Origin of the sequence: Streptomyces sp. NPDC051322, from assembly GCF_040689485.1 — a bacterium.
Classification (GTDB): domain Bacteria; phylum Actinomycetota; class Actinomycetes; order Streptomycetales; family Streptomycetaceae; genus Streptomyces.
Map to the genome: position 1 here is coordinate 341,658 of NZ_JBFBAK010000004.1, position 56,813 is coordinate 398,470.

Annotated in this window: 50 protein-coding genes, 1 pseudogene and 1 riboswitch (1 of these 52 only partly in view); of the genes and pseudogenes, 21 read left to right on the forward strand and 30 right to left on the reverse strand. The window is 69.6% G+C overall.

Going from position 1 to position 56,813, the window contains the following annotated elements; genetic code table 11:
- Both AB0436_RS12695 and AB0436_RS12700 read right to left on the reverse strand, forming a co-directional pair.
- Positions 1–66, reverse strand: the beginning of a protein-coding gene (locus AB0436_RS12695; protein ID WP_366467811.1) for a hypothetical protein. 540 nt of this gene lie to the left of the window's left edge; 66 of the gene's 606 nt are visible here — the first part of the coding sequence; its start codon is at positions 64–66; the stop codon falls past the left edge of the window.
- Between the two features lie 159 nt (positions 67–225).
- Entirely contained in the window at positions 226–1,680 is a 1,455-nt protein-coding gene (locus tag AB0436_RS12700) for an NAD(P)/FAD-dependent oxidoreductase (RefSeq protein WP_366467812.1), read from the reverse strand.
- 278 nt (positions 1,681–1,958) lie between these two features.
- Between AB0436_RS12700 and AB0436_RS12705 the strand changes: the two genes are divergently transcribed.
- The gene (locus AB0436_RS12705) at positions 1,959–3,596 is read left to right on the forward strand and encodes a long-chain fatty acid--CoA ligase (RefSeq protein ID WP_366467813.1); all 1,638 of its coding nucleotides are present in this window, start codon (positions 1,959–1,961) and stop codon (positions 3,594–3,596) included.
- 256 nt (positions 3,597–3,852) lie between these two features.
- Here the strand turns inward: AB0436_RS12705 and AB0436_RS12710 are convergent, their stop codons facing one another.
- From AB0436_RS12710 to AB0436_RS12750, 9 genes are all read right to left on the reverse strand, one after another.
- Complete coding sequence (locus AB0436_RS12710) at positions 3,853–4,449, reverse strand: TetR/AcrR family transcriptional regulator (RefSeq protein WP_366467814.1); 597 nt, start codon at positions 4,447–4,449, stop codon at positions 3,853–3,855.
- Positions 4,450–4,490: 41 nt separating this feature from the next.
- On the reverse strand, positions 4,491–6,371 hold the full coding sequence (locus tag AB0436_RS12715; protein WP_366467815.1) for an ATP-binding SpoIIE family protein phosphatase: 1,881 nt from the start codon (positions 6,369–6,371) through the stop codon (positions 4,491–4,493).
- A gap of 223 nt (positions 6,372–6,594) precedes the next feature.
- Positions 6,595–7,227 carry a recombinase family protein gene (locus AB0436_RS12720; protein WP_366467816.1) on the reverse strand — a complete coding sequence of 211 codons (633 nt, stop codon included), beginning with the start codon at positions 7,225–7,227 and terminating at the stop codon, positions 6,595–6,597.
- Between the two features lie 49 nt (positions 7,228–7,276).
- Positions 7,277–8,050, reverse strand: a complete 774-nt coding sequence (locus AB0436_RS12725; RefSeq protein ID WP_366467817.1) for an urease accessory protein UreD — start codon at positions 8,048–8,050, stop codon at positions 7,277–7,279.
- Positions 8,047–8,721, reverse strand: coding sequence for an urease accessory protein UreG (gene ureG / locus AB0436_RS12730; RefSeq protein WP_366467818.1), 675 nt, complete (start codon positions 8,719–8,721; stop codon positions 8,047–8,049). The genes AB0436_RS12725 and ureG overlap by 4 nt, the downstream gene beginning before the upstream one ends.
- A 25-nt stretch (positions 8,722–8,746) precedes the next feature.
- Positions 8,747–9,421 carry an urease accessory UreF family protein gene (locus AB0436_RS12735; protein WP_366467819.1) on the reverse strand — a complete coding sequence of 225 codons (675 nt, stop codon included), beginning with the start codon at positions 9,419–9,421 and terminating at the stop codon, positions 8,747–8,749.
- Between the two features lie 37 nt (positions 9,422–9,458).
- Positions 9,459–11,180, reverse strand: coding sequence for an urease subunit alpha (locus AB0436_RS12740; RefSeq protein ID WP_366467820.1), 1,722 nt, complete (start codon positions 11,178–11,180; stop codon positions 9,459–9,461).
- On the reverse strand, positions 11,173–11,484 hold the full coding sequence (locus tag AB0436_RS12745) for an urease subunit beta (RefSeq protein ID WP_366467821.1): 312 nt from the start codon (positions 11,482–11,484) through the stop codon (positions 11,173–11,175). Before AB0436_RS12745 ends, AB0436_RS12740 begins: the two co-directional genes overlap by 8 nt.
- 16 nt (positions 11,485–11,500) lie before the next feature.
- Positions 11,501–11,803, reverse strand: a complete 303-nt coding sequence (locus tag AB0436_RS12750) for an urease subunit gamma (RefSeq protein WP_366467822.1) — start codon at positions 11,801–11,803, stop codon at positions 11,501–11,503.
- 529 nt (positions 11,804–12,332) lie between these two features.
- Positions 12,333–12,547: riboswitch (cyclic di-AMP (ydaO/yuaA leader) on the forward strand.
- Between the two features lie 4 nt (positions 12,548–12,551).
- Between AB0436_RS12750 and AB0436_RS12755 the strand changes: the two genes are divergently transcribed.
- Positions 12,552–13,025, forward strand: coding sequence for a C40 family peptidase (locus AB0436_RS12755; RefSeq protein WP_366467823.1), 474 nt, complete (start codon positions 12,552–12,554; stop codon positions 13,023–13,025).
- A gap of 28 nt (positions 13,026–13,053) precedes the next feature.
- Here the strand turns inward: AB0436_RS12755 and AB0436_RS12760 are convergent, their stop codons facing one another.
- Entirely contained in the window at positions 13,054–13,485 is a 432-nt protein-coding gene (locus AB0436_RS12760; protein WP_366467824.1) for an ATP-binding protein, read from the reverse strand.
- Positions 13,486–13,705: 220 nt separating this feature from the next.
- Positions 13,706–14,860 carry an 8-amino-7-oxononanoate synthase gene (locus AB0436_RS12765; protein WP_366467826.1) on the reverse strand — a complete coding sequence of 385 codons (1,155 nt, stop codon included), beginning with the start codon at positions 14,858–14,860 and terminating at the stop codon, positions 13,706–13,708.
- 143 nt (positions 14,861–15,003) lie between these two features.
- Here AB0436_RS12765 and bioB point away from each other — a divergent pair, with 143 nt between their 5' ends.
- From bioB to AB0436_RS12785, 4 genes are all read left to right on the forward strand, one after another.
- Positions 15,004–16,065, forward strand: coding sequence for a biotin synthase BioB (bioB, locus tag AB0436_RS12770; protein WP_366467827.1), 1,062 nt, complete (start codon positions 15,004–15,006; stop codon positions 16,063–16,065).
- Positions 16,058–17,329 (forward strand): adenosylmethionine--8-amino-7-oxononanoate transaminase, encoded by a 1,272-nt coding sequence (locus AB0436_RS12775; protein WP_366467829.1) that lies wholly within the window; start codon positions 16,058–16,060, stop codon positions 17,327–17,329. The genes bioB and AB0436_RS12775 overlap by 8 nt, the downstream gene beginning before the upstream one ends.
- A gap of 1 nt (position 17,330) precedes the next feature.
- Complete coding sequence (bioD, locus tag AB0436_RS12780) at positions 17,331–18,020, forward strand: dethiobiotin synthase (RefSeq protein ID WP_366467830.1); 690 nt, start codon at positions 17,331–17,333, stop codon at positions 18,018–18,020.
- Positions 18,021–18,125: 105 nt separating this feature from the next.
- Entirely contained in the window at positions 18,126–18,812 is a 687-nt protein-coding gene (locus AB0436_RS12785) for a class I SAM-dependent methyltransferase (protein WP_366467832.1), read from the forward strand.
- Positions 18,813–18,831: 19 nt separating this feature from the next.
- Here the strand turns inward: AB0436_RS12785 and AB0436_RS12790 are convergent, their stop codons facing one another.
- From AB0436_RS12790 to AB0436_RS12825, 8 genes are all read right to left on the reverse strand, one after another.
- Positions 18,832–19,203, reverse strand: a complete 372-nt coding sequence (locus AB0436_RS12790; protein WP_366467833.1) for a fic family toxin-antitoxin system, toxin component — start codon at positions 19,201–19,203, stop codon at positions 18,832–18,834.
- Positions 19,200–19,484 carry a toxin-antitoxin system HicB family antitoxin gene (locus tag AB0436_RS12795; RefSeq protein ID WP_366467834.1) on the reverse strand — a complete coding sequence of 95 codons (285 nt, stop codon included), beginning with the start codon at positions 19,482–19,484 and terminating at the stop codon, positions 19,200–19,202. The genes AB0436_RS12790 and AB0436_RS12795 overlap by 4 nt, the downstream gene beginning before the upstream one ends.
- A gap of 141 nt (positions 19,485–19,625) precedes the next feature.
- Complete coding sequence (locus AB0436_RS12800; protein WP_366467962.1) at positions 19,626–20,624, reverse strand: cellulase family glycosylhydrolase; 999 nt, start codon at positions 20,622–20,624, stop codon at positions 19,626–19,628.
- 291 nt (positions 20,625–20,915) lie between these two features.
- Positions 20,916–21,905 (reverse strand): LacI family DNA-binding transcriptional regulator, encoded by a 990-nt coding sequence (locus tag AB0436_RS12805; protein WP_366467963.1) that lies wholly within the window; start codon positions 21,903–21,905, stop codon positions 20,916–20,918.
- Positions 21,906–22,203: 298 nt separating this feature from the next.
- Positions 22,204–24,249, reverse strand: a complete 2,046-nt coding sequence (locus AB0436_RS12810; RefSeq protein ID WP_366467835.1) for a beta-galactosidase — start codon at positions 24,247–24,249, stop codon at positions 22,204–22,206.
- Positions 24,250–24,350: 101 nt separating this feature from the next.
- Entirely contained in the window at positions 24,351–25,697 is a 1,347-nt protein-coding gene (locus tag AB0436_RS12815; RefSeq protein ID WP_366467836.1) for a sugar ABC transporter substrate-binding protein, read from the reverse strand.
- A 131-nt stretch (positions 25,698–25,828) separates the two neighbouring features.
- Positions 25,829–26,773, reverse strand: a complete 945-nt coding sequence (locus AB0436_RS12820; RefSeq protein WP_366467837.1) for a carbohydrate ABC transporter permease — start codon at positions 26,771–26,773, stop codon at positions 25,829–25,831.
- 3 nt (positions 26,774–26,776) lie between these two features.
- Complete coding sequence (locus AB0436_RS12825; RefSeq protein WP_366467838.1) at positions 26,777–27,703, reverse strand: sugar ABC transporter permease; 927 nt, start codon at positions 27,701–27,703, stop codon at positions 26,777–26,779.
- A 421-nt stretch (positions 27,704–28,124) separates the two neighbouring features.
- Between AB0436_RS12825 and AB0436_RS12830 the strand changes: the two genes are divergently transcribed.
- From AB0436_RS12830 to AB0436_RS12850, 5 genes are all read left to right on the forward strand, one after another.
- Positions 28,125–29,693 (forward strand): alpha-L-arabinofuranosidase B, encoded by a 1,569-nt coding sequence (locus AB0436_RS12830; protein ID WP_366467839.1) that lies wholly within the window; start codon positions 28,125–28,127, stop codon positions 29,691–29,693.
- A gap of 49 nt (positions 29,694–29,742) precedes the next feature.
- A complete protein-coding gene (locus tag AB0436_RS12835; protein WP_366467840.1) occupies positions 29,743–30,165 on the forward strand; it encodes a GNAT family N-acetyltransferase in 423 nt (140 codons plus the stop codon).
- 209 nt (positions 30,166–30,374) lie between these two features.
- Positions 30,375–31,736, forward strand: coding sequence for a hemolysin family protein (locus tag AB0436_RS12840; RefSeq protein ID WP_366467841.1), 1,362 nt, complete (start codon positions 30,375–30,377; stop codon positions 31,734–31,736).
- Positions 31,733–32,767 carry a hemolysin family protein gene (locus AB0436_RS12845; RefSeq protein WP_366467842.1) on the forward strand — a complete coding sequence of 345 codons (1,035 nt, stop codon included), beginning with the start codon at positions 31,733–31,735 and terminating at the stop codon, positions 32,765–32,767. The genes AB0436_RS12840 and AB0436_RS12845 overlap by 4 nt, the downstream gene beginning before the upstream one ends.
- Positions 32,768–32,825: 58 nt before the next feature.
- Positions 32,826–33,668: an SGNH/GDSL hydrolase family protein gene (locus AB0436_RS12850; protein WP_366467843.1), complete on the forward strand. Its 843-nt coding sequence runs from the start codon at positions 32,826–32,828 to the stop codon at positions 33,666–33,668.
- Between the two features lie 100 nt (positions 33,669–33,768).
- On the opposite strand, the gene AB0436_RS12855 is transcribed toward AB0436_RS12850, so the two are convergent.
- Complete coding sequence (locus AB0436_RS12855) at positions 33,769–35,304, reverse strand: ATP-dependent DNA ligase (protein WP_366467844.1); 1,536 nt, start codon at positions 35,302–35,304, stop codon at positions 33,769–33,771.
- Between the two features lie 45 nt (positions 35,305–35,349).
- Positions 35,350–35,979 (reverse strand): alpha-ketoglutarate-dependent dioxygenase AlkB, encoded by a 630-nt coding sequence (locus AB0436_RS12860; protein ID WP_366467845.1) that lies wholly within the window; start codon positions 35,977–35,979, stop codon positions 35,350–35,352.
- A gap of 117 nt (positions 35,980–36,096) precedes the next feature.
- Between AB0436_RS12860 and purB the strand changes: the two genes are divergently transcribed.
- The gene (gene purB / locus AB0436_RS12865) at positions 36,097–37,530 is read left to right on the forward strand and encodes an adenylosuccinate lyase (RefSeq protein ID WP_366467846.1); all 1,434 of its coding nucleotides are present in this window, start codon (positions 36,097–36,099) and stop codon (positions 37,528–37,530) included.
- Positions 37,531–37,567: 37 nt separating this feature from the next.
- Complete coding sequence (gene mug, locus AB0436_RS12870; RefSeq protein WP_366467847.1) at positions 37,568–38,128, forward strand: G/U mismatch-specific DNA glycosylase; 561 nt, start codon at positions 37,568–37,570, stop codon at positions 38,126–38,128.
- A 26-nt stretch (positions 38,129–38,154) separates the two neighbouring features.
- Here mug and AB0436_RS12875 read toward each other — a convergent pair whose 3' ends face one another.
- Positions 38,155–38,613 (reverse strand): hypothetical protein, encoded by a 459-nt coding sequence (locus AB0436_RS12875; RefSeq protein WP_366467848.1) that lies wholly within the window; start codon positions 38,611–38,613, stop codon positions 38,155–38,157.
- 136 nt (positions 38,614–38,749) lie between these two features.
- On the opposite strand from AB0436_RS12875, the gene AB0436_RS12880 reads away from it, so the two are divergent.
- Positions 38,750–39,907, forward strand: a complete 1,158-nt coding sequence (locus AB0436_RS12880) for an ROK family transcriptional regulator (RefSeq protein WP_366467849.1) — start codon at positions 38,750–38,752, stop codon at positions 39,905–39,907.
- A gap of 69 nt (positions 39,908–39,976) precedes the next feature.
- Here AB0436_RS12880 and AB0436_RS12885 read toward each other — a convergent pair whose 3' ends face one another.
- On the reverse strand, positions 39,977–40,744 hold the full coding sequence (locus tag AB0436_RS12885; RefSeq protein WP_366467850.1) for a GntR family transcriptional regulator: 768 nt from the start codon (positions 40,742–40,744) through the stop codon (positions 39,977–39,979).
- A 641-nt stretch (positions 40,745–41,385) separates the two neighbouring features.
- On the opposite strand from AB0436_RS12885, the gene AB0436_RS12890 reads away from it, so the two are divergent.
- Positions 41,386–42,216, forward strand: a complete 831-nt coding sequence (locus AB0436_RS12890; RefSeq protein WP_366467851.1) for an alpha/beta fold hydrolase — start codon at positions 41,386–41,388, stop codon at positions 42,214–42,216.
- Positions 42,217–42,252: 36 nt separating this feature from the next.
- Here the strand turns inward: AB0436_RS12890 and AB0436_RS12895 are convergent.
- A pseudogene (locus tag AB0436_RS12895) lies at positions 42,253–43,146 on the reverse strand (EamA family transporter); the annotation flags it as partial.
- On the opposite strand from AB0436_RS12895, the gene AB0436_RS12900 reads away from it, so the two are divergent.
- Both AB0436_RS12900 and AB0436_RS12905 read left to right on the forward strand, forming a co-directional pair.
- Positions 43,137–44,558 (forward strand): PLP-dependent aminotransferase family protein, encoded by a 1,422-nt coding sequence (locus AB0436_RS12900; protein ID WP_366467852.1) that lies wholly within the window; start codon positions 43,137–43,139, stop codon positions 44,556–44,558. The pseudogene AB0436_RS12895 and the gene AB0436_RS12900 sit on opposite strands and share 10 nt — an antisense overlap.
- Positions 44,559–44,744: 186 nt before the next feature.
- On the forward strand, positions 44,745–46,199 hold the full coding sequence (locus AB0436_RS12905) for a GNAT family N-acetyltransferase (protein ID WP_366467853.1): 1,455 nt from the start codon (positions 44,745–44,747) through the stop codon (positions 46,197–46,199).
- Here AB0436_RS12905 and AB0436_RS12910 read toward each other — a convergent pair.
- The gene (locus AB0436_RS12910) at positions 46,084–47,379 is read right to left on the reverse strand and encodes a PLP-dependent transferase (RefSeq protein WP_366467854.1); all 1,296 of its coding nucleotides are present in this window, start codon (positions 47,377–47,379) and stop codon (positions 46,084–46,086) included. The genes AB0436_RS12905 and AB0436_RS12910 overlap by 116 nt on opposite strands.
- Positions 47,380–47,438: 59 nt before the next feature.
- On the opposite strand from AB0436_RS12910, the gene AB0436_RS12915 reads away from it, so the two are divergent.
- Together AB0436_RS12915 and AB0436_RS12920 are read left to right on the forward strand one after the other, a co-directional pair.
- On the forward strand, positions 47,439–47,912 hold the full coding sequence (locus AB0436_RS12915) for an Lrp/AsnC family transcriptional regulator (RefSeq protein ID WP_366467855.1): 474 nt from the start codon (positions 47,439–47,441) through the stop codon (positions 47,910–47,912).
- 62 nt (positions 47,913–47,974) lie between these two features.
- Entirely contained in the window at positions 47,975–49,666 is a 1,692-nt protein-coding gene (locus AB0436_RS12920) for a DUF885 domain-containing protein (RefSeq protein ID WP_366467856.1), read from the forward strand.
- Between the two features lie 60 nt (positions 49,667–49,726).
- Here the strand turns inward: AB0436_RS12920 and AB0436_RS12925 are convergent, their stop codons facing one another.
- Complete coding sequence (locus AB0436_RS12925) at positions 49,727–52,738, reverse strand: SMC family ATPase (protein ID WP_366467857.1); 3,012 nt, start codon at positions 52,736–52,738, stop codon at positions 49,727–49,729.
- Positions 52,735–53,901, reverse strand: coding sequence for an exonuclease SbcCD subunit D (locus AB0436_RS12930; protein ID WP_366467858.1), 1,167 nt, complete (start codon positions 53,899–53,901; stop codon positions 52,735–52,737). Before AB0436_RS12930 ends, AB0436_RS12925 begins: the two co-directional genes overlap by 4 nt.
- Before the next feature lie 318 nt (positions 53,902–54,219).
- Between AB0436_RS12930 and AB0436_RS12935 the strand changes: the two genes are divergently transcribed.
- Positions 54,220–55,416 (forward strand): phosphatidylserine decarboxylase, encoded by a 1,197-nt coding sequence (locus tag AB0436_RS12935; protein WP_366467859.1) that lies wholly within the window; start codon positions 54,220–54,222, stop codon positions 55,414–55,416.
- A 227-nt stretch (positions 55,417–55,643) separates the two neighbouring features.
- On the opposite strand, the gene AB0436_RS12940 is transcribed toward AB0436_RS12935, so the two are convergent.
- A complete protein-coding gene (locus AB0436_RS12940; RefSeq protein ID WP_366467860.1) occupies positions 55,644–56,270 on the reverse strand; it encodes a YigZ family protein in 627 nt (208 codons plus the stop codon).
- A gap of 58 nt (positions 56,271–56,328) precedes the next feature.
- On the opposite strand from AB0436_RS12940, the gene AB0436_RS12945 reads away from it, so the two are divergent.
- On the forward strand, positions 56,329–56,736 hold the full coding sequence (locus AB0436_RS12945) for a CoA-binding protein (RefSeq protein ID WP_366467861.1): 408 nt from the start codon (positions 56,329–56,331) through the stop codon (positions 56,734–56,736).
- Positions 56,737–56,813: the final 77 nt, after the last annotated feature.

Consider the following 56,813-nt stretch of genomic DNA (forward strand, 5'->3'; position numbering starts at 1 on the left):
CCTCGCCAGCGAGAGAACGAGCGGAGTCGGATCCGCCTCGACCTCGATTCTCACAGCGCCACTCATGGGCACTCACCTCAATCATTTCGGGGCCGGACACGGGGCCGGCGCCATCCACTGAAACCCAGACTGGCTCATATGACTGAGTCATATGACTCGAATGTAGGTCGGTGAAGCGTGGGTGTCAACCACATGTCGGCACGGATTTCGACCCGTGCCGCAGCGCTACGCGAAGCGCAGGACGCCGTCTTCGAAAGGCGCGCTCAGGAGGCCCTTCAACTGCTCATGGACCTGGGGATTGATCCACGGCTCACGGTCGCCCTGGCCCGGCATGTCGTCCATGTGGCGCACGAGGTAGCCCGAGGAGACGCCCTTGAGCCAGGGCCCCCTCGACATGCCCTGGTCCTCGTCACGCAGAACAGGCGTCACGACCTCCGCACCCAGCTCGTCCATCCTGGTGAGCAACGAGCTCCAGAACCGGTTGACCAGTTCGAGGCGAAGAGTCCAGGAGGAGTTGAGGTACCCGAAGGCCATGAGAAGGTTCGGGACCCCGCTGAACGCGACCCCCTTGTAGGTGAAGGTCTTCGAGAAGTCGATCGGCTCACCGCCCATGCTGAACCGGATTTTTCCCAGCGTGACGAGTTGCAGGCCGGTCGCGGTCACGATTACGTCGGCCGGCACCTCCTCGCCGGATGTCATGCGAAGGCCGTTCTCCGTGAACGTCTCGATGTGCCCCGTCACGACTTCTGCCTTGCCGTCCCGGATGGCATGGAAGAGGTCCCCGTTGGGCACCAGACACACGCGCTGGTCCCACGGCTCGTAAGCCGGGGTAAAGTGCCGCTCCCGGCAGTCGCGGCCGACGATCTTCTCTATCTCGTCGAAGAGGGGCTTCTTGAAGGCCTCGGGATCCGTACGGGCGAAGTGGTACTTCACCTGCTGGTCCTGGAGGTTCCGCAGCCGGATCCGCGTGAACGCCTCCTGACCCCCCACTTCCGCGCGCAGCTGGTTGGCCTGCTCGTCGACATCGGAGTCGATGGCCACATAGGAAGGCGATCGCTGCACCATCGTGACCTTCGCTGCGGTCTGGGCGAGGGCCGGGACCAGGGTGATCGCAGTGGCACCGGATCCGATGACGCCGACACGCCTCCCGGTGCAGTCGAGATCGGTCGGCCATTGCTGGGGGTGGACGATCTGTCCGCGGAATGCCTCTTGGCCGGGAAACTCCGGCTCGTGGCCCCTTTCGTGGTCGTAGTAGCCCGCGGCCATGTAGAGGTAGGAACAGGAGACGAGCGTGCGACCGGTGGGACCCGCGACCTCCAGACTCCAGGAGCGGTCGTCCTTCGACCAGTCAGCGCCGAGAACGCGGCTCTCGAGGCGGATGTGCGGCCTCAGGCCGTACTCGTCGACGGTTTCGTTCAGGTAGACGAGGATGGCCTCACCGGAGGCGATCGACTTCTCGGCGGTCCACGGCTTGAAGCCGTACCCCAGCGTGAACATATCGCTGTCGGACCGGATCCCCGGGTACCGGAACAGGTCCCAGGTGCCCCCGACGTCGGCACGCGCCTCGAGCATGACGAAGGACCGCCCGGGGTGCTTCGCCTTCAGTTCCACCGCCGCCGCGATGCCCGAGAGCCCGGCGCCGACGATCACTACGTCGACGCGCTCGATGGTTTCGTCCATATGGGTCACTTCCCGCCTTGTTCACACGATGCGTTTCAGCACGTCGAACCGGCCCGGCACCACATGACCGGGCTTCCCGGCCGCCCTGGGGCAGGGCATTGCAACGGCCTCGCAAAGTTGAGTAGAGTCATATGACTGGATCGCTTGTCTGAATCATTCGCTCAATTTGAGGCCAGCGTCAACCCCGGCCGCGTCGATCGCACCTTCCGCAGCCCGGAATGACCAGATGCTGCGCACCCCGCATGCCGACACGGCTACCCCCAGCCAAGGAGCAAAGAATGCTGAGCACGATGCAGGACGGGCTACTGTCGCTCGCCAAGCTGCTGCGCTACGCAGCCGCCGCACACGTCGACGCCACGGTCACCACATGGACGGGCGGAGCCGCGCGCCGACGTACGTTCGGTGAACTCGGCACCCGAGCGGCGCAGTTGGCGAACGCCCTGCGCGGCTTGGGGGTCGGCCCTTCCGACCGCGTGGCGACCTTCATGTGGAACAACACCGAACACATGGAGGCCTACGTCACCGTCCCCGCCATGGGCGCGGTGCTTCACGCCCTGAACATCCGCCTCTCCCCCGAGCAGCTCGTGTTCGTCGCCAACCACGGGGAGGACCGTGTGGTGTTCGTGGACGGGACACTCGCGTCCGCTTTCGAGGAAGTGCTCCCCCGGCTCCACACCGTGCGCCACGTGATCGTCGTGAACGGTGACGCGGCCGGTTTCCGGGCCCCCCGCGGGGTCGAGGTCCACAGCTATGAGCCCCTCCTCGAGGCTCAGCCCGACGTGTACGATTTCCCCGTACTGGACGAACGCTCAGCTGCGGCGATGTGTTACACCTCGGGCACCACCGGTGATCCCAAAGGCGTGGCGTACTCCCACCGCTCGCTCTTCCTGCACGCGATGCACGTGACCACTCCGGCCGCGATGGGGCTGTCGACAAGCGACAGATGCCTGGCGATCGTGCCGATGTTCCACGTCAACGCGTGGAGTCTGCCGTTCGCGTCCCTGCTCTCCGGCGCATCGCTGCTCATGCCCGACCGCTTCCTGCAACCCGAGCCACTGCTGGCCATGATGGAGGCGGAGCGACCGACCTTCGCCGCCGCTGTGCCGACCATCTGGACGGGGCTCGCCGCCAGGCTCGCGACCCACCCCCAGGACATCAGCCACCTGCGCGAGGTCGTCGTGGGAGGCTCGGCCATGCCGCCCACCCTGATGAAGACTTTCGAAGAGCAGCACCGGGTCAAGGTCGTCCACGGCTGGGGGATGACCGAGACCTCGTCCGTGGGCACGGTCGCCCACCCACCGGCCCATGCGACCGGTGAAGACCAGTGGCGCTACAGGATGAGCCAAGGACAGTTCGCACCGCTCGTCGAGTTCAGGCTCAAGGGCGACGACGGCGCTACGGTGCCCCACGACGGCGAGTCGCTCGGCGAACTGGAGGTGAGCGGCCCCTGGATCACGGGCTCCTACTACAGCCCGAGCGATGAGCCGGTCGAAGCCGACTCCTTCGACGACGCATGGCTCAGGACCGGTGACGTCGGCCGGATCAGCCCGGACGGATTCCTGACCCTCGTCGACCGAGCGAAGGACGTGATCAAGTCCGGCGGCGAATGGATCTCCTCCATCGACATGGAGAACGACATCATGGCGCATCCCGCCGTCGCCGAGGCGGCCGTCTTCGGCGTCCCCGACGAGCGCTGGGACGAACGGCCCTGCGTGGCGGTCGTCCTGAGGAACGGTCAGTCGGCTGACGCCGCGGCACTGAGGGAACACCTCGCCGAGACGTGGGCGAAGTGGCAGCTCCCGGAACGCTGGGCCTTCGTCGCCGAGATCCCCAAGACCAGCGTGGGGAAGTTCGACAAGAAGGTCCTCCGTCGGCAGTACGCGGATCGCCGACTCGCCTGCATCCACCTGGATTAGGGCTGCGCCCCAGCGCCCGGCGCACTCTTGACGGCGGCGTTTCCGGCACAGCTCCAGCATCCGGAATCGCCGCCCCTTGGAACGACCAACATAGTGACCGGAGTTGCCGGTGCCGTGGCGGGCGTTCCGGCGGGCGATGCGGGCCGCCGCGGACAGGCGGGACGGCGTTCGGGAGCGACACCAGCTGCGTCAAGTCGCTGAGATTGCGCCGGCGAGAATGGCCGCGAGCGGAGTGCCGTGCCCGTCGCTCGCCGCTTTAGACGGCCTTTCGTTCCCTCTGCCTCAGAAAAGCCTTGAGTATCTCGCAGGCGGTCGCCGTGTCGCGCAGCGTGCGCTCCGTGTCCCCATTCGTGAGCAATTGCAGTGAGAGACCGTCGACCAGAGACATCGCGACCCGCACCACCGAGTGGAGCTCCTCATCCGAGAAGGGCACGTCGACTTGGCGCAGGACAGCCTCCGCCGACCTCAGGAAGACGTCGTAGAAGCTGACGGACAGCTCAGGGTCGTAACGCTCGGCCCACAGCGTGACCTCGATCATGGCCCGTATCCGGACAGGATTCTCCACACTCCACTGCATGGCGCGCGTCAAACTCTGCTCTATGACGTGGCCCAGACTCGTGCTCTTGCCCTCGGGCAGATCGACATCGACGGGCAACTCTTCCGAGAGCTGCGCGAAGACCGCGAGCAGGAGGTTCTCCTTGTTCTGAAAACAGTAGTGGAGGGAGGCGAGAGGTGCCTTCGCCTCATCGGCGATCTTCCGGGTAGTGGCTCCGTCGGCACCCTCGCGCGCGATCACCCGCACAGCCGCCTCGATCAACTGTCCTCGCCGCGTTGCCGCTGAGACGTACGCCATCAAACCCTCCGTGAGACTATGACTCAGTCATTTGAACTACTTTAAAGGTACCACGGCCCCTCAATCGGCTTGGATGAACCGGCGAGGTCAGCGCTACATTGCACATGGGTGTCGTCACTCACCGTAGTGGGTCGTTCTGCTTCCGGCAGGGCCTGTTCGGCCCAGATGACCTTTCCCTCTCGGGTATGTCGTGCGCCCCAGCGTTTGGTGAGCTGGGCGACCAGGAGCAGGCCACGGCCTCCCTCGTCGAACGTCCGGGCACGACGCAGGTGCGGGGCGGTGCTGCTGGCATCGAAGACCTCGCAGGTCAGCGTCGACTCGAGGATCAGCCGTAGCTGTATAGGGGGCTTGCCATAGCGGATCGCGTTCGTCACCAGTTCGCTGACGATGAGTTCCGCGGTGAAGGTCAGCTCCTCGAGGCCCCAGGCGGTCAGCACGTCCGACGCGAAGCCACGGGCTCCGGACACGGCGGCCGGGTCCGAGGGGAGATCCATCGTGGCGACATGGTCGGGGTCGAGGGCTCGCGTTCGGGCCACCAGAAGAGCGACGTCGTCAGCAGGGCGGCTGGGCAGCAGCGCGGACAGCAACTGGTCGCAGGTCGCCTCCAGCGATTCCGGGACCGAGGTGAGGACATCGCGCAGCGTCGTGAGCGCGATGTCCACGTCACGCGCGCGGTCGGCGATCAGACCGTCGGTGTAGAGGGCCAGCAAGCTGCCCTCCGGCAGTTCGAACTCGGTTGTCTCGAAAGGAAGTCCGCCCAGGCCCAAGGGCGGGCCGATGGGCATCGCGGGCAACTCGACCACGCTGCCGACCCGGGCGTCGTCGCGGGTGGCCGAGGGTGCCACCGCCATCGGCGGCACATGTCCGGCGCTGGCGAGGGAGCACAGACGAGACACGGGATCGTAGATCGCGTACAGGCAGGTGGCACTGGTCTCGCCCTCGCCCAGCGACTCCTCGCTCTGCATCCGGATGACCACGTCGTCGAGGTGTGTGAGCAGTTCGTCGGGCATGAGGTCGATGTCGGCGAAGGAGCGGACGGCAGTGCGGAGGCGGCCCATGGTGGCAGCAGCCTGGAGGCCATGACCGACGACGTCGCCGACGACGAGTGCGACGCGGGCCCCGGAGAGCCGGATCACGTCGTACCAATCTCCGCCCACTCCGGCGCGGGAACCGGCGGGCAGGTAGCGGGAGGCCGTTTCGACGGCCGGCTGCTTCACAACATGCTGCGGCAGCAGGGCCTGCTGGAGGGTGAGCGCTGTGGAACGCTCACGGGTGTACCGGCGGGCGTGGTCGATGGACACCGCTGCTCTGGAGGCGAGGTCTTGCGCCAGCAGGAGATCGTCGTCGGCGAAGTGGGCCGGGGTGCGATGACGGAAGAACTGCACGACGCCGAGGACGTTGCCACGGGCGTGCAGGGGCACCAGCAGCATCGAGTGGAGGCCGAGATCGTGCAGGGCTCGCTCGTGGGCCCCGGACGGTGCCAGCCAGGAGGGAACCCGGGCGTCGACGAAGTGGTCGAGGAGGGACCGACCGCTGGCCAGTGCGCGAACGGGTTCTGACCCTTCTGGGTAGGAGTGCCTCTGACCTGCGACGAGCAGGGACTCCGGGCAGCCGTCGAGGACAGACATCTGGGCGACGCGGCGCACCGAAACCTCCGGCGAACGATCATCCGCTTCGTCGAAAGCAGAGTCGAGGAGGTCGACGGCGACAAAGTCGGCGAAGTCCTCGGTGCACACCTCTGCCAGCTCCTCGGCGGTGCGGGTGGCATCGAGGGTGCTGCCGATCCGTCGGCTCGCCTCGTTGGTGAGGACAAGCCGACGCTGAAGCAGGCGATCGCGCTCCCCCTGGTAAGCGGCAACGACCGCTTCCGAGGACCGGTCCACATAGTCGAAGCCGACCGCGATCAGTCTGACCATCGCCATACTGATCACCTGCCAATCGGCAGTGAGGCGGGGAGCCTCGGCCTGCATCACCTGGAGCAAGCTGAGGTGGCCGAGCCGGTAGCCACGTAGGAGGCGGCTCACCGGGATCCCTCGCCGAGCATAGAGGCGACCTATTTCCAGGGCGACCAGAGGAGCTTTCGACGTGCTCGTGTCGGAGTGGGTCTCAAGCAGATCCAGAAATGTGGCGACGTGCTGGGTTGTCTCATCCAAGGTCAGAGCCGCGATCTCCGCGTCTTCCCAAAGCTCGGGAAGCTCGCCGTTCAGACGTTGCAGCAGCAGGTCGGACAGCTCCCTCAGCTGTGGCCTGAGGTGGCGGGCCAGCTGGCCAAGCAACGCATCGACGTCGGTTCCCATAGTGAGAATGTACGAAAGGACCAGGGCATGCGCCCCTCGAGGAGCTGCGGGCAACGCCTGTTGGCTGGTACGCCCAAGCCCTGAGATCTCCGCGCGACGCCGCTGGCAGCAGACTGCGCACGCTATGCACGAGTTGCAGCCACCTCCGTGCGCACAGGTGTCCGAAGTGACCCGGACATTCGCCGAGCCCGGCTGGATGTACGGCCGCACTTCTGCCCGGCGCCGCTGCTCGCACCCTGCTGGAGTAGGCAGACCTCCCGGTCGATGTGCGGCAACAACCGGGGCCACTTCGCCGCTCACCGACGCGACTGCCCGCGAGCGGGCAAAAGGCACGGCCGGTGCGTCCGATGCGATCGAACTTGTGGACGGCGACGACGTCGATCTTATTGGCCTGGGCGTCGCGCTCCAGGCGCATGATCTGAGGCCGGTCCTGCTTGGCGCCGGATTCGCCCGCGTGATGTCGTCGTTCTGGGGTGAACAAGATGGCGAGGAACCGGGTTCCAGCGACCCTTCTCCATGCGCTCGTCGGTTCACCCGTACTGGGTTGGCCAGCCCTCGGTGTCCATCACCTCGTCGAGCACGGCCCGCAGCCGCAGCGCGTCGGATGCGAGCGCGGTGACCAGCACAGCAGGTCCGGCCAGCGGGGTGAGCGCTGCCGTGTCGCCGAGCAGCCGGGGCGCCGGCTTCCGGTCCTCCGCCTCGAACGCCGGGTCCACGACGAGCAGCTGGCCAACGGCCCGGTGGCCTCCCAGCACGGCGCCACCGTCCCACCCGCCGGGCGCCCCGGAACCGAAGCTGAGCTCCTGGTCCAGCAACGGCCGACCGCCACGGTGAACGGTGAGCCGGGTGCTCAGCGTGCCGGAGGATTCCTCGTGCCGGCCCAGGATCTGCTCCTCCCGCAGGACCAGCCGGGCGCCGGGGGCCAGCTCGACCCGCGTGGTCATCAGCAGTCGTCCGCCGCGTACGGAGATCAACTGCTCGGGCAGCCAGCTGAGTTCGGCCCCTTCCCCGACACTGATGCGGATGTCGTAGCGGCTGGGTTCATCGGCGGGCCCGGGCAACGCGATCGTCGCAGCAGCCGAACCGACCCGGAGCCGCGCACCGGCCCGTACCTCGGCTTCGACGGCGAGCCGGTCCCCGTTCAGCGGCGCGCTCATCGCCCCGACGACGGTGACCCTGGCCGCCGGTCCGGCGCCGCGGGTACGCCGCAGGGCGAGTGGTCCGTCGCTCATCAGGACCGGCAGGGCCGTGCCGCCCCGGCCGTCGGGGGCGGCGGTGATACGGGCCGTGGCCCGCAGGCTCATACGGCCCAGCCGGCGAGCTGTGCGCGTACCCAGTCGGCGACCGGCCGTACACCGTCCTCGGCCTTCAACGAGGTGAGGACGACAGGTCGTTCGCCGCGCTGGTCCGCCGCGTCGCCGGCCATTCTGCGGAGGTCCGACCCGACGTAGGGCGCGAGGTCGGTCTTGTTGATGACCAGGAGGTCGGCGGTGGTGATTCCGGGACCGCCCTTGCGCGGGATGTCGTCGCCCCCCGCGACGTCGATGACGAAGATCTGGGCATCGACGAGCCCCTTGGAGAAGGTCGCCGTGAGGTTGTCCCCGCCCGATTCCAGCAGGATCAGATCGAGCGGTCCCACCGCCTCCTCCAGATCCTCGACCGCTTCGAGGTTGGCCGAGATGTCGTCCCGGATGGCGGTGTGCGGGCAGGCCCCCGTTTCGACGGCCTGGATCCGCTCCGGCGGCAGCACCGCGGAGCGCCGCAGAAACTCCGCATCCTCACGCGTGTAGATGTCATTGGTGACGACGGCGAGGGACAGTTCGGTGCGCAACGCGCGGCAGAGGGCGGCGACGGTGGCGGTCTTGCCGGAACCCACCGGCCCGCCGAGGCCGATGCGCAGGGCCCGCCGCGTTCCGTCGGGGCGGGTCGCGTCGGCGCTGACCGCCATGGCGGTGCCGGAATGATCGAGGTGCATGTGCTTGCTCCAGTGGTGGCAGGTGTTACGAGGCGAAGAGTCGTACCGGCCGGGCGGCGTGTGCCTGCGCGGCGATGTCCAGCAGCGGCGCGGAGGTGGCCGGCAGCCGGTCAAGGCCGTGGCGCGCTGCCTCTGCCGCGGCCGCGACGGCCTTGTCCGCCACCCGGTCCATCTCGGGTGCGAGGCGGGCGAGGACGGCGGTGGCCTCGAAAGGGTTGAGGCCGAGGAGCCGGACGGCCGCACCGGCCGGGCCACTGACCGTCTCGTACGCGACGCAGTGCGCGGCGTCGCCGGCCCCGAGGCCCGCCGCGCGGGCGGTGACCCCGAGGACGACGGGCTGGTGCGCGCCGCGTGGCAAGGCCGTGGCCAGTGCGTCGAGTTCGGGACACGGCCAGGTGGCACGCGCGGCCCGCATCAGCTGGCGGCCGAGCTTGCGGGCGGCCGCCCGCAGGGCGGGCGAGGGTGTCCGGGCGTCGGCGGCCTCGTCGAGTACCCGCAGATCGGCTCCCAGCGCGGCTGTGGCGGCGAGCGCCGCGGAGGTGAGTCCGGTGGTGTGCAGTCGGCCGAGGCAGAAGTCCGCCAGATCGCGGGCGTCGCGGATCCGCCCCGCCACCACGGCCTGTTCGGCGCCGCCGGAGTGGGCGTGACCGCCGGCGGGGAACCGGCCGTCGGCCAGTATCAGCAGCGCCGATCGGCCCATCGGAGGCCTCTCTCCTGAATCACTCATGAATCGGCCATCAGAAAAGGAAGTATCGCTGCGCCATGGGCAGTTCGGCTGCCGATGCCGGCTCGACGGGCTCGCCGTCGATGGTCACGGTGAAGGTGTCGGCGTCGACCTCGACGCGGGGCAGCGCGTCGTTCTCCCGCATGTCCGCCTTCCCGACGGCGCGGGTGCTGCCGATGGCGACGAATTCCTTGCCGGGGCCTCGGCGTTCGGCCAGACCGTCGTCGAGGGCGGCCTGCGTGACGAAGTTGACCGAATTCGCCGCCGGGGCCCGCCCGGTCGCTCCGAACATCGGCCTGGGCAGGACCGGTTGCGGGGTGGGGATGGAGGCATTGGCGTCTCCCATCTGGGCGTAGGCGATCTGTCCGCCCTTGAGCACCAGTTGGGGTTTGACGCCGAAGAACGCCGGGTCCCAGAGGACGAGATCGGCGAGCTTGCCGCTCTCCACCGAGCCGATCTCCCGGTCCAGGCCCTGCGCCACGGCGGGGTTGATGGTGTATTTGGCGACATAGCGACGTGCACGATGGTTGTCGGCGCGGCCGTCGCCCGGCAGGGCGCCTCTGCGCTTCTTCATTACGTGGGCGGTCTGCCAGGTACGGAGCGTCACTTCTCCGATGCGGCCCATCGCCTGGGCGTCCGAGGAGATGATCGAGATGGCACCCAGATCGTGCAGGATGTCCTCGGCCGAGATGGTGGACGGCCTGATCCGGGACTCCGCGAAGGCCAGGTCCTCGGGAACAGCTGGGTTGAGGTGGTGGCAGACCATCAGCATGTCGAGGTGTTCCTCGATGGTGTTGACGGTGTACGGCCGGGTCGGGTTGGTGGAGCTGGGCAGGACGTTGGGTTCGGAGACGACGGTGATGATGTCGGGAGCGTGTCCGCCTCCCGCGCCCTCACTGTGGTAGGCGTGAATGGAACGCCCGGCGATGGCCGCCAGGGTGTCGCCGACGAAGCCCGCCTCATTCAGCGTGTCCGTGTGGATGGCGAGCTGGGCGCCGGTTTCCTCGCAGACACCCAGGCAGGCGTCGATGACGGCCGGGGTGGCGCCCCAGTCCTCGTGGATCTTGAATCCCAGAGCGCCGCCGCGCAGTTGGGAGTGCATCGCCTCGTGGGACATGGTGCTGCCCTTGCCGAGCAGCCCGATGTTCACCGGGTACGCCTCCAACGCATCGAACATCCGGGCGAGGTGCCAGGGACCGGGCGTCACGGTGGTGGCCTTGCTGCCCTCCGCCGGGCCGGTTCCGCCACCGACGAGGGTGGTGACCCCGGACGACAGCGCCTGGTCGATGAGCGTGGGGGTGATGAAGTGCACGTGGGTGTCGATGGTGCCGGCCGTGAGGATCTTGCCGTTGCCTGCGATGACTTCGGTTTCCGGGCCGATGACCAGGTCGGGGTGGACTCCGTCCATCGTGTCGGGATTACCGGCCTTGCCGATCCCGGTGATACGTCCCGCCCGGATGCCGATGTCCGCCTTGACGATGCCCCAGTGGTCGAGGATCACAGCGCCGGTGATGACGGTGTCCGGGGCGCCCTGCGCGCGCGTGGCGCGGGACTGGCCCATCGACTCGCGGATCACCTTTCCGCCGCCGAACACCGCTTCGTCGCCGGACCGGCCGGGGCCCCCGCAGCGGTCCTCCTCGATCTCGACGAGAAGCTCGGTGTCTGCGAGGCGGATCCGGTCCCCGGCGGTGGGGCCGAAGAGGTCGCCGTACACGGCGCGGGTGAGTTCAGCCATCGAGGGCTCCTGCGGTCTCTCCCCGCAGTCCCGGGACGATGCGCAGCCCGGCGATGGCAACCAGTTCGATGTCGACGGGGATGCCGGGCTCGAAGCGCACCGCGGTTCCTGCGGCGATGTTCAGCCGACGGCCTTGCGCCGCGGCACGGTCGAAGCGCAGAGCCGGATTGGCCTCCGCGAAGTGATAGTGGGAGCCGACCTGCACAGGGCGGTCGGCGATGTTGAGAACGGTGAGACGGGTGGCCCGGCGGCCCTCGTTGAGGGTCAGCGGGTCTTCGGCGTACAGAATCTCTCCGGGGATCATCGGTGCCACTCCCCGGTCAGACGATCGGCTCGTGCACGGTGACGAGCTTGGTACCGTCCGGGAAGGTCGCCTCGACCTGAACCTCGCGGAGCATCTCGGGGATGCCGTCCATGACGTCCGCCCTGGCGAGCACCGTGCGCCCCGACGCCATCAGCTCGGCCACCGTACGGCCGTCCCGGGCACCTTCCAGGATGTGCGAGGTGATCAGCGCCACCGACTCGGGGTGGTTCAGTCGCAGGCCCCGCGCCCTGCGCTTCTCCGCCACGTCCGCCGCCACATGGATGAGCAGTCGTTCCTGCTCATGGGGTGTCAGTTGCACGCTTCCGCCTCACCGTCTTCGTCCCGGCCCCGGTCGGGCACCGCGGACCACTCGACTTCAACATTTTGTTGACACGGTGCGAAACCCCCGGCCACCAGGCATTGCACATTACGGCGGAAGTTTTTCCGGCACGTTAACCGGCCTTTTGCTGGGCCATGATCATTGCTTGCGGTATGCATTCAACGGACCGCGCAGGGTCACCCCGCGACACGCCGTCTCCTGCCATCCTTTCGGATGCCACCCCTACCCCGATGGGCGTCGCCCGGAAGACTTAGACAGGCAGGGCCCGACGGCTCGCCCCGATTTGCACGGCACGCCCGAGCACTCACCGCAGAGCGCGGCTGCACACCTGGTGAGGGACCCGCACCCGCCGGCCGGTCGGTGGTTCCGGAACCCCGCCCACTCGGATGGGCCAGGGGTGAGCGGACCGGCGAACCGGCAGTGTCAGGCAGAAATCCGGCGCGCGGTGAGTGAAGATCCCTGGGACGACAAGCCCCCGCCACCACGGCGGGGCGGTCCGGGCGGACGCCGAGTCCTGCCGCCGTACCCGGACGTCTGGTCGACACGAGTGGATCGGCAGGAGTGGAGGACCCAAGCAGTCCGGGGCGACAGACGTGTCGCCCCTTGGGGTGAAGCCGCTGCAAGGAGGGCCGACCGATCAGTCGGCCACCCGCCCGGCGGCCGGGCAACTTCGCCGGCCCGAACCCGACAGGTCAACCTTCTCAGGCGGTTTGACGAAGGGTTGCGCATGACTGCGCAGATTCACATCCCGTCTCTGCTCACCCGGGCCGGAACCGCTTCGGCCCTCACACTCGCCGCAGTAGCGGGGACCTCGCTGGCGCCCGGCGCCACACCCGAGGCCCAAGCCGCGACACACGCCGCAAGAGCGGTGCAGATCGCGGCATCCAAAAAGGGATCGCCCTATCAGTGGGGCGCAGCCGGTCCCTCCCGGTTCGACTGCTCCGGGCTGACCTTCTATTCGTTCAAGAAGGCAGGCAAGAAGCTGCCACGCACCGCCCAGGCGCAGTACAACAAGGTGCGCCATATCGCTGCTTCCCACCGCAGACGCGGGGACCTGGTGTTCTTCCACTACGGGCGGAACGTCTTCCATGTCGGCCTGTACGCGGGAAGCGGCAAGATCTGGCATTCGCCGAAAACCGGTTCCGTGGTCAGGCTGGAGCGGATCTGGACCAAGAACGTCTGGTACGGGCGCGTGAACTGAACAAGCGGCGGGCGCGGCTGCCGCAGGCTCAGGTCCGGTCGGCAGCCGTCCAGGGCAGGGCGATCCACACCGTCTTGCCGCCTTCCCGGGTGGGGGTGACCGACAGCCGGCCGCCGCTCTCGGCGGCCAGCCATCGGATGATCACCATGCCCCGGCCGTTGTCCTGCTGGACCGCTGCGGGCAGCCGCTGGGGCCAGCGTGGGTGACTGTCCGTGACACCGATGCGCAGCAGTTCGTCCCGCTCGAGCACGATGTCCACGGTGAAGGTCGGTGACTGGCCGAAGGTGTGCTGCACGGCGTTGGTCGCCAGCTCGGAGACGATCAGCCGGATCGCGTCCGCCGCGTCCGTATCGGCCGGCAGGCCCCAGTCGGTGAGCACCCGGGCCACATAGGACCTGGCCGCCGGAACCGAGGCAGGTTCGCTCGGCAGGGTGACTTTTGCTTCCTGGTGGTCTGCCATGACGGCCTGTCCCTTTCCCACCGGTGCCGGCTCCGACCCGTTGCGGATGCACTTCGAGGACGGCCTCGGATTGCCCTTCGCGCCAGCGTGACACTCATAGTGACCGCATCATCGGCGATCCACAAAGATGGGCCTGTATCAGTCGCTCAAAGTGATGAACTCTGCTACGGGAGAACGTATTTGGACGGCGAGCAGGTGAACGGCCGTTCTCCGTCTCGGGTCAGCCGGCGGGCGCGGTTCGCAGCAACGTCCGTACGGCCCGGGCGACCTGCGCCTCCGTCAGGTCGGCACGCGCGGTGAGACGCAACCGGGAGATGCCGTCCGGCACCGAAGGCGGCCGGAAGCAGCCGACCGCGAGTCCCGCTTCCCGGCAGTCGGCGGCCCAGCGCACCGCCGCCGCGGGCGACGGCGCGCGTACGGACACCACGGCAGCCTGCGGGCGTACGGCGCTCAGCCCGGCCTCGGTGAGACGGTGGTGCAGTGTGCTCGCCACCGTACGGGCCTGCCCGCCGAGGGCGGGTTCCGCACGCAGCAGCCGCAGGGCCGCCAGGGCCGCGCCCGCCGCGGCCGGGGCCAGGCCGGTGTCGAAGATGAAAGTGCGGGCCGCGTTGACCAAGTGGTCGATGACCCGGGCGGGGCCCAGCACCGCACCGCCCTGACTGCCCAGGGACTTCGAGAGGGTGACCGTGGCGACCACGTCGTCCGCGCCGGCCAGCCCCGCGCCGTGCAGCGCTCCCCGGCCGCCTTCGCCGAGCACCCCGAGACCGTGGGCATCGTCCACGGCCAGGGCGGCACCGTGACCGCGGCACACGGCGGCCAGGTCCGCGAGTGGCGCCGCGTCACCGTCGACCGAGAAGACCGAGTCGGTGACGACGAGGGCGCGGCCCCGGTGTGCGCCGAGCGCCTTGGCGGCCGCCTCCGGATCGGCGTGCGGAACGACTTCGGTTGCCGCCCGGGACAGCCTGCATCCGTCGACGATCGAGGCGTGGTTGCCCGCATCCGAGACGATGAGCGAACCCCGGTCGGTCAGCGCGGTGAGGGCCGCCAGATTGGCGGCGTATCCGGAGGAGAAGACCAGCGCAGCCTCGAAGCCACAGAAATCGGCGAGGTCCCGTTCCAGTTCGGCGTGCAGTTCCGTCGAGCCGGTCACCAGCCGTGACCCGGTGGCACCGGCACCCCAGCGGCGGACCGCTGCCGAGGCCGCTTCGGTGATCTCCCTTCTACGGGCCAGCCCCAGGTAGTCGTTGCTCGCCAGATCCAGCAGATCCGAAGCGGCCGGGCGTGGCCGCAGCGTGCGGACGAGGCCGGCCCGGGCCCGCAGGGATGCCGCGGTATCGGTCCAGTCGAAGGGCGATGGAGGCGTGACACCCGGCATGATCAGTCCCTCTTTGTAGGCAGTTCACAGACCCTAGCGGGGGCCATGCGGGGTCATGGTGTGGCAATGCACACACCCTTCACGGCGGGTGTTGTTCGGTTCCTCCTTGGCCTGACGTACTGCCGTAGGCCAGGATCACCCCCATGGACCTGCTGAACACGCTGGTGGACAAGGGGCTGCGGCGCGAACTGCCGACCCGTGAAGAGGCGCTCGCCGTACTGGCGACGTCGGACGACGAGCTGCTCGATGTGGTGGCCGCCGCCGGAAAGGTACGCCGTCAGTGGTTCGGACGGCGGGTGAAGCTCAATTACCTCGTCAATCTCAAGTCCGGGCTCTGCCCGGAGGACTGCTCGTACTGCTCGCAGCGGCTGGGCTCCAAGGCCGAGATCCTCAAGTACACCTGGCTGAAGCCGGACGAGGCCTCCCAGGTGGCGGCGGCCGGTGTGGCCGGCGGAGCGAAGCGGGTGTGTCTGGTCGCCAGCGGGCGGGGCCCGACGGACCGCGACGTCGACCGGGTCTCGCAGACCATCGAGGCGATCAAGGAACAGAACGACGGCGTGGAGGTGTGCGCCTGTCTCGGGCTGCTCTCCGGCGGGCAGGCGGAGCGGCTGCGGGCCGCGGGCGCCGATGCCTACAACCACAACCTCAACACGTCCGAGGTGACCTACGCCGACATCTGCACCACCCATGACTTCTCCGACCGGGTGGAGACCGTCCAGCAGGCGCAGGCCGCGGGGCTCTCGGCCTGTTCGGGACTGATCGCCGGGATGGGCGAGAGCGATGCCGACCTGGTCGATGTGGTGTTCGCCCTGCGCGACCTCGACCCCGACTCGGTGCCGGTGAACTTCCTGATCCCGATGGAGGGAACTCCGCTCGCCGAGCAGTGGAGCCTCACCCCGCAGCGCTGCCTGCGCATCCTGGCGATGGTGCGGTTCGTCTGCCCGGACGCGGAGGTACGGCTGGCCGGCGGGCGGGAGGTGCACCTGCGTTCGCTGCAGCCGCTCGCCCTGCATCTGGTCAACTCCATCTTCCTCGGCGACTACCTGACCAGCGAGGGTCAGGCGGGCCGGGCCGATCTGGACATGATCGCGGACGCCGGCTTCGAGGTGGAGGGCACGGACACCACCACGCTGCCCGACCACCGTACGGATCTGGTGTCGGTCCGCCGCCGGGGTGCCGGGACGGACCTCGCGCCCAATGCCTGACACGGACCAGCTGCTCGAACTCGACCGGCGGCACGTCTGGCATCCGTACGGGCCGATGCCCGGACAGCAGCAGCCGCTGCTGGTCGAGTCGGCGTCCGGTGTGCGGCTGCGGGTGGCCGGTACGGGCGAGCTCGTCGACGGCATGTCGTCGTGGTGGTCGGCGATCCACGGGTACAACCACCCGGTGCTCAACGAGGCCGCGCGCGGCCAGTTGGACCGGATGAGTCACGTGATGTTCGGCGGGCTCACCCATGAGCCCGCCGTCCGGCTCGCGGCCAAACTGGTGGAGATCACCCCGGAACCGCTCCAGCACGTGTTCCTGGCCGACTCCGGTTCGGTGTCGGTCGAGGTGGCGGTGAAGATGTGCCTCCAGTACTGGCGCTCGGTGGGCCGTCCGGCCAAGCAGCGTCTGCTGACCTGGCGCGGCGGCTACCACGGAGACACCTGGCAGCCCATGTCGGTGTGCGACCCCGAGGGCGGCATGCACGAGCTGTGGTCGGGGGCGCTGCCGCGCCAGGTTTTCGCGGACGCCCCGCCTGCCGCGTACGAACAGGGGTACGCCGACCACCTCGACGAGCTCATCGGCCGCCATGCCGACGAACTGGCCGCGGTGATCGTGGAACCCGTGGTGCAAGGGGCGGGCGGTATGCGGTTCCACTCCCCCGCATACCTGCGGGTGCTGCGGGAGACGTGCGACGCACACGGTGTGCTGCTGGTGTTCGACGAGATCGCCACCGGCTTCGGCCGTACGGGCACGCTCTTCGCCGCCGGGCAGGCCGGGGTCGCACCTGATGTGATGTGCGTGGGCAAGGCGCTGACCGGCGGTTACCTCACCATGGCGGCGACGCTCTGCACGCCCCGGGTGGCCGACGGCATTGCGCGCGGAGAGGTACCCGTGCTGGCCCACGGGCCGACCTTCATGGGCAACCCGCTGGCCGCCGCGGTGGCCTGCGCCTCGATCGAGCTGTTGCTGGCGCAGGACTGGCAGCAGGAGATCAAGCGGCTGGAGACCGGTCTGCGGGACGGTCTCGCGCAGGCCGCCGCGCTGCCCGCCGTGCGGGATGTCCGGGTGCTGGGCGCGATCGGCGTCGTACAGCTCGATCACCAGGTGGACATGGCGGCGGCGACCCGGGCGGCGGTGCGCGAGGGGGTCTGGCTGCGGCCCTTCCGTGACCTCGTCTACACCATGCCGCCCTACATCACCGGCGATCAGGACCTCGCCCGGATCTGCCGGGCGGTCTGCGCCGTCGCACGGGAGGGATGAGATGACGATTCTCTTCGTCACGGGCACCGGTACCGAGATCGGCAAGACCGTGGTCACCGCCGCTGTGGCGGCCGCTGCCCGGGGGCGCTCGGTCGCTGTGCTCAAGCCGGCGCAGACCGGGCTGGCACCCGGCGAGCACGGTGACGTCGCTGAGGTCGCCCGCCTGGCGGGGCCGGTGACCGCGGTGGAGCTCGCCCGGTTCCCGGAGCCGTTGGCGCCGGCGACCGCTGCCCGGCGCGCTGCGATGACACCGGTGCGACCGCAGGACGTCGCGGACGCGGCGCAGAAACTGGCCACCGAGCATGATCTGGTGCTGGTGGAGGGCGCCGGCGGCCTGCTCGTCCGGTTCGACGACGAGGGCGGCACGCTGGCGGAGGCGGCAGCGCTCCTCGGTGCGCCGATGCTGGTGGTGGCGCCCGCCGGACTCGGTACGCTCAACGCCACCGCGCTCACCGCGGAGGCGCTGCGCGCCCGGGGCCTGCAGTGCGCGGGCGTGGTCGTCGGCAGCTGGCCGGCCGCACCCGGTCTGGCGGCCCGCTGCAACCTCACGGATCTTCCGGTGGTGGCCGGAGCCCCGCTGCTGGGAGCGGTTCCGGAGGGCGCCGGTGCTCTGTCGCCCGCCGATTTCCGGGACCGGGCCACCAGCTGGCTGGCACCGCGCCTGGGCGGTGGCTGGACGCCGCCTCGCTGAGCGTGCGCGCATCACCGGCCGCCGGTGATGCGCGCGAAGCGTCATCGCTCCGTGCGGGGGGAGAATTACGGTGTCCGCAGAGACCCTCGCTGGAGGAGGCACCCGATGCCCGCAGGCAGTGACAGGATTTCCCGCGACGCCGTGCACCATCCGCTCTTCGCGCGCTTCTACGCCCGCTTCAGCGTCAGCGCCGACCTCAAGGGCGGGGTCGCGGCTCACCGCGCCGAGCTGCTTTCGGGCCTCTCCGGCCGGGTGATCGAGATCGGCGCGGGCAACGGACTCAACTTCGCACACTACCCGGCGGCTGTCTCCGAGGTGGTGGCGATCGAACCGGAGCGCAGTCTGCGGCAGTTGGCAGTGCGGTCGGCGATGCGCGCCGAGGTACCGGTCGATGTGGTGCCCGGCGCGGCTGAGGCGCTGCCGGTGAAGAGCGAGGCTTTCGACGCGGCCGTGGCGTCACTCGTCCTGTGCACCGTTCGCGATGTGCCACGGGCGCTCGCCGAGATCAGGCGGGTGCTGCGGCCCGGTGGTGAACTGCGCTTCTTCGAGCACGGCCTGGGAGAGGGCCGGGCGATGGCGACGACCCAGCGGGTCCTGGACCGCACGGTCTGGCCGTTGCTCTTCGGCGGCTGTCACACCGCGCGGGACACCCTGGCCGCCATCGGGGCGGCGGGTTTCGAGCTGGGCGCACACCGGCGGCTCACGGTGCCGGAGAAGGGCCCCCGCCTTCCGTCGTCCCCCTGCGTGCTGGGCGTGGCCCGCCGGCCGTCGGTGAGTGACGCATCCAGGTGAGAGGCCACACCCGGGTGGGTCACAGACACCACTGCCGCAGCTCGTCGGCGATGGACCGGACATCGGCCTTGTCACGCTTGACCAACCGGGCGAGGTCTCTCACCTGCTCGGGCGACGTGACGACCTTCAGCCCGCAGGCGACCAGGTAGCCATAGGCGACAGCAGAGGCGAACATGGCGTTGGAGCGCTCCAACGCCGGTACCTGTAGCAGTAGTTCGAGCAGGGCGGCGGCGCGGCTGTGCGGATCGCGGTAGACCGGGATTCCGAAGATCTCAGCCTCGTGCCGGGCGACGGCGGCCACGAGTGCGCCCCAGTCGGTGACCTGCGGATCCCCGGGCGTCTTGTGTTCGGCGACCATCAACAGCCAGGGAAGGTCGATCCGGAGGCTCAACGGCCGCCCTCCCGGCGCCGACGGCTCGCGGTGAATTCGTGACCGGCTGCGGATTCGTGCGCCGCTGCGGACTCGTCCGCGAACTCCTCGGCGAAAACCGACTCGTACTGCTTCATGAAGTCGGCGGCCGCTTCGACGAAGGTGTGCCCCACTTCGCCGGTGTCCTGCCTGACCAGTTCCTCGATGTACCGGTTCACGCTCATCCCCCGCTGGAGCGCCCGCTCCCGCGCGGCCTCGGCGGTCACCTCGTCCACGCGTACGTTCAGCTGAGTCTTCGCCATACCACCAAGCTAGCGCTGATGTGCTAGCACCCGCAAGAGGGAGCGCTGCGCCGGCTCGGCGGCCGTGGCCGTCCTCGTGCCGCAGAAGCTGCAGAGGGTGTGGACACAGCCGCCGAGAAGGCTCCTCGGGGGCTTCCGGGCTCAGCCGTGGGCCCCCTTCCTGGCGCTGCCCTGGCCGTGGCCCCACGCGTAGGCGAGGCGGTCCGCGCCGCTGGGGCTGTTGGTGGTCAGCGAGAGATCCGTGCCGGTGCCGTGCAGGGTTTCCATGCTGTACGTGTCACCGTTGCGCAGGCCGGGCCAGTAGACCGAACCCATGCCCAGTTCGCGGAAGGTGTCCGTATCGGCCTGCATGTACGCGATGGAGTTGTCCCCGGCGCTGGACCCGTTGTAGTTCAGTCCGGTGGTCATCGGCGCGCCGAACTCGTCCGCGACAGTACGGGAGGCGCAGGATCCTATGCGGCTCTTCAGGTCGGTGACCCACTCCGAGTAGCTGGCGTCGGACTTCCAGAAGCCGTAGTGGTGCAGGGACAGGTAGGTCCCGTTGAAGCGGCTGTCGGCGCAGACGGAGGTCACGCTGTCGTTGTAGCCGGTGCCGCTGACGAAGATCCGGTTCCTGGGGATCTTGGGGTAGTTGCTGATCCACTGGGCGGCGAGATCGGCCCACGCGCTCTGGCTGTAACCGAACGGCTCGTTCATGGGCTCGAAGTAGACGTGACTGTTGCCCGCGTACTTGCTGGTCACCTTCGACCACATCGACCAGAACGACGCCATGTCGTCCACGTGGCCGTCCTTCTGGCTGCCGGCGCCCTCCCAGTAGCCGAGGATGACCTTGAAACCCTTGGCCGTGGCAGCGTCGATGGCACCCGTGTAGGAGTTCCAGAAGGATCCGTTCACGCTGTACGGGTTGATCGGCAGCCGCACCGTGTTGGCGCCCAGATTGCTCCGGAAACCGCTGATGATCGCGGCGGACTTGGCGTAGCTGGTGGCGTAGCTGTCCGAGGTGGAGAGACCTGACGGTACGACAGGGTCGTTGGCGTAGTTGTCGCGCGGGTCGGCCCAGTTGACGCCCTTGAACTGGCTGGTGTTGGTGGCCGCTGCGGCGCTGTCGGCCAGCGGTCCGCTGTTGAGCGCCACGGCCATCAGGCCGGTGGCGGTGAGGGCGGCGGCCAGCAGGCCGCTCAGGGTGCGTCGGGTGCCGTGCACCCTTCGGGAGGGGAGTGTGGGAGGACGCATGTGCGGGTTCCTTAGAGGCTGGGTGGGGCAGTGAGCGGCGTCACACTAAGGTTCTGCCGAGACATCGGCAAGGGTTTCGGCGATTACTTCGACTAAGGCTTTTACAAAGCCCTTGCGGCTATCTGCTGCGGCGGGGTCACCGCTGCCCGCTGGCCCCCGGGGGCCAGCGAGCAGCGGTGACCCCGCCGCCCGCGAGGCTCAGAGGGTCGGCGGCGGTGCTGTGCTGTGCCGCACGATCAGGTCGGTGGGGACGAGCGTGGTGCCCTTTTCCGGCGCGTCGTTGCGGATCTGCCGCAGGACGTCCTCGACGCAGAGCCGCCCGACCTCGGCGAAGTCCTGATGGACGGTGGTCAGGGGCGGCAGGAACGATGCCGCCTCCGGGATATCGTCGAAGCCGACGACGCTGACGTCCTCCGGGACCCTCCTGCCGTGTTCGTGCAGCGCGCGCAGCACACCGAGGGCCATCTGGTCGTTGGCCACGAACACGGCCGTGCAGCGCGGATCGGCGGCGATCCGCAGGCCCGCCCGGTAACCCGATTCGGCCGACCAGTCCCCGCGCAGCAGGGCGGGCTCCGCCCGCCCTGCACCCCGGAGAACCGACCGCCAGCTGTCGACGCGTCGCTCGGCGGAGAAGGAGCCCTCGGGGCCCGCAATGTGCCAGACCGTCTCATGGCCGAGCTCGAGCAGATGAGCGACCGCGGCCCGGGCGCCACCTATCTGGTCGGTGTCGACCACGCAGTACCGGTCGCCGGCGTTGGAATCCACCACCACCACCTGGGCGTGCGGCGGCAGGGTCACGGTCGCGGTGTCCAGGAGATGCACCTCCATGATGATGATGACGCCGTCCACCGCGATCTCGCCGAGGCGGGTGAACGCGCCACGCACCTCGTCCTGGGTCGGAACGGTCACCGGCAGCAGCGTGGTGGCGTATCCTTCCCGCGCCGCCGAGGAGGCAACGGCCTCCAGGGTGCGCATGTTGCCGGTGGTGGAGAGGGTGAACAGGATGACGCCCAGGGTGCGGAACTCGCCACGCCTGAGGGCGCGGGCCGCGCTGTTGGGCCGGTAGCCGAGCTCCCTCATGGCGCTGCGAACCTGCTGCCGGGTGGATTCCACCACTCCCGGGTAGCCGTTGGAGACCCGGGAGACGGTCTGCGTGGAGACGCCCGCCAGCCTGGCGACGTCCGCCATGGACGCACCGCGCCTGCGCCGCGTCCGTCCGCCCGCCCCGTCATCGGCGGGCTGGGTCTCAGCCGTGTTCTCCACGGAGTTGTGCACCTCGCTGCAGCAGTTCCGGCCGGCTGCGGGCCGGCCTCCGGTTCGCCTGAAGTTTAGGCATGTCCTCGGCCTCCTGTGGGTGCCCGGCTGCGGACGCCCACCGCGCTGGGCGCGGAGTGCCGTGCACGGGTGGAGCCGGCCGTTGCGGAGCCGGTCGTACCGTGCGGGTCGATGGAGGCACCACGACCCGCACGGTGGTCCGCACCGGGGGTCAGCGGTCGCGGTGGACGACGGCCACCCCGCGCGGAGCGAGCGTCACCGTTCCGGCGTCGTCGCCCCGTCCGACGAGGACCCGCCCCCCGGTCCCCGGCAGGACGACGGACTGGTCCGTACGGTTGACGAGGAACCAGTACACGCCCGCGTCGTTGACGCGGACCGCCAGCTCGACCCGGCCGCGGGCGTCGGGGGGTAGCTCGCTGCGCACGTCGGCCGCCTCGAGGAGCCGGGACAGCAGGGGGCCGAGGTGACGGCCCAGACGGGTCGACACGTAGGTGGCTGATCCCCCGCCCGGCAGGGTCCGCCGGGTGACGGCGGGACGGCCGGCCTGATCACCGGTCACGTAGTCGGTGAGCACGGTGACATCCGGATCCACCACCGTGATGCGGTCGGTCCACAGGGTGGCGGTGCTGCCGTCGCCGAGCATCACCGACTCGCCGTCGGCCAGCGGGGCCATCTCCTCGATGCGGATTCCCAGCAGGTCGCGCAGGGCCCCCGGATATCCGCCGAGCCAGACGTGGTCGTTCTCGTCGACGATTCCGGAGAAGTACGTCGTCACCAGGTGACCGCCGCCCGTGCAGTATGCGGTCAGCCGGTCGGCGAGGGCCTTCGGTACGACGTGCAGGACCGGTGCCACCACCACGTCGTATCGGGTCAGATCACTGCGGGCGGTGATGACATCGGCGCGTACACCGAGTTCGAGGAAGGCGGAGTACCAGTCGAGCGCCTCCTGGTGGTAGCGCAGCCGGGATGTGGGGTGCGAGTCGAGCTCGGAGGTCCACCAGGACTCCCAGTCGAACAGAATCGCCGCCCGGGCGGTACGCCGGACGGACCCGGCCACGGGGGCGAGGCCGGTCAGGGTCTGCCCCAGTGCGCTCACGGTGCGGAAGATGTCGCTGTCGGGTCCGGCGTGCGGGACCATCGCCGAGTGGTACTTCTCGGCGCCGCCGGCCGACTGCCGCCATTGGAAGAAGGCGACGGCGTCCGCTCCATGAGCCACGTGCAGCAGCGAGTCCCGGGTCAGTTCGCCCGGCCTCTTGGCCTGATTGACGGGCTGCCAGTTGACGGCGCTGGTGGAGTGCTCCATCAGGAACCAGGGGTGGCCGCCTGCGATACCGCTGGTGAGGTTGGCCGAGAAGGACAGCTCGTCCAGGCCCTGCGGACCGGGGGTCACATAGTGGTCGTTGGAGACGAAGTCGACCTCGTCCGCCCAGTCCGGGTAGTTCATTCCTCCGGTTCCGCCCATGACCATGAAATTGGTGGTCACCGGGATGTCCGGGGTCACCCGGCGCAACACGTCGCGCTCCGCGCGCAGGTAGTCCTTGAGCGCGTCGGAGGAGAACCGTTTGAAGTCGAGCTGCTGGGTGGGGTTGGGGTGGGTGGCCGCGAGGCGGGGCGGCAGGATCTGCTGCCAGTCGCTGTAGATCTGGGACCAGAAGGTGGTGGCCCAGGCATCGTTGAGGGCGTCGACGGTGCCATACCGAGCGCGTAGCCAGTCGCGGAAGGCGTGTGCGGCGTCATCGGAGTAGTCGTAGACGTTGTGGCAGCCGAGCTCGTTCGAGACGTGCCAGGCGGCGAGCGCGGGATGGTCGCGATAACGGGTGGCCATCGTCTCGACCAGGCGCAGCGCGTGGGCGCGGAAGACCGGGGAGGTGGGCCGCCAGTGCTGACGGCCGCCGGGCCAGACGGTCTCACCGGTGCGTGTCACCGGCAGGATCTCCGGGTGCCGCTCGACGAGCCACGGCGGCGGAGAGGCGGTGGCGGTGGCCAGGTCGACGTCGATGCCGGAGTCATGGAGGAGGTCCATCACCTCGTCCAGCCAGGCGAAGTCCCAGCGGCCTTCGGCGGGTTCGAGCCGGGCCCAGGAGAAGATGGCGAGTGACACGATGGTGACGCCGGCTTCCTGCATCAGGCGCACGTCCTCCTTCCACACCTCGCGCGGCCACTGCTCCGGGTTGTAGTCGGCGCCGTAGGAGAGTCGCGGGGTCCGGTCGCCGGCGGCCGGGCGCAGCCATCGGTGCGAGGAGAGGGAGGTCATCATGGTCCTTTCAGGTACTGCGGGTCCATCGAGTGGGGCGGGCGGAGCGGTGGTGAGGCCCGCGGGAGCTCTCTCGGGCCTCACCACGCGTGCTCCGAGGAGCGTCAGTTGCCCATGCTGAAGCCCTGCTTCTTGCCGTAGCTGACGGAGGCGTCCTGCCAGGCCTTGAGGCCGGCGGTCAGGGACGTGGAGGAGACGTAGGCCTTGCCGACGGTGTCGTTGAAGATCGAGTTGGCGTAGACCTGGTAGGGCAGGTAGGTCCAGCCGGGCACGACGTTCTTGGCGGACGCGGAGAAGATCTTGTTGGCCTGCTGGCCGCCGAAGTAGGGGAACTTCGTGTCCAGGAACGCCTGGGAGTTCAGATCCGCGGTGGTCGCCGGGAAGGCACCGTCCTTGATCCGGGTCTGCACGCCGGCGCCCTTGTTGGCGTACTGCAGGAAGGCGTAGGCGAGTTCCTTCTTCTTACTGGCCTGCATGACGGCCAGCGAGCTGCCGCCGTTCTCGGCGCTGGCGTGCTGCCCGGCCTGCCACTGGGGCAGCGGTGCTGCCCGCCAGTCGCCGGAGGCCGCGGCCACGCCGGAGGTGAAGTTGGCGGGCATCCAGGCGCCGGTGGACAGGGTGGCGATCGTTCCGTCGGCCAGGCCCTTGTACCACTGGTCGCTCCAGCCGGGAACCGGGGACACCAGGTGTTCGGAGATCAGTTGCTGCCACACCTTGGTGTAGGCGGCGGTGCCCGGGTCGCTGCCGAAGTTGACGGAGACCTTGGTGCCGTCGACCTTGTACGGCTTGCCGCCCGCCTGCCAGACCATGCTGGTGGTCATGCCGGCGTCGCCGGCGTCGCTGGTGATGTACGCCTTCGGGTCCGCCTTGTGCAGCTTGCGAGCCGCGGCCAGGTACTCGTCCCAGGTGGTGGGGACGGCGATCTTGTACTTGTCGAAGACCTTCTTGTTGTAGAACATCGCCATGGGGCCGGAGTCCATCGGCAGTCCGTAGACACCACCGTTGATGTTGACGGAGTTCCACGGGCCGGGCGAGTACGTCGCCTTGAGGTCCTTCGCCCCGTAACTGCTGAGGTCGGCGACGGACTTGCCGAGGGCGAACTGGCCGAGCGCGAAGTACTCGATCTGCGCCACGTCCGGCCCGCCCTTGCCGGCCTGCACGGCGTTCTGCAGCGCGGTGTACTGGTCGTTGCCGGTACCGGCGTTGACCAGGTTCACGTGGACCTTGGGGTACTTGGCCTCGAAGTCGGTGACGACCTTCTTCAGGGTGGGCTCCCACGCCCACACGGTGATCGAGCCACCCTTGCCCAGCGCGGATGCGACCGACTTCGCCCCCGAGGCCGTACTGCCGGAGCCGGAATCATCGGAGGAGCCGCAGGCGGTCAGCCCCAGGGTGGCGGCGCAGAGCACCGCTATCCCCTGTGCCCAGCGGCGAAGCGTCTTGTTCGTCATCTCAATTCCACTCCGTTGTGCGTGATGATCTGCGGCGCCGGCCCCGCCGCACCGCATGGGTGCAGCGGGGAGCGGACCAGCAGGGGACATGAAGGGCGGTGCTTGGTGAGGGGCCCGGCGGACGCCGGCGGTCACTCCTTGACGCTTCCGGCGGAGAGCCCCGACTGCCAGTAGCGCTGCAGGAGCAGGAAGGCAGCGATCAGCGGGATGATGGTCAGCAGCGATCCGGTGATCACGAGGTTGAACACCGGCTGGCCACCCGCCGTGGCTGCCTGGTTGTTCCAGGCGTTGAGGCCGAGGGTGAGCGGGTACCAGTCCGGATCCTTGATCATGATCAGCGGCAGGAAGTAGTTGTTCCAGGTCGCGACCACGGTGAAAAGCAGAACGGTGACGATGCCGGGCCCCAGCAGCGGCAGGCAGATCCGGAAGAAGGTACGGATCTCCCCGGAGCCGTCCATCCGGGCGGCCTCCAGCAGTTCGTCGGGGATCGCCTCGGAGGCGAACACCCACATCAGGTAGAGGCCGAACGGGGAGACCAGAGACGGGATGATGACCGCCCAGGGGGTGTCGGTGAGGCCCATCTTGCTGAACATCAGGAAGGTGGGCACCGCCAGCGCCGCGCCCGGTACGGCGACCGCGCCGATCACCACCGCGAACACCCCGCGCTTGCCCGGGAAGTTGAACTTGGCCAGCGCGTAACCGCCCAGCACGGCCAGGACGGTGGCTCCGCCCGCACCCGCGACCACGTACAGCAGAGTGTTGAGCAGCCAGCGGACGAAGATGTGGTCGTTGTAGGTGAGCGTCTCGCGGACGTTGTCCCACAGGGCGAAGTGACCGCTGAACCACAGCCCGAAGGAATCGAGCAGTTTCGGCTGGGTCTTGGTGGCGTTGATGAACAGCCAGGCCAGCGGGATCAGCGTGTACACCACCACGAGGCTGGTCAGCACGGTGAGGAGCACACTGCGGCGGGGACGGCCGGGCGACCGGCGACGGCGGGAGCGAAGCATGGGCCCTTGCACGGCGCGGGCGTGCTGCCGGACCGGGGAGGATGCGGCGGGGGTGGTGTCGGTGGCCATGGGTCACGCCTCCTTTCGCATGCCGCGCAACTGGACGGCGTAGGCGACGATCATCGTGACGACTCCCATGATGATCGCGACGGTGGCGGCGTAGTTGTGCTGCTGGCCGGAGAAGGACAGCGAGTACGTGTAGAGGTTCGGGGTGAAAGAGGTGGTGATGGCATTGCGCGCCAGCGGCTTGAGGATGCTGGCCTCGTTGAACAGCTGGAAGCTTCCGATGATCGAGAAGACCGTGGCGATGACCAGGGCGCCGCGGATCGCCGGGATCTTGATGGCGGTGATGATCCGCCACTGCCCGGCGCCGTCGATCTCGGCGGCCTCGTAGAGCGACTGCGGGATCACGCGCAGCGCCGCGAAGAAGATCAGCATGTTGTAGCCGACGAACTCCCAGGTGACGATGTTGCCGATGCTGGCGAGCACCAGATGCGGGGAGAGCGGGTCGGGCAGCGATACGCCGAAGTGGTCGTTGATGTTGGCGACCAGACCGAACTGCTTGCCGTACATGAAGCCCCACATGAGGGTGGCGACGACCGCCGGGACCGCGTAGGGCAGAAAGATCGAGATGCGGAAGAAGTCCCGGCCGTAGAGCCGGCCGCTGTCCAGTGCGAGCGCGACGAGCAGGGCGATACCCAGCATGATCGGCACCTGGACGAGCAGAAAAAGCCCGACCCGACTGAGACCTGCCCAGAACTCGGGGTCCTGGAAGGCCTGGGTGTAGTTGTCCAGGCCCACGAATGAGTTGCCGCCGATCAGCTGGTCCCGGAAGAGACTCAGGTAGACCGAGTAACCGATCGGCGCCAGAAAGACGATGGCGAAGACCGCGAGGAACGGCGCGATGAAGCCCCAGCCGATCCAGCGGCGCCGACCGCGCGGCGAACGCCGCGGAACGGCTCTGCCGGCCGCCGCCGACTGGGGTGAAGCGACTGCCATAACCCATCCCTCACGTGTGCTCTGGTCACTTGTTGCTCTGGTCCGGACCATGAACAGAGCGTGATGGTTACGTGAACATTACGGGTCCGAACGAGCCGAAAACGCCTCGACGTTTACGTGAACATTGATTTCGGTGATGGTCACACCCCGGCGGCCGGGCGTCAAGGTTTCTTGTCCGGTTTTGATCGGCCCAGCCGCGGCGAGCGCCGTCAGCCGACTGCGGGCGCTCGCCGAAGGCCCGGACGCCGCTTGCGTCCGGAGCATTGACGCCACCCTCCGGCCTCCCTATGTTTCCGTTCGCAGAACCGACCCTCATTCGATATATCGAACGACGGCAGGCGGATCTCGCACCACGGTCCGGCTGTCGGCTCGCCCCTGGCACACCCGTCCCTTCCCCCACAACGGTCATGAAAGGAACGAAGTGTTCGCTACGGCACACAGAACACCCCTCCCCCACCTGAAGAAGGCACTCCTGGCGCTCTTTGCGGCGGTCGGCCTGCTCATCAGCGCCCTGGTCGGCGGTACGGGAACCGCGCAGGCAGCAGGGTCGCTGCCCTGTGACATCTACGCCTCGGCCGGCACCGCATGCGTCGCCGCCCACAGCACGACACGGGCGCTGTACACCGCGTACAACGGCCCGCTCTATCAGGTGAAGCGCGCCTCCGACGGCGGCACGGCAAACGTCGGCGTGCTGTCCGCCGGCGGCTACGCCAACGCCGCGGCGCAGAACTCCTTCTGCGCCGGCACGACCTGCGTCATCAACGTCATCTATGACCAGTCGCCGCGCCACAACGACCTGTACATCGAGCCGGCCGGAACCGCTGGGCCGGCCAACTCCGGCGCACCGGCCGACGCGTTGCCGGTGACCGCCGGCGGACACCAGGTGTACGGCGTGTCGTTCTCGGGTCACATGGGTTACCGGCACACGGCCGCAGCCGGCGTCGCGGTGAACGGCCAGGCCGAGGGGATGTACATGGTCACCTCCGGCACCCATGTGAACAACCGCTGCTGCTTCGACTACGGCAACGCCGAGGTGAAGATCGCCGACACCGGCAACGGCCACATGGACGCCATCAACTTCGGCACCGAGTGCTGGTTCGCCCCGTGCAACGGCTCCGGCCCGTGGGTGCAGGCGGATCTGGAGAACGGCCTCTTCCAGTCCAACCTCGGTCACAGCACCGACAGTTCGGACACCGGCAACTCGGCGCCGTTCGTCACCGCGCTGCTGAAGAACAACGGCCAGAACTACTTCGCGACCAAGGACGGCAACGCGCAATCGGGCGGTCTGAACACCCGCTACTCCGGGCCGGAGCCCAGCACGTCGTCCGGCTACTCGCCGATGCACCAGGAAGGTTCCATCGTCCTGGGAACGGGCGGTGACAATTCCAACGGATCCATCGGGTCCTTCTTCGAAGGCGTCATGACTAGCGGGCTGCCGACGGACGCGGCCGACAACGCGGTGCAGGCCGACATCGTCTCGGTCGGCTACGGCGGACGGAGCCCGGTCACCGCCGGTACGCTCAGCCCCGGCTCGACCCTCTCGCTGCGCGCGACCACCGCGTGCTGCACCACTCGCTACATCCGGCACCAGAACAACAACGCCGTCACCTCGCCTGTCTCGTCGGGCAGTTCGGCCTTGGACAAGGGCGACTCCTCCTGGATCGTGCGCCCCGGACTGGCCAAGTCCTCATGCGTGTCCTTCGAGTCGAGGAACTACCCCGGCGACTTCCTGCGCCACTCCGACTACCAGCTGTTCCGCCGGCCGATGGACGGAAGCGCCCTGTTCAGAGCCGACGCGACGTTCTGCCCGCAGTCCGGCAAGAACGGCGAGGGCACCTCGTTCGCCTCGTACAACTTCCCCGACCGGTTCATCCGCCACTACGACAACACCGTCTACGTCGCCGCCGACGGCGGCCCGAACGCCTTCGACAGCTCCACCTCCTGGGCCGACGACGTGAGCTGGGTGGTAAGCGCCCCCTGGACGCCATAGTTCGGCACATCATTCGCCGCGGGGGTCGGCACTCTGCTTTGCTCGCCTCATGAGCGATCTGCACGTGCGTTGCGCCGGCCTCACCGATATCGACGCCGTCTTGCGGTTCTGGCGCCGAGCCGCCGAAGGAACGAGTATCAGCGACGACTACGACGGAGTGGCGGCGCTCATTTCCAGAGACCCCGAAGCCCTGCTCCTCGCCGAACGTGACGGTCTCCTCGCAGGAACGGTCATCGCCGGCTTCGACGGCTGGCGATGCTCGTTCTACCGGCTGGCCGTGCACCCCGACTGCCGCCGGCAAGGCGTCGCCACCGCCTTGCTGGAAGCAGCGGAACAGCGATTCAGGGCCCTGGGCGGGCGACGGGTCGACGCCATGGTGCTGGAGGCCAACGAGCAGGCACATCACACGTGGGCCGCGGCCGGTTATCACCGTGAGGACCACTGGCGGCGCTGGGTGAAGCCCTTGTCGTAGGGGGCCGCCGTCGGCCGGGAGTCAGGGCCGTCGACTGCATTCTTTGCCCATCCTTTACCATGGCAGGGTCCTGCCTCACCGACCGAGAGGTGTGAGCCTCCGCCCATGGGCGAGCCTCCCCGTATCCGACACAGCGGTAACCGACACCGCAACGGCCGACATCGCGCGCTCGTCGGACCCCTGACCGATCATGGGACAGAGGTGAAGCGATGACCGAAGTGCTCCTGCTCATCGTGGCGCTGCTGCTCTCGCTGGCATGTTCGGCCTTCGTTGCCGCCGAGTTCTCGCTGACCACGGTCGAGCGCAGTGAGCTCGAACAGGCGGCCGAGCGCGGCGAGCGCGGTGCTGCGAGCGCGCTGCAGGCCGTGCGCAGCCTCACCTTCCAGCTCTCCGGGGCCCAGCTGGGCATCACCGTCACCAATCTGGTCATCGGGATGCTCGCCGAGCCCTCGATCGGAAAGCTGCTCCGCGGTCCGCTCGAAGCCATCGGCATCTCCGGCAGCGCGGCCTCCTCGGTCGGACTTGTGATCGGCACTGCCCTGTCCACCGTCTTCCTGATGGTGGTGGGCGAGCTGGTCCCGAAGAACTGGGCGATCTCCTCTCCGCTCACGGTGGCCAAGGTGGTGGCGACTCCGCAGCGGTTCTTCAGTGCCGCTTTCCGGCCGCTGATCAGCCACCTCAACAACACCGCGAACCGGCTGCTGCGCAGGCTCGGCATGGAGCCGGCCGAGGAGCTGGCCTCCGCGCGGTCACCGCAGGAGCTGGTCGCGCTGGCCCGGCATTCGGCCCGGGCCGGCGCCCTGGAAGCGGACACCGCGGAGCGATTCGTCCGCACCCTCAACCTCGCGGATCTGACGGCGGAGAACGTGATGACGCCGCGGGTGCAGGTGATCGGTCTGGAGGTGCAGGCGACCGCCGAGGACGTCGCGAACGCCACCCGGGCCACCGGGCTTTCCCGTTTCCCCGTGTACCGCGGGAGTCTCGACCAGGTCGTCGGAGTCGCTGATATCAAGGATGTGCTGGCACTGCCGGCGGATCGCCGGACGCGTTCGCCCGTCTCCGGGCTGGTACGGGAACCACTCCTGGTCCCCGAGACGCTGACCGTGGACCGGTTGCTCGACCGGTTGTACGGCGCGAACACCATGGCCGTGGTGATCGACGAGTACGGCGGGACGGCGGGTGTGGTGACGCTGGAGGACATCGTGGAGGAGGTCGTCGGGGAGGTACGCGACGAACACGACCCGCATGAGACGCCCGACCTCGCGGACGCGGGCGAGGACACAGAAGGCCGGGCGGTGTACTCGGCGGACGGTGCGGCCCGCACCGATCAGCTGGAGACCATCGGTATGCACGTGCCGGAGGGCCCCTACGAAACGCTCGCCGGACTGGTGGCCACACTGCTCGGACGGATTCCGGCCGAGGGCGACGTCGTCGAGCTGGCGGGCTGGCGGATCGACGTGGTGGACGCGAGCGGACGCCGCGCGGCCCGGGTCCTGCTGCACGCGCCGAACGCCGCCGACGGGGACGGCAACGACGATGCCGGCATCGGCAATGAGGAGACCGGGCGATGACCGCCTTCCAGCTGTTCATCGGCCTGTTGACACTGGTCGTCAACGCGTTCTTCGTGGGCGGTGAGTTCGCGCTGATCTCGGTGCGGCGCAGCCAGATCGAGCCGGCGGCGGACGAGGGCAACCGGCGGGCGCGAAGCGTTCTGTGGGGCCTGGAGCATCTTGCGGCCATGATGGCGGCGGCACAGCTGGGCATCACCCTGTGCACGCTGGTGCTGGGCGTGGTTGCCGAGCCGGCCATCGCGCACCTTCTGGAGCCGGTCTTCCACGGCGTCGGCATACCCGACGGGCTGATCCATCCGATCTCCTTCGTCATCGCTCTCACCGTGGCGACCTATCTGCACATGCTCTTCGGCGAGATGGTGCCCAAGAACATCGCCCTGGCGGGACCGGTGCGGACGGCTCTGCTGCTGGGCCCGCCGCTGGTCGCGCTGGCGCGTGCGCTGCGTCCGGTGATCTTCGCCGTCAATTCCTTCGCCAACGCGCTGCTGAAGCTGCTGAGCGTCGAGGCGAAGAGTGAGGTGGCCGCGACCTTCTCGGACGACGAGCTGGCGCGTCTGGTCACGGACGCCTCGGCGGCGGGTCTGCTCGACGACCGGGCCAGCGAACGGCTGCACGACGCCCTGGAGCTGGGCCGCCGTCCGGTTCGCGATGTGATCGTGGCACCGGAACAGGTGGTGTACGCACGCCCGGGCACGACGCCGGCGCAACTGGAAAGGCTGTCGGTCGAGTCCGGTTTCTCGCGGTTCCCGGTGGTGGACGACGACCGGCGGATCCTGGGCTATCTACACGTGAAGGACGCGCTGGACGCCACGCCTCGGGAGCTGCCGTTCGAGGCGTCGTCGATGCGGGCGATCGCCCGGGTGCTGGCGGCCGACCCGCTCGACGACGTACTGACCGCGATGCGACGCAGCCGGACCCATCTGGCCGCGGTGCTGGGTGACGACGGGAAGCCGGCCGGTCTGGTGACGATGGAGGACGTGTTGCGTGAACTTGTCGGCCGACCGTCGGAACAGACCGGCCGCGACGAGTGAATACGTTCCCGGGCTGAGCGGAAACGCCCCCGACCGGCCGCGATACGATCGCCGCGCCATGGAATTGAATGCCCCATACACCAGCCTTGTCGCGGTCGGTGACTCCTTCACCGAGGGAATGTCGGACATCCTGCCGGACGGTTCTTACCGCGGCTGGGCCGATCTGCTCGCCGAACGCCTCGCCGCACGGGCGCCCGGCTTCCGGTACGCCAACCTGGCGGTACGCGGGAAACTCATCGGACAGATCGTCGACGAACAGGCCGACGCGGCGGCAGCGCTGCGGCCGGACGTGGTGACTCTGGTCGGCGGGCTGAACGACGCGCTGCGCCCGAAATGCGATATGGGCATGGTGCGCGGGCGGCTGGAAGAGGCCGTAGAACGGCTGGCGCCGGCGTGCAGACGACTGGTGCTCATGCGCAGCCCCGGCCGCAACGGACCGGTGATGGAGCGCTTCCGTCCGCGGATGGAGGAACTTTTCACCTTCATCGAAGATCTCGCGGGTCGGCACGGAGCACTGGTCGTCGATCTGTACGGCGCACCCGCACTCGGCGACCCGCGGATGTGGGACGTCGACCGCCTGCATCTCACCGCGGACGGGCATCTGCGGGTGGCGGAGGCGGTCTGGCAGACGCTGGGGCTGGATCCCGAGATCGACTGGCAGGCATTGCTCCCGGCCGCCGGGCCGGTGCGCTGGGCGGCCCGCCGCGGCAGCGATGTGCAGTTCGCCCGCGAGCATCTGGTGCCGTGGATCGGACGACGGCTGACCGGACGGTCCTCCGGGGACGGACGCTTCGGCGCGCAGTTCAGTGCCGAGTCCGGTGAGGCGTTCTGGATCACTCCGGTGGATGCCGGAAACCCTGGCCCGGTGACCGGCTGGCGCCGCGCGGACGGGGTGCGCTGATGCGACTCCCGGCACCGGCCGGTTCGCCGAGGCGTCGTGCCGGGAGCCAATTCGGTCCTCGAATATTCGGTCACCGCATGTTCGGGCGCTGCATATGCGGTCACTGCACAGGGGGCGCCAGAGCCCGGACGGTGGAGACGGTGTCGGCCTCGGCCGCGGTCTTGTCGACCCGATAACGAAGGACCCGGGCGAAGCGCAGCGCGAGCCCTGCCGGATACCGCGGGCTGCTTTGCAGCCCGTCGAAGGCGACCTCCACCACGAGTTCGGGGCGGACCCGCACGACATGGCCGTCCCTGCTCTCCTCCCGTGCCAGCAGCTCCCGGGTCTGCCAGGCGAGGAGTTCGTCGGTCAGCCCCTTGAACGTCTTTCCGAGCATCACCCAGGGCTGGGTGGCCGCATCCTCGCCGCGCGCGGCGAGATGGAGATTGCTCAGCAGGCCCTGTCGCCGGCCGTGGCCCCACTCCGCCGCCGTCACCACCAGGTCCAGGGTGTGCCGGGGTTTGACCTTGATCCAGCCGGCCCCCCGCCGGCCGGCCGCGTACGGCGCGGCCGGATCCTTCACCACCACCCCTTCCTGACCGCGGTCCAGCGCCCGGTCGAAGAAGGACGCTGCCTCGGCTGCGTCCCCGGTGACGATCCGCGGTACCCGGAACTCCGCGGGTACGACGTCGTCGAGCGCCGCCCATCGAGAGGCGGCGGGCAGATCCAGCAGGTCGGCACCGTCGCGGTGCAGCAGATCGAAGAAGAAGACCCGCAGCGGTACCTCGGCGCGCAGCCGGACCGGGTCCTGCCGCGACGCGGTGCGGGCGGCCGTGACCTGGAAGGGGAGCGGGCGCTCGCCCGCTCCGACGGCGATGGCCTCACCGTCGAGTACGGCTGTACGCACGTCCAGAGCGCGTACCGCCTCCACTACTTCCGGCACCCGCGAGGTGATGTCGTCCAGGCTCCGGGTGAAGACACCGATGTCGTCGCCGTTCCGGTGCGCCTGGACCCGGATGCCGTCCAGCTTCCACTCGAGGGCAGCGGGGCTCAGCCGTTCCAGCGCCGCGCCGACATCCGGCGCCGCCGCGGCGAGCATCGGCCGTACCGGACGTCCGATCTCCAGGCCGAACGAGCGCAGCGCGTCCTTGCCGCCCGACATGGCGGCCGCCGCCACCGCCCCGGCCGAGCCGCGGAACATCAGCGCACGGCGCACGTCGGCCGCGGGGACGCCTGCCGCCTTGGCGACCGCGTCGGCCACGACCGCGTCGAGAGCGCCCTGGCGGAGTTCTCCGACCAGAACCGCGCCCAGAAACGACTGCTCCTGGGCTGTTGCCGCGGCGAACAGCTCCGCCAGCAGCCTGCGGCGTTCGTCCTGCGATCCCGGGCCATGGACGGCGGCGATGGCGGCCAGCGTTTCCTCCGTCTGCCGGACTCCGAGCGTGGCCGCTGCGGCGGCGGGCGGGAGTTCGCGCAGCGCGGCCGGGCCCACGCCGATCCGCATCCGCCGGGACTCACCGGACAGCAGAGCCACCGCCGCGGACAGCTCGTCCGGATCCAGACCGCGCACATACTCAGCGAGCAGCGCGATCTTCGCGTTCCGGGCCGGTTCGGCGCCGACAGCACGGGACGTGTCTGCAAGTGCACGCAGCAACATGACTCACACGTACCCGGTTTCGCCGTGTTTCCGCGCGGTGCCCGGTCAGCGCACCCCCTGCGGGCGGAACTGCACGCTGATGCGTGGTCCCACCGCTCTCGCCGTCTTCGGGATGGCATGCTCCCAGGTGCGCTGGCAGCTGCCGCCCATCACGATGAGGTCCCCGTGGCCGAGCGGCTTGCGCACCGAGGGCGATCCGCCTCCGCGGGGCCGCAGTACCAGGTTCCTGGGCGTCCCGAGCGAGAGAATGGCGACCATGGTGTCCTCGGTGCGTCCCCGGCCGATGGTGTCCCCGTGCCAGGCGACGCCGTCATTGCCGTCCCGGTAGAAGCACAGGCCGGCCGTGGTGAACGGTTCCCCGAGTTCGGCGGTGTAGTGCCCGCAGAGCGCCGCGCGGGCCTCGTCGAGCACCGGATGCGGCAGCGGGTCGTCCGCACCGAAGAACGACAGCAGCCGCGGTACCGCGACCACGTGGTCGTACATCATCCGCTGTTCGGCGCGCCAGGCGACGTCGCGGACCAGCGATGCGAAGACCTCGTCCGCTCCGGTGAGCCACTGCGGGAGCACATCGATCCAGGCGCCCCGGCCGAGCTGGGTGCGGCAGAGCCCGTCCAACGGTCGCAGGGTGCTCTCGTCCCCCTGGTCGAAGAGGGAACTCTGCAGATGTAGAGCCATGCGGCCAGCCTACTCGCACGCACGTTCGATCACATGGTCCGCTCCTCCCCTCCTGTACGAACGCACAACCGGCACCGGGGCGCCGGCCTGCAGAAACCGCCAGTAGAATCACTTCACGTGACTGCAAAGCCTCGTATTCCCAACGTCCTGGCCGGCCGCTACGCATCAACGGAGCTCGCCGTCCTCTGGTCCCCCGAGCAGAAGGTGAAGCTGGAGCGCCGACTGTGGCTCGCCGTGCTGCGCGCCCAGAAGGACCTCGGGATCGAGGTGCCGGAAGAGGCCGTCGCGGACTACGAGCGGGTGCTCGACCAGGTCGATCTGGCGTCCATCGCCGAGCGGGAGAAGGTCACCCGTCACGATGTGAAGGCGCGGATCGAGGAATTCAACGCGCTGGCCGGCCACGAGCAGGTCCACAAGGGCATGACCTCCCGCGATCTCACCGAGAACGTCGAGCAGCTGCAGATCCGGCTCTCCCTGGAGCTGGTTCGTGACCGGACGGTGGCGGTGCTCGCGCGCCTGGGCAGGCTGGCCGCCGAGCACGCCGAGCTGGTGATGGCCGGACGCTCGCACAATGTGGCGGCGCAGACGACGACGCTCGGTAAGCGGTTCGCGACGACCGCGGACGAGTTGCTGGTGGCGTACGGACGGCTCGAGGACCTGCTGGGCCGCTACCCGCTGCGCGGGATCAAGGGTCCGGTCGGCACTGCCCAGGACATGCTCGACCTGCTGGGCGGGGACGAGGCGAAACTTGCCGATCTTGAGCAGCGGATCGCCGGCCATCTCGGCTTCGCGCAGGTCTTCACCTCTGTGGGACAGGTGTACCCGCGCTCGCTCGACTACGACGTGGTGACCTCGCTGGTTCAGCTCGCCGGAGCCCCCTCCTCACTGGCGAAGACCATCCGTCTGATGGCCGGGCACGAGCTGGTCACCGAGGGCTTCAAGCCGGGGCAGGTCGGCTCGTCCGCCATGCCGCACAAGATGAACACCCGCTCCTGCGAGCGGGTCAACGGCTTGATGGTGATCCTGCGTGGCTACGCCTCGATGACCGGCGAGCTGGCGGGTGACCAGTGGAACGAGGGCGATGTCTCCTGCTCGGTGGTGCGCCGGGTCGCGCTGCCGGACGCCTTCTTCGCCTTCGACGGTCTGCTGGAGACCTTCCTGACGGTGCTCGACGAGTTCGGCGCGTTCCCCGCGGTCGTCGCCCGTGAGCTGGACCGCTATCTGCCGTTCCTCGCCACGACGAAGGTGCTGATGGGCGCCGTACGCGCCGGGGTCGGCCGGGAAGCGGCGCACGAGGTCATCAAGGAGCACGCCGTCGCGTCGGCTCTCGCGATGCGTGAACAGGGTGTCGAGCGCAACGAGCTGCTGGACAAGCTCGCGGCCGATCAGCGGATGCCGTTGAACCGGGCGCAGTTGGACGACCTGATGGTCGACAAGCTGTCCTTCACGGGAGCGGCGGGCGCCCAGGTCGCCGCGGTGGTCTCCCGGATCGACGAGATCGCCAAGCAGCACCCGGAGGCCGCCGCCTACACTCCTGGTTCGATCCTCTGACCGGCAACGCCCCTGCCCCTCCCCGCGGAAAGCCCGAATGAAGCCCGAAGAGCTGGAAGCCGCCCGTGACCGCCTCGTTCCCGATCTGGTCGCGGACGGCTTGCGGGTGCTCTTCTGCGGGATCAATCCGGGACTGATGACGGCCGCGACGGGCCACCACTTCGCGCGGCCCGGCAACCGCTTCTGGCCGGTGCTGCACCTCTCGGGCTTCACTCCCCGGCTGCTGCCGCCCGCGGAGCAGGCGCAGATACTGGCCCATGGCCTGGGCATCACCAATGTGGTGGCGAGAGCGTCGGCGCGCGCCGACGAGCTGACCCCCGAGGAGTACCGCGAGGGCGGCCGGATCCTCAGGGCGAAGGTGGAGCGGCTCCGGCCGGCCTGGCTCGCCGTGGTCGGAGTCACCGCGTATCGCACGGCATTCGGAGAACCCAAAGCCCGAATCGGACCACAGGCCACTACCATCGGCTCGACCCGGATCTGGGCGCTGCCCAACCCCAGTGGACTCAACGCCCACTGGACGGCCCAGTCGATGGCCGAGGAGTACGGCAGGCTGCGCGCCGCCGTCGAGAACGAGGACGGCGCCCGGGTCCGGCCGTGAAGCCGCTCGGGCGGCCTGCCGGACTCTCAAGGCGGATCGTTCTCGGTGATCGCCACAAGCAGCCGGTACGACGGTTCTCCTTCCCATCGCGCGACGCCGAGGGCTATCCAGCGCTCCGCCACCCTCCACAGGTGCAGATAGGGCGTCGTGGAGCACAACTCCTTCCAGGGCTCGGCCACCCCCTCCCCTTCCGACATCCTGACCGCTAAGCTCCAGAGGCTGAACATCTGCGAGGCGCCCCACCGAGTGTCGAGCAGAGCGGCAAGCGCCTCGCACTCCGCTTCGGACTGGTCCGCTGCCTCGACGCCCGGGATGCCCTCGTCGGCCGGCAAGTCCTGGCCGGGACGCAGGAATGCGAGGTGGTAACCGGGTCCCGCAATACACGTGATGCCTGCGCCGCTGCCGACTTCGGCTCTGCCACGCTGTGCGGGGAATGCCCGGACCCGCAGCAGGTCGATGGTGGCGAGATTCTGAGCGGTGGTCATGACCTCAGTAAACCGTCTGCCACTGACAGTTGGCCCCTGCCGGGCCGACCGGGACCTCGGTAGCCACTCGCCGCCCGCTCGGCCAGCCGGTAGCATCCGGCAGACATACGCATGAGCTGAGCTGGGAGGACACACGTTGGGGCAGCTGACCGGCGGGGACCCCTCTCTGCTGCGGCGGATCAATTCCGCCGTGGTACTCCATGCCCTGCGCGGAGCGGAATTTCCGACGCTGACCGATCTCACCCGTATCACCGGTCTTTCCAGGCCCACGGTCGAGGGTGTGATCGACGGTCTGATGGTGGCCGGCCTCGTGGTGGAGGACACTCCGGAGGAGGGCGAGGCACGCCGTCAGGGTCGTCCGGCGCGCCGGTTCCGTTTCCGTGCGGAGGCCGGGCATCTGCTGGGCGTGGAAATCGGCCCCCACCGGGTCGCGGCGCTGCTCTCCGGGCTCGACGGCCGCGTCATCGGCGCCGGTTCCCGGGACGTCACGGAGACCGCTTCGGCCGACGAGCGGCTGGAACGGGTGCGCAGCACGGTGGCAGATGTTCTCCGCCGGGCCGGTGTCGCGCGCAGCAGCCTGCGCGCGGTCGGGGTGGGCAGCCCGGGGATCGTGGAGGCCGACGGCACCGTGCGGCTGGGGACCGCGCTTCCCGAGTGGACCGGACTCGCGCTCGGCGAGCGGCTCCGACGGTCCTTCCGCTGCCCGGTGCTGGTCGAGAACGATGCCAACGCCGCGGCCGTGGCCGAGCACTGGAAGGGCGCGGCCACCGATTCGGACGACGTCGTCTTCGTGCTGGCAGGTCTCAGCCCGGGCGCGGGATCCCTGATCGGCGGCCGACTGCACCGCGGCTTCGGCGGCGCGGCCGGCGAGATCGGCGCTCTGCACCTGTTGGGCCGCGGGGTGACCCCGGAGAAACTGCTGTCGACCACGGACGAGCCACTGCACCCGCTGGACGAGCCGGCGGTGGCCGACGTGTTCGCGCACGCCAAGCGCGGGGACGCTCGGGCGCAGGCCGCTGTCGAACGCTTCATCCAGCGGCTGGTGCACGATGTCGCGGCGCTGGTGCTGGCGCTCGACCCGGAACTGGTCGTGATCGGCGGCTGGGCGGCGGGACTGGACGGTGTCCTGGAGCCGTTGCGCGGCGAGCTGGCGCGTTACTGTCTGCGGCCGCCGCGAGTGACGCTCTCCTTGCTCGGTGAGGCGGCGGTGGCGACCGGAGCCCTCCGGCTGGCGCTCGACCACGTCGAGGAACAACTGTTTGCCGTGGAGGGTACGGTGACGGGCCGCCACTGACGTCGGTGACGGCCCGGTTCGGCCGGTCGTCGGCCCTGCGAACAGACGGTGACGGTGCACCGGTGGCGTTCAGGAGGCCTTCTTGCGCTCCGGCGCGTGGTCACTGATCTCGAGGTCGCCCGAGTCACCGAAGGTGAGCCTGCAGGTGTCGGCCCGGTAGGTCGCCACGGACAGCGCGACCGTTCGGCCTTCGGCGAGATACCGGGTGGTCACCACGAGCACCGGTGCGCCCGGCAGCCGGTCGAGCTCCTTGGCGTCGTCGGCGCGTGCCGAGCCGAGTTCGACGGCCCTGTCCTGGCCCTCGAGGCTGAGCCGCTGCAGCTCGCGCAGCACCCCGCGGGCTCGGGCGGGCCCCGACGCGGCGTCTATGGCCGACAGTTCGGGTACCGATGCGGCGGGTACGTAGAGCAACTCCGCGGCCACGGACTGACCGTGCGTCACCCGGATCCTGCGTACGGTGTGCACCTCTTCGGCGCCGTCCACCCCGAGGATCCGGGCCACCGGGGCCGGCGGAACGTCCATCCCGCATTCCAGGGGCTGCCAGGCGTCGTCGGAGGCTCCCGGCCAGGTCTGCTGGGTGGTCGACACGTCGACGCCCACCCGGGGCGGGGCGACCATGGTGCCCACTCCGCGTCGGCGCTGCAGCCGGCCTTCGAGCTCCAGCTGCTCCAGCGCCTGCCGCAGCGTGGCGCGGGCGACGCCGAAGCGGGCAGCCAGGTCGCGCTCGTTCGGCAGGATCTCGCCGACCGCGAAATCCGAGTCCAGCGCCTCGCTGAGGACGCTCTTGAGGTGCCAGTACTTCGGCTCCGGCACCGATTCCAGCTGCGTGGTCCCCACCCTGATCCTCCGCAATCGCCGTGTCTCCGGCGGCTTTTCCATGCCCTTGTTTATTAAAGGTTCCTGCACTATCTCTGCGAGAGTAGGACGCCCCACCCCCTTGGTCAAGACCAATCCCCACCGCCGTCATGCCGCGAGGTCGCACTGGGCGATGACGCGCTCACCGTACGTTCGCACGGGGGGTGTGCGAGGGTCGTGGCGCCACCTGCGGCCTGAAATGGACGGGGCCGGCCCGCACGTCACCGGACCCGGCTGCGGCGACGACCCCGCTCACCCGGGTCGACGCGACTACTGCACAGCGAACTGGGTCAGCTTGTCCGGATTGCGCACGATGTGGATACAGGTGATCCGTCCGGCCACCGTCTCCGTCTGAAAGACGCTGTCGACCCGGCCCCCGGAGAGCGCCCCCAGCGCCGCCGACCGGCCGCGGGCTGTCCAGAGCGAAATGCCGGGTCCGCCTCTCGGAACGACCTGGTCCGCCGGAGGTCTTGAAGTGAAGGCTACTGAGGAGTATTTCTTGCTGACGCGGCATCTCGCCGCCGTGCCCGATCCTCAGCCGGGTCTTCAGCCAGGTCTCTCAGCCGGGTCTCTCAGCCGGGTCTCTCAGCCGGGCGTCCGAGGAACCCACCGCAGGGAGCAGCATGACCACCCAGGTCTCGTTCACCATTGACACCCCCGGCGGACGCCGGCCGCTGTCCGTCGCCTATCGGCGCACCGGAAGCGGTGCGCCGCTTCTGCTGCTGCACGGCATAGGCCACCACCGGCAGGCCTGGGACCCGGTGGTGCATATCCTCGCGGCGGAACGCGACGTGATCGCGGTGGATCTGCCCGGCTTCGGGGAATCCCCCGCGCTGCCCCGGGGCGTGCCCTACGGGCTGTCGTCGGTGGTCCCGGTGCTCGGCTCGATGTGCGAGGCCCTCGGTGTCGACCGGCCGCACGTCGCGGGAAACTCGCTGGGCGGGCTGCTGGCGCTGGAGTTGGGCCACCGCGGACTGGTCCGCTCGGTCACCGCCCTGTCACCGGCCGGTTTCTGGTCACCGGGCGAGCGCCGCTATGCCTTCTCCACCCTGACCGCGATGCGGCGGGGCGCTCAGGCGCTGCCGCTCCCGGTCCTCGAGCGGCTGTCGCGGTCGGCCGGCGGCCGGGCCGCCCTGACCGGCACCATCTACGCCCGCCCCGGACGCCGTTCACCCGAGGCGGTCGTCTCGGAGACGCTGGCGCTGCGTACCGCGACCGGGTTCGACGAAACCCTCGCGGCCGGCCGGAGCGTGCTGTTCACCAACGAGCTGGGCGAGGTCCCCGTCACGGTTGCCTGGGGAGCCAAGGACCGGCTGTTGCTGCGCCGCCAGGGCATCAGGGCCAAACGCACCATGCCCGGTGCCAGGCTGGTCCGGCTGCCCGGTTGCGATCATGTCCCGATGAACGACGATCCGGCCCTGGTGGCCCGGGTGATCCTCGACACCAGCCGCTGATCCCCGGCCGAGAACGCCGGAACCGAGCACCACCCCTGCCGCGACCAGCGCGCTGCCCGCTCCCTGGGCCACCCCGTAGGCCCCCGCCCCGACGAGAGGCGCGGTCAGCGCGGCGGCGACCGGGATCAGGCCGGAGCAGAGCGTGGCCCGTTCGGCGCCGATCCGCTGCATTCCTCGGTACCAGCAGACGAACCCGACCACGGTGACCACGGCGGCCTGCCAGACGAGTGCGATGGCCTCCGACGCGTCGGGCAGCCGGACGAACCCCTGGCCGTTCGCCACGAGGCCACCGAGCGCCGATTCCGCGGCGGCGACCGCGCAGACGGTCGCGGACAGCAGTTTCGGCCCGAGCAGGCGCAGCACCGGGACGGCGAGCAGTGCGAAGCCGACCTCCCCGACCAGTGCGCCCGCCGAGCAGAGGACGCCCAGGACGTCGGTACGTCCCCAGCCCTGCACGATGAACGCGCCGACCGCCACCAGGAGAGCGCCGAGAAGCACCGGCCGCATGGGCCGACGGCCCCTGGCCAGTGGTACGAGTACCGCCACGACCACCGGAGCACAGCCGACGAACACCCCGGGCACGGCAGGCTCCGCGGTACGTTCCGCCGCCAGGACCGCCAGGTTGAAGCCGACCATGCCGACGGCGGCCAGCAGCGCGAGCCGTCCCCACTGCCGACCGCTGACGGTGCCAGGCGGCGCGCCGCCACCGCGGCCGAGCAGCGGCAGCAACAGCAGTGCGGCGAGACCGTAACGCAGGGCCTGGCCGCCCAGATACGGGTAGTCGCCGAGAACGCTGTTGGCCGTGAAGGACCCGCCGACCAGGAGGCAGGCGAAGGCCGCGAGCAGCGCGCCTCGTACGGGGTTCGAGTGCATGAGGACGACGCTAGGCGGCCGGGCGGTCCGTAATAAGGTCCACTTGCATGACGCCATCGGGGACCAATTCGCCAGCCTGGGAGTTGCTGCTGCCGCTGGGCGCGGCGCCGTCCCGCAAGCGCGGCCGCCACCTGCAGGAGGCCCTGCGCGACGCGGTCAGAACGGGCCGGCTGGCCACCGGGACGCGGATGCCGTCGAGCCGCGCGCTGGCCGCCGATCTCGGGGTCTCGCGCGGGCTGGTCACCGAGGCGTACGAGCAGTTGACCGCCGAGGGCTACCTGCGCAGCGGCCGGGGGGCGGGCACCTGGGTGGGCGGCGCGGCACGGGCGGCCGCCGACGCGGCGCGTGACCTGACCGCGCGTGACCTGGCGCCGGGTTCCCCCGACGTACGCGTCGACTTCCGAGCGGGCACGCCCGATCTCTCCCTCTTTCCGCGGGCCGCCTGGGCGGCCGTGCACCGTTCGGTGCTCAGCCGACTCCCCCATCACGCTTTGGGATACCCCGACGCCCGTGGCCTTCCCGAGCTGCGGAGAGCCCTCGCGGAACTGCTCACCCGGCGGCGCGGTGCGGTTGCCGACCCGGGACGGATCGTGGTCTGTTCGGGCGTGGCCCAGGCGACCACCCTGCTCGGCCTCGTCCTGCGGGCACGCGGCCTGCGCACGGTGGGGGTCGAGGACCCCGGCAGCCCGGAGCACGGCACACTGTTCGCCGCCGCCGGCCTGCGCACGGTCCGTCTGCCGCTCGACTCGGAAGGGCCGGCGATCGCCCCGATCGTCGACAGCGGGGTGCGCATGGTGGTGACCACGCCCGCCCATCAGTTCCCCTCGGGCATCGCCTGCTCGGCCTCCCGCCGGTCCGAGCTCCTGGACTGGGCGCGCTCGGCAGACGGTCTGATCGTCGAGGACGACTACGACGGCGACTTCCGCTACGATCGCCGGCCGGTCGGCGCCCTGCAGGGCCTGGACCCCGACCACGTCGCGTACACCGGATCGGTGAGCAAGTCGCTCGCGCCCGGTCTGCGGCTCGGCTGGCTGCTCGCGCCCGAACGGCTCACCGACGAGATCATCGCCCGCAAACGCACCATGGACCTGGGCCATCCCGTGCTCGACCAGGCGCTGCTCGCCGAGTTCATCACCGGTGGCGGTTACGACCGCCAACTCCGCCGATGCCAGCGGGCGTACCGCGATCGGCGGGACGTCCTCGTATCGGCTCTCGCCGAGCGTTTTCCCGGCTCCCAGGTCAGCGGCATCGCCGCCGGGCTGCACGTCATCGTACGACTGCCCGGCCGCTACGGACCCGAGCACCGCTTCCTGGAGCGCGCCGCCGCGCGGGGGGTGGCGCTGCGTCCGCTGTCCGACTACGGAACCGAGCGCCCCGAGGAGGGCGTCATACGTCTCGTGCTCGGTTACGCGCATCTGTCTCCGGCGGAGATCGTTCTCGGCGTCGGGCTGCTGGCAGGAACCAATTGACCACCGCGTCGGTTCACTTGGGGTGAGGAGGTACTTTCCATGGCAGTCTCATCACCATGGGGCACGGAACGTCGCACCCCGCATCACCGGCGGCGAAAAGCGGTTCCCCATCAACCAAAAGCACACTTAACCCGTCAGTCACAGGCAGTTCGTGATCGCGCAACACCGTCGCGCCAGAGTGATCCCATGACTGATGTGACTTCCGCCAAGAGTGCTCGCCGCCCGCATCACTGGCGCCGGGACCTCATCGAGCTCGCTGCTCTGTTCAGCGCCGTCGCGCTCGCCGACGTCGTCGCCAATCTCGTCGTACACGCGCCGGACGGCCCCGTGCTGCTGATCACTGCCGCGGTGGCCCTTGCCTGCACCGCCGGGTTCCACATCTGGTGGTCTCAGCGGCACAGTCACGCCCCGCCCATCGAACCGTCCGCCGGCCCCCCTTCGGCCGGCGGACCTGCGGTGCCGGTTGCACAGGACGAAGAGGAAGAGATGCCGAGGCCCGATACGGCGCTGTGGCGGCTGCGCACCACCGTGCGCGACGAGCCGGGCAGTCTCGCCGCCCTGTGCACGACGCTGGCCCATAACCGGGTGGACATTCTGACGCTGCAGACCCATCCGCTGGCCGACGGCACGGTCGACGAGTTCCTGCTGCGCGCCCCCGGCACCTTCACGGCCCAGCAGCTCGGCCATGAGGTCGCCACAGCCGGCGGGCACGACACCTGGATCGAACGCGCCGACGCCCACGACCTGGTGGACACCCCGACCCGGGTGATCGGGCTCGCCACCCGTACCGCGCTCGATGCCGCCGAGCTGCCGCTCGCGCTGCGCCAGTTGCTCGGCCGCTGCACGATCCACTCGGTGCCCGCCGTCACTGCCGACGGAGCACCCGCCGATGCGGATACGCCCGGGGAGAGCGCGCTGGAAGAGACCGTCATGCGGCTGCGCGATCCCTCCGGTGGCGCCATCACCGTCGAGCGGCCCCACCTGCCGTTCACACCCACCGAGTTCGCCCGCGCCCGCGCGCTCGTCGAGCTCGACGCACGCCTCGGACCGCGGATGCCACGCAGCCAGGACGTGTTCACCCTCCCCGAGGGCAACGAGATCACCGTGCGCAGGGCCGGCCCCGACGATGCGAAAGCCGCCCGCGCCCTGCACGACAGGTGCTCCGAGCGGACTCTGCGGCTTCGTTACCACGGACCGGTGGGCGACGCCGACCGCTATCTGGCCCACCTGCTGAGCCCCCGATTCGGTCGCACCCTCGCCGTGCAGACCGCATCGGGACGCATCGTCGGCCTCGGCCATCTGCTCTGGGACGGTGACGAGACCGAGGCCGCGCTGCTCGTCGAGGACGACTGGCAGCGGCGCGGCATCGGCTCCGAACTGCTCGGCCGGCTGGTCGCGCTCGCCGTGGAGGCCGGGTGCGACAGTGTGTACGCGGTGACGCAGGCGTCGAACACCGGGATGGTCGCGGCGATGCGCGGCCTCGGTCTGCCGCTCGACTACCAGGTCGAGGAGGGCACTCTGGTGATCACCGCGCGGCTGGCGGGCACACCCACGCGCTCCCGTCTCCCGTACGAACCGCATGTGCGGCCGCATGCGCAGCCGTACGAGCCGTCGTACGACATTCGGCAGGAACTTCCGTAGGGCCGAAGAGAGCGGGCCGACCGCCGAGTGCCTGGTCCAGGTCCCGCCAGAGGTCATCGACGTCCTCGAGGCCCACCGACATCCGCAGCAACTGTTCGCTCACGCCCCCCGAGCGGCGGTCTCCTTCGGCCACGATGCGGTGGCTGATGGAGGCGGGGTGCTGAATGAGGCTGTCCACGCTGCCCAGACTCACCGCGGGGGTGATGAGCCGCACGCCCGCGACGACTCGGTGCGGATCGCCGCTCACCTCGAAGGCCACCATCGCACCGCCGAGCTTCGGGTAGTGGACACGTGCCACACGCCCGTCGGCCGCCAGCCGGCGGGCCAGTTCGGCGGCGGTCGACGCCGCGGCCCGCATCCGTACCGGCAGCGTCGAAAGTCCGCGCAGCAGCAGGTAGCCGGCCAGTGGATGCAGTACGCCGCCGGTCGCGAACCGGACCTGCCGCAAGGTGCCTGCGAACTCCTCGTCGCAGGCCACGACCCCGCCCATCACATCGCCGTGCCCGCCCAGGTATTTGGTCGCGCTGTGCAGAACGATGCTCGCCCCCTGGTCCAGCGGTCGCTGCAGCACCGGGGTGGCGAAGGTGTTGTCGACGAGGAGCGGCACCGAACCGCAGGAGTGCGCGAGCGCCCTGATGTCGATCTCTGCGAGGGTCGGATTGGCGGGCGTCTCGACCATCACCAGGCCGGTGTCGGCACGCAGCGCCTCGGCGACCCCCGCCGGATCCGTCCAGGTCACCTCCGTGCCCAGCAGACCGGCGGTGAGCAGATGGTCACTGCAGCCGTACAGCGGGCGGACCGCCACCACGTGGCGCAGGCCCTGGCCGGCTCTGGCCAGGAGCACCGCCGTGAGGGCGGCCATGCCACTGGCGAAGGCCACGGCGCCGGCGGCACCCTCGAGTGCGGCGAGCGCCGTTTCGAAACGGGAGACGGTCGGGTTGTCGAGCCTGGCATAGATCGGCGGCCCCTCGGGACGGGCGCCGGTGGCGGCGAACTCGTCGATTCTGGCGGCCTCGTCCCTGCTGTCGTACGAAGGGTAGGTGGTCGACAGATCGATGGGGACAGCGTGCAGTCCGAGTCCGGCGAGGTCCTCCCGGCCGGCGTGCACCGCCTCAGTGGCCGGCGCCCTCGACGGGTGCGGGGTGGTGATGGCACCTTCGGTCCTTGCGTGGGATTTCATACCGGAACTCTGAACACCCACCGGCATATCTGGTGCGCGCTCCGTGTTACGTTCGGCGAATGGCTGATTCTGTCGTACTGGACCCGGTGGACCTGCAGCTGCTCACCCTTCTGCAGAACGATGCCCGGACCACCTACCGGGAACTGGCGGCCGCTGTCGGTGTCGCCGCCTCGACCTGCCTCGACCGGGTCGCGAGACTGCGTCGTTCCGGTGTGATTCTCGGTCATCAGCTGCGGCTGGACCCGGCAAAGCTCGGCCGGGGTCTCGAGGCGCTGCTCTCCGTACAGGTGCGGCCGCACCGCAGGGAACTGGTGGGCCCGTTCGTGGAGCGCATCCGGGTGCTGCCCGAGTCCCGGGCCGTCTTCCATCTGGCGGGTCCCGACGACTACTTGGTGCATGTAGCGGTGGCGGACACCGCAGACCTGCAGCGGCTGGTGCTGGACGAGTTCACCGCCCGGCGGGAGGTCGCCCGGGTGGAGACTCGGCTGATCTTCCAGGCCTGGGACTGCGGTCCGCTTCTGCCGCCGCTGTAATGTAAGGAGTCCGGAGGCGGAGAGTGCTGGCGCGGACTTCCGTGACGTACGAGGATGTCCGTATGTCACCGACTTCCCACAGCCCACTTCCCCGTCAGGTAGCAGACAACTATGTCGATGCCCTGATCGCACTCGACCCCATCACCGGCACGTATCTCGGAGTGAAGGAGAGCTCCAGCCGTCTTCCGGACTTCTCGCCCGCGGGGCAGGCCGCCCTTGCCGATCTCGCGCGACGGACACTGACCGCACTCGACGAGGCGGAGCGCAGGCCGGGTGGGGACAGCGATGTCGAACGGCGCTGCGGCAGGCTGCTGCGGGAACGGCTGGGCGCCGAACTCGCCGTGCACGAAGCCGATGAGGCGCTGCGGGCTGTCAGCAACATTCATTCGCCCGCACATGCCGTGCGCGAGGTCTTCACCGTGACACCGACCGAGACGGAGGAGGACTGGGCTGCCGTGGTGCAGCGGCTCGGGGCCATCCCGGACGCACTCGAGGGGTACCGCGAGTCGCTGGCGCTCGGCCTGGAACGCGGGCTGCTCGGCCCCCCGCGTCCCACCGAGACGTTCATCGGCCAGCTCACCGAGTGGGCAGGTACCGGATCCGAGGGTCGTGGCTGGTTCGAGGAGTTCGCCGCCGCCGGACCCGATGCGTTGCGCAAGGAGCTGGACTCCGCGGGCCGCGAGGCGACCGACGCCCTCGCATCGCTGCGCGACTGGATGCGTGATGTGTACGCGCCCGCGGTCGAGGACGCGCCGAACACCGTGGGCCGCGAGCGTTATGCCCGCTGGTCGCGGTACTTCAACGGCACCGACCTCGACCTCGACGAGGCGTACGCGTACGGCTGGTCCGAATACCACCGACTGCTGACCGAGATGAAGGGCGAGGCCGAGAAGATTCTGCCCGGAGCGGGCCCGTGGGAGGCGCTCGCCCACCTCGATGAGCACGGCACACACATCGAGGGCGTCGACGAGGTCCAGAAGTGGCTTCAGGGCCTGATGACAGAGGCGATCGAGGCGCTGGACGGCACCCACTTCGAACTCGCCGACCGGGTACGGAAGGTGGAGTCCCGGATCGCCCCGCCCGGCGGCGCGGCCGCGCCGTACTACACCCCTCCGTCGGAGGACTTCTCCCGCCCCGGCCGTACCTGGCTGCCGACGATGGGCGAGACCCGCTTCCCGGTGTACGACCTGGTCTCCACCTGGTACCACGAGGGCGTGCCCGGCCACCATCTGCAGCTGGCCCAGTGGGTGCACGTCGCGGACCGGCTCTCCCGCTACCAGGCAAGCGTCGGCATGGTCAGCGCCAACGCCGAGGGCTGGGCGCTGTACGCGGAGCGGCTGATGGACGAGCTGGGTTTCCTGCCGGACGCGGAGCGCCGGCTCGGGTATCTGGACGCGCAGATGATGCGCGCCTGCCGGGTCATCGTGGACATCGGTATGCACTTGGAGCTGGAGATTCCGGCGGATTCACCGTTCCATCCCGGTGAGCGATGGACCCCGGAGCTGGCCCAGGAGTTCTTCGGCAAGCACAGCGGCCGGCCCGCCGACTTCGTGGAGAGCGAACTCATCCGCTATCTGTCGATGCCCGGCCAGGCGACCGGCTACAAGCTGGGCGAGCGTGCCTGGCTCCTCGGCCGGGAGAACGCCCGTAAGGCGCACGGTGATTCCTTCGACGCCAAGGCGTGGCACATGGCTGCGCTGTCCCAGGGATCGCTGGGCCTCGACGACCTGGTGGACGAGCTCTCGAAGCTGTAGTCCGCCGGTCCCCCGCGGTGGTGGCCGGGCCGACGTCTGCGACGTCGGTCCGGCAGCCGCTCAGTGCGGGACACCTGCCGTCCGGTGGCGCACCGAGGAACCGTGCCGCTCCTTGACGATCTCCAGCTGGGCCGGGATCCGGCGGCGCAGGTCGGCCACGTGGCTGACGATGCCCACGCTGCGGTCCCGTTCGCGCAGCGAGTCCAGCACGTCGAGGACCTCGTCGAGAGTCTGCTCGTCGAGACTGCCGAAACCCTCATCGATGAAGAGGGTGTCGAGCCGTACACCGCCCGCCTCTTCGGTGACCACATCGGCCAGGCCCAGGGCCAGCGCCAGGGAGGCGAAAAACGTCTCGCCGCCGGAGAGCGTCGCGGTGTCGCGCTCGTGTCCCGTCCAGGAATCGACGACGTGCAGTCCCAGCCCCGACCGGCCGCGGCCGCCCTCCCGGGCATCGGAGTGGACCAGGGTGTAGCGGCCCGACGACATCCGCTGCAGCCGGGCGGTGGCGGCCGACGCGACCTGCTCGAGCCGGGCGGCGAGTACATAGGACTCGAGGCGCATCCTGCGTTCGTTCTGGGCGGAGGTGCCCGCGGTGAGGGTGGCCAGCCGGGCCACTCTTTCGTACTCCTGCCGCAGCGGCCCGAGCCGCTGCAGCTCGTCGGCTGCCTGCTGCGCGAGTCTCGCCAGTGCCGTGCGGCGGAGCCGGGCGGCGTCGAGCGCCGAAGCGGCGTCCCGCACGGCGCGCTCGGCGGCGTCGAACCGCTGCTGGGCAGCTTCCGGGACAGCCGCCGGCCGGCTTGCCGCAGCGGCGGCGTCCTGCTCGGCGAGCCGCTCGGCGACGGCTGCCTCCTCGGCCTGCCGGACGTCCAGCAGACGCTGCAGCTCACGCTGTTCCGCGTCGCTCGTCAGTTGGTCCGCTGCCGCCCGGGGGGTGTCGAATCCGGCCCGGAACGCGGCGTCGGCGAGCCGGTCGTCGGCCTCCTTGAGCTGCCGGGCGGTGCTGTCGACGGCGCGGACCGCTTCGGCCGCGTTGCCGAGCAGTGCCAGTCGGCGCTCCAGCAGTGCCGCGTGTTCGGCGACGCTGCCGGCCGCGCCCCGTGACCGGGTCACTTCGGCTTCCAGTACGGTCTGCTCACGCTCCAGCGTTTCGTACCGCGAGGTCCGGGCCGCTGAACGCCGCTCGGCCTGCTGCTGTGCGGCGACCCGTTCGGCGTGCTCGTGTTCGGCTCGGCCCTGCGACTCGCGGGCGGCATGCATGTCCGAAGCCGCCTCGCGCGCCTGCGCCTCATCCCGCTGCAAGTCGCCGACCAGCCGCTCCAGTTCGCCGACCGGCGCGCCACCCGCTCCGGCGCGTGCCTCGGCGACCGATTCCCGGAGCGCGCCGAGAGCACGCTCCGTCTCGGCCCGGGCGCGATCCGCGCCGGTGTGCTCCTCGTACGCCGCGTCCTCCGCCGCCCGGTCCACCTGGTCGTCCCCTGCGCGAGCCGGCGCCGGGTGCTCGGTCGCACCGCAGACCGCACAGGCCTCGCCCTGCCGCAGACCGGCCGCCAACTCGGCCGCGATACCGCGCAGTCGGCGCTCGCGGAGGTCGAGCCAGGTCTCATGTGCGGTGTTCGCCGACTCGCGGGCGGAACGCAGTCGCGCTTCGGCCTCGGCCGCCTCGGACGCGCGACGGTCGAAAAGCCGCGCCGCTTCGAGCCTCCGGCGGGCCGGTTCGAGCTGACCGGCCAGTTGTTCCGCCCGGGTCGCTGCCTCCTGCGCGGCGTCGATACGGGCCTGGCCGCGACGACGCTCGTCCTCCCAGCCCGCGAGCCAGTCGACCGTGTCCCGGATGAGCTCCTCGTCGGCACGTGACTGCCGCTCCAGCGCAGTCCGCTCCAGCGTGATGTCGGCGCTGCGGTGCTCGGCCCGCTGCGCCGCCTCCAGGCCGCCGAGATCCTGGCGGAGCCTGCGCTCCAGCGCGGCGAGCTGTTCCGCCCCCGCGTCGGCCGCTTCGTCGGGGAGCTGTGCGCGGATGCTCTCCCAGGCACGGGCGGCGGCTCCGTGGGCCCGCTCGGCCCGCTCCCGCTGGGCGAGCGGCTCGGCGATCCGTTCCGCCTTGCGTGCCCGGTCCAGCCGTTCGCGCAGCCGCTCCCGCTCGCCTGCGCGGGCCGTGAGCTCGTCGGCCCGGCGCCGGGTCTCTTCGAACCGCTGCTGAAGCCTGGCGAGTTCCCGCTCGTCGGCCAGCGCGTGCCTGGCTGCCGCCTGTCTGCTCTCCGCCGCGGATACGGCCGCATCCGCTATGTCCAGCCGCTCACCGGCTCCGCTGCGGGCGACCGCGGCCCAGGCCAGTACGGATCCGGCGAGCTCGGGATCGCCCGGTTGGTGATCGGGCAGCGGCCAGTCGCCGGCGACGTCACCCGCTGCTTCCGCCATCCGGTGGGCGAGGGTCAGCAACCGGCGGTCCGCGGAGAGCACCTCCGCTTCCGCGGACCGGCGCAGCTCCGCCAGCCGCTCCTCGACGGCCGCGAAGCGCCGGGTGTCGAACAGCCTGCCCAGCAGCTTCCCCCGCGCCTCGGCATCGGCGCGCAGAAAGCGGGCGAAGTCACCCTGGGGCAGCAGCACCACCTGACAGAACTGCTCCCGGCTCATCCCGAGGAGCTGGGTGATCTCTTCGCCGATCTCCTGGTGCGAACGGCTCAGCGACTGCCAGCCGCCGGCCTGCGGGTCGTACTCGCGCAGCCGGCTCTGCGCCTTCTCCGTAACGAAGCCGGTCCCGCGCTTCTTGGGCCGTGGCTGGGCCGGCTGCCGGGTGATCTCCAGCCGGCGTCCGCCGACGGTGAGATCCAGACACACCTCGGTCAGGTCGGTCGCCGGGGCGTGGTCGCTGCGCAGCACGGCACCGGGTCCCTGTCTGGCTCCCGGCACCGCGCCGTAGAGGGCGTAGCAGACGGCGTCCAGGATGGAGGTCTTGCCGGCGCCGGTCGGGCCGTGGAGCAGGAACAGCCCGGCGGCCGAAAGCGAGTCGAAGTCGACCTCGTGGGTGCCTGCGAAGGGTCCGAAGGCGGTGACGCGCAGCGCGTGCAGCCTCATCGGGTCACCTCGCGCACGCCGTCCTGCACGCGGACATGATCGATGGCGCCGGACAGCACTCCGCGTTCTGCTTCGTCCGGCCCGGCTCCGCTGCGTACATGGGCGATGAAGTCTTCCGCGATCTGCTCGTCGGTCCGGCCGCTGAGCCGCTGTGCATAGGAGGCGAGCGGATCCTCGGGGCCTCGCTCGGGGTCGAAGACGAGGCTGAGTGTGTGCGGGAAGCGTCCGGCCAGCCTGGCCATCGGCTCGGCGGGCCGCACCGGGTCGGTGAGCGTCGCCTCGACCCAGGAATCGCGGTGCCGCTCCAGCGCCGCTTCGTCCAGCAGTGCGTCCAGTCGACCGCGGATCCGGGCGAGCGGCCGTGGCACGGGGCAGTCGATCCGTTCGGCGCCGACCTCCCCGCCGGGACCGAGGTCGATCAGCCACATGGTCTTTCGGTGGGTGGCTTCGGAGAAGGAGTAGGCCAGCGGGGAGCCCGAGTAACGCACCCGCTCCGAGACGATCTGGCTGCCGTGCAGATGGCCGAGTGCCACGTAGTCGACCCCGTCGAAGACGCCGGCCGGAACGGCGGCCACACCGCCGACGGTGATGTCCCGTTCGCTGTCGCTGGGCTCGCCACCGGCGACGAAGGCATGGGCGAGAACCACGGACCGGGTGCCCGCGGCGCGCTGGGCGAGATCCGCCCGCACCTTGTCCATCGCGGCGGCGAGCACGGCTTCGTGGCCCGCCTTCGCCGCCTTCAGCTCGTCGCGCACCAGGGCCGGTTCCAGGTACGGCAGTCCGTAGAGCGCGACTTCGCCGTGTGGGTCGGAGAGGACCACCGGGGTGGCACAGCCCGCGGGGTCGGTGCGCAGATGTATCCCGGCGCGCTGGATGAGACCTGCCGCGACGCCGAGCCTGCGCGCCGAATCGTGATTCCCGGAGATCATGACGGTCGGTACTCCGGCGTCGGCGAGGCGGTGCAGCGCCCGGTCGAACAGCTCGACGGCGGCGAGCGGGGGTACCGCCCGGTCGTAGACGTCCCCGGAGACCAGCACGGCGTCCACCTCGCGCTCACGGACCGTGGCCACCAGGTGGTCCAGGTACGCGGCCTGGGCATCGAGCAGCCCGACCCGGTGGAAGGAGCGTCCCAGGTGCCAGTCGGACGTGTGCAGCAATCTCATGAAACCGCTCGGACCTGCACGTTCGCCCCCACTGCTCCTCCAAAACCAGCACGAACCAGCACGGGGCTCGCGGTCAACTCCCGCCACGCTAACGCATGCCGCCCGATCCGGTATCGCGAGCCGGGCGGTGGGAAGGTGCTGCAGCGGGAACGGGCCTACGGGGGGCGTGTGCGGGCGGGGCGAGGTGGGCCCTGGCGGGTACCGCTCGCGTCACGCGCGTCGACCGGCCGCCCTCCGCCTGACGCGGGATTATGCGGGCAGGCGATGCGCAGGGGCCGGAGGAGCCGCTGCGGTCCGACTTACGGCTGAGGAGCACCCATGAACGGGCCCGACCAAATCATCCACGATCTGCAAGTGACCATCGACAGTGACCACCGCGACCTCGGGACCCTGATCGAGAAATCCCTGCGCAAAGCCGGGGAACGCGCCGAGGCCGATCTGAACAGCGATCTGCTCGAGGCGCTCGACTGGCCGCGATCCCTGCCGGATTACTACGACTATCTCAAGCGCTTCATCCGGTGGGTGCCACGCCAGTCCGACGCGGCCGCATGGAAGAAATCCGCTCCGGAGCAGCGATACGCCAGAGAGGTCAGTGACCGACTGGCCCACTTCTTCTGGCTGATCGACCAGCAGGTGGACGACGGCGGGACGGCCATCGCCGAAAACTCGGACTCGTTCCGCGACTGGCTCACCGCGTTCGCCCGCCAATGGGGCAGCTTCCTGGACACCACGGAATCCTTCAGCCAGGAGGTTCTGAACTCCTTCATCCGAGACGCTCCCGAATACAACGTCCACGAATCCCTGGTGGACGGCAAACCGAACATGCCCAGCGGCTGGTTGACCTTCAACCAGTTCTTCGCCCGCGAGCTCAACCCCGGCCTGCGGCCCGTCTGTGAGCCCACGAACAACATGGTCGTGACCTCACCCGCCGACTGTGCATTCCAGCATTGCTACGGCATTGACGCGTCATCGAACATCCCACGCACGACGATCAAGGAGACGCACCACTACGGCAACATCCGGCAGCTCATCGAGGGCAGCCGATATGCCGATGCCTTCGCCAACGGCACCTTCGTCCACTACATGCTGCCGCCTTCGGCCTACCACCGCTATCACGTGCCGGTCTCCGGGTTGGTCAAGGAGTCGTATGTGATCAGCGGGAAGGTCTTTATGCAGGTCGACCTCCAGGACCACGAGCTCGTATCCAAGGACAGCGCCCGCAGCGGCTACGAGTTCTCCCAGAACAGAGGGGTGCTCACGCTGGACACCTCGGCCTCGGGCCAGGGTGACCTGGGTATCGTCGCGGTCGTCGCGGTGGGCATGGCCCACGTCGCATCCGTGAACCTCACCACGGTCGAGGGCACGCACGTGGCCAAAGGCGAGGAATTCGGCTATTTCCAGTTCGGCGGCTCCGACATCATCGTTCTGTTCCAGGACGGCGTCGCCCCTGAGGTGAGCACCAGCGAGGACTTCCGGCGTGTCGGCTCGGTCATCGCGCGATGTCCGATCGCTTGACCGGCGCCCCGGCGCCAGCGGGGAGGCACCCCGCCTCACCCGGTGCCGTCGCGCGATGACCGTTCCGTCGGTCAAGGGCCTCTCTCAACGGCCCGCTGCCCCCCGCTCCGGGGCTTGCTCCCTCGCGCCGGGGCAGGCACGGAGCGGGCCGGGCCGGCTCCCAGCGCCAGGCCGCCCATCGGTCGGCCTGGGCGAACGGCCCGGTGCGTTCGCCCCTGTCCGCCCGTTCAGACGTCTCCGTACACCTCGGTGCCGAGCTCGAGCACCGCGGCGCCGGCCGTGGTGTCGGCGAGCCAGGTCCGGAAGGCCGCCACCTCCGTGTCGGGCAGTGCGACCTCGATCGTCACCGCGTCCCCGTACCGCACGTCGCGCACCGCGCGGCCCGTCGACCGCAGCTCGTTCTCCAGCTTTCCCGCTCGCTGGTGGTCGACGGTCACGGTGACAAGCCGGAAACGCTGCCTCACCTGTGTGCCCAGCTCGTCCAGCGCCTCGCCGACCGCTCCCCCGTACGCCCTGATCAATCCGCCGGCGCCCAGCTTCACCCCGCCGTAATAGCGGGTGACGACCGCGACGACGTAGCGCATCTCGCGCCGCAACAGCATCTGCAGCATCGGCGCGCCCGCCGTCCCGCCGGGCTCGCCGTCGTCGCTCGCCTTCTGCACGGACGCGTCGGCGCCGATGACGTACGCGAAGCAGTTGTGGCCTGCGGCGGGGTGCTCCCTGCGGATGCGCGCGACGCGTGCCTGGGCCTCCTGCTCGGTCGCCGCGGGCGCGAGCGTGCAGATGAAGCGTGATCGGTTGATCTCGGTCTCGTGGACGCCCTCGCGGGCAACCGTGCGGTACTGCTCCTGCATCGGGCCAGCCTATGCGGTGCCCCGGGAATGCTCTCCGGGAGCACTCGGTTGACCGGACATGTATGCAGACACGGAGACGATCCGGAGGATCCTGACCTCGACCGGCGACACCTGGGCGGTGGTCGGCCTGTCGAACAACACGGAGCGGGCGGCCTACGGCGTGGCCCGGGTGCTCCAGCGTTTCGGCAAGCGCGTCGTACCCGTGCATCCCAAGGCGGAGACGGTCCACGGCGAGCAGGGATACGCGTCGCTGCGGGACATCCCGTTCCCGGTCGATGTGGTGGATGTCTTCGTCAACAGCGACCTCGCGGGGCCGGTCGCCGACGAAGCGGTGGCCATCGGGGCCCGCGCCGTGTGGTTCCAGCTACGAGTGATCGACGAGGCGGCGTACGAGCGGACGCGTGCGGCGGGTCTCGACATGGTGATGGACCGGTGCCCCGCCATCGAGATTCCGTCGCTGCCCTGACCTCTGACCCGACCCCTACTTTCTTATGGGGGGTAACCCCCAGCAAAGTCGGGGGCAGGCCCGATCGTTCGGACGAT

Coding starts and splice junctions, on each gene's coding strand:
- AB0436_RS12825 (WP_366467838.1), bottom strand. CDS start 27,703: ATGGCAGTCGCTTCACCCCAGTCGGCGGCGGCCGGCAGAGCCGTTCCG.
- AB0436_RS12910 (WP_366467854.1), bottom strand. CDS start 47,379: ATGAAATCCCACGCAAGGACCGAAGGTGCCATCACCACCCCGCACCCG.
- AB0436_RS12700 (WP_366467812.1), bottom strand. CDS start 1,680: ATGGACGAAACCATCGAGCGCGTCGACGTAGTGATCGTCGGCGCCGGG.
- AB0436_RS12855 (WP_366467844.1), bottom strand. CDS start 35,304: ATGTTGCTGCGTGCACTTGCAGACACGTCCCGTGCTGTCGGCGCCGAA.
- bioD (WP_366467830.1), top strand. CDS start 17,331: ATGACGATTCTCTTCGTCACGGGCACCGGTACCGAGATCGGCAAGACC.
- AB0436_RS12930 (WP_366467858.1), bottom strand. CDS start 53,901: ATGAGATTGCTGCACACGTCCGACTGGCACCTGGGACGCTCCTTCCAC.
- AB0436_RS12760 (WP_366467824.1), bottom strand. CDS start 13,485: ATGGCAGACCACCAGGAAGCAAAAGTCACCCTGCCGAGCGAACCTGCC.
- AB0436_RS12900 (WP_366467852.1), top strand. CDS start 43,137: ATGACGCCATCGGGGACCAATTCGCCAGCCTGGGAGTTGCTGCTGCCG.
- AB0436_RS12905 (WP_366467853.1), top strand. CDS start 44,745: ATGACTGATGTGACTTCCGCCAAGAGTGCTCGCCGCCCGCATCACTGG.
- AB0436_RS12795 (WP_366467834.1), bottom strand. CDS start 19,484: ATGGCGAAGACTCAGCTGAACGTACGCGTGGACGAGGTGACCGCCGAG.
- AB0436_RS12920 (WP_366467856.1), top strand. CDS start 47,975: ATGTCACCGACTTCCCACAGCCCACTTCCCCGTCAGGTAGCAGACAAC.
- bioB (WP_366467827.1), top strand. CDS start 15,004: ATGGACCTGCTGAACACGCTGGTGGACAAGGGGCTGCGGCGCGAACTG.
- AB0436_RS12845 (WP_366467842.1), top strand. CDS start 31,733: ATGACCGCCTTCCAGCTGTTCATCGGCCTGTTGACACTGGTCGTCAAC.
- AB0436_RS12940 (WP_366467860.1), bottom strand. CDS start 56,270: ATGCAGGAGCAGTACCGCACGGTTGCCCGCGAGGGCGTCCACGAGACC.
- AB0436_RS12710 (WP_366467814.1), bottom strand. CDS start 4,449: ATGGCGTACGTCTCAGCGGCAACGCGGCGAGGACAGTTGATCGAGGCG.
- AB0436_RS12740 (WP_366467820.1), bottom strand. CDS start 11,180: ATGGCTGAACTCACCCGCGCCGTGTACGGCGACCTCTTCGGCCCCACC.
- AB0436_RS12945 (WP_366467861.1), top strand. CDS start 56,329: ATGTATGCAGACACGGAGACGATCCGGAGGATCCTGACCTCGACCGGC.
- AB0436_RS12850 (WP_366467843.1), top strand. CDS start 32,826: ATGGAATTGAATGCCCCATACACCAGCCTTGTCGCGGTCGGTGACTCC.
- AB0436_RS12715 (WP_366467815.1), bottom strand. CDS start 6,371: ATGGCGATGGTCAGACTGATCGCGGTCGGCTTCGACTATGTGGACCGG.
- AB0436_RS12840 (WP_366467841.1), top strand. CDS start 30,375: ATGACCGAAGTGCTCCTGCTCATCGTGGCGCTGCTGCTCTCGCTGGCA.
- AB0436_RS12860 (WP_366467845.1), bottom strand. CDS start 35,979: ATGGCTCTACATCTGCAGAGTTCCCTCTTCGACCAGGGGGACGAGAGC.
- AB0436_RS12785 (WP_366467832.1), top strand. CDS start 18,126: ATGCCCGCAGGCAGTGACAGGATTTCCCGCGACGCCGTGCACCATCCG.
- ureG (WP_366467818.1), bottom strand. CDS start 8,721: ATGCACCTCGATCATTCCGGCACCGCCATGGCGGTCAGCGCCGACGCG.
- AB0436_RS12875 (WP_366467848.1), bottom strand. CDS start 38,613: ATGACCACCGCTCAGAATCTCGCCACCATCGACCTGCTGCGGGTCCGG.
- AB0436_RS12805 (WP_366467963.1), bottom strand. CDS start 21,905: ATGGCGGACGTCGCCAGGCTGGCGGGCGTCTCCACGCAGACCGTCTCC.
- AB0436_RS12835 (WP_366467840.1), top strand. CDS start 29,743: ATGAGCGATCTGCACGTGCGTTGCGCCGGCCTCACCGATATCGACGCC.
- AB0436_RS12935 (WP_366467859.1), top strand. CDS start 54,220: ATGAACGGGCCCGACCAAATCATCCACGATCTGCAAGTGACCATCGAC.
- AB0436_RS12810 (WP_366467835.1), bottom strand. CDS start 24,249: ATGATGACCTCCCTCTCCTCGCACCGATGGCTGCGCCCGGCCGCCGGC.
- AB0436_RS12815 (WP_366467836.1), bottom strand. CDS start 25,697: ATGACGAACAAGACGCTTCGCCGCTGGGCACAGGGGATAGCGGTGCTC.
- AB0436_RS12755 (WP_366467823.1), top strand. CDS start 12,552: ATGACTGCGCAGATTCACATCCCGTCTCTGCTCACCCGGGCCGGAACC.
- AB0436_RS12735 (WP_366467819.1), bottom strand. CDS start 9,421: ATGGGCCGATCGGCGCTGCTGATACTGGCCGACGGCCGGTTCCCCGCC.
- AB0436_RS12800 (WP_366467962.1), bottom strand. CDS start 20,624: ATGGCCGTGGCGCTCAACAGCGGACCGCTGGCCGACAGCGCCGCAGCG.
- AB0436_RS12705 (WP_366467813.1), top strand. CDS start 1,959: ATGCTGAGCACGATGCAGGACGGGCTACTGTCGCTCGCCAAGCTGCTG.
- AB0436_RS12775 (WP_366467829.1), top strand. CDS start 16,058: ATGCCTGACACGGACCAGCTGCTCGAACTCGACCGGCGGCACGTCTGG.
- mug (WP_366467847.1), top strand. CDS start 37,568: ATGAAGCCCGAAGAGCTGGAAGCCGCCCGTGACCGCCTCGTTCCCGAT.
- AB0436_RS12915 (WP_366467855.1), top strand. CDS start 47,439: ATGGCTGATTCTGTCGTACTGGACCCGGTGGACCTGCAGCTGCTCACC.
- AB0436_RS12745 (WP_366467821.1), bottom strand. CDS start 11,484: ATGATCCCCGGAGAGATTCTGTACGCCGAAGACCCGCTGACCCTCAAC.
- AB0436_RS12890 (WP_366467851.1), top strand. CDS start 41,386: ATGACCACCCAGGTCTCGTTCACCATTGACACCCCCGGCGGACGCCGG.
- AB0436_RS12820 (WP_366467837.1), bottom strand. CDS start 26,773: ATGGCCACCGACACCACCCCCGCCGCATCCTCCCCGGTCCGGCAGCAC.
- AB0436_RS12765 (WP_366467826.1), bottom strand. CDS start 14,860: ATGCCGGGTGTCACGCCTCCATCGCCCTTCGACTGGACCGATACCGCG.
- AB0436_RS12925 (WP_366467857.1), bottom strand. CDS start 52,738: ATGAGGCTGCACGCGCTGCGCGTCACCGCCTTCGGACCCTTCGCAGGC.
- AB0436_RS12725 (WP_366467817.1), bottom strand. CDS start 8,050: ATGAGCCTGCGGGCCACGGCCCGTATCACCGCCGCCCCCGACGGCCGG.